Source organism: Pseudomonas sp. GL-R-26, from assembly GCF_019947365.1.
Taxonomy (GTDB): Bacteria; Pseudomonadota; Gammaproteobacteria; order Pseudomonadales; family Pseudomonadaceae; genus Aquipseudomonas.
This window is the reverse complement of sequence record NZ_JAGYGI010000017.1, coordinates 57672-113615: the sequence shown is the minus strand read 5'-3', so window position 1 is coordinate 113615 and position 55944 is coordinate 57672. Positions and strand designations below refer to the sequence as shown.

The window sequence follows — 55944 nt, the reverse complement described above, 5'->3', positions numbered from 1 at the left end:
TCCAGGTGCCGGGCTTCATCAGCGATTACGTCAAGCGGGTCGAAGCGCACCTGATCGAGGCGCAGGCTGGTTTGAGCGGCTTCCAGAACACCGCCAATCAGTTCTTCAAGGGTGACATGCAGGCTCTGGTCGCGCATTACCGCGCCAGTGAAGACCCGATCTTTCGCAGCGATGCCGACAGCCTGAGCAACCTGCTGACCCGTCAACTGGCGCTGGACAAGCAATTCCAGGCGATGCAGGGCCCGTGGTACATCCGCTTCCTGCAAGTAGTGCTGGCCGCCGATCCGGACATCCGCAAGGAAACCTGGAATGGCTACAGCTACCAGATCCTGTTGACGCCCGAAGCGATGGTCTGGGGCATGAGCGGCGCGTTGTTGCTGTCGTTCGGGATCGAGTGCCTGTTCCGTCTGATCGACTGGGTGGTGTTGGGCGGCAAGCGTCTGCGCCAGAGCCGGCCGATCGAAGAGCGGGATTTGCGCGGCTTGTAACACCGTTGAACGTCAAGGAGCCGGCAAGCCGGCTCCTTGCTTGATTACCAATCTATCGAATAGGTCATGCTCAAGGTACGGCCTTCGGCGTTGGGGAATGGCGCTTTGGCGTTGGCCTGGGCGAACAGGTTGACGTACGTGCGGTTGGTCAGGTTGTACACCCCGCCTTCCAGACGACCGACCGGCAAGTACACGGAGCCGAGCAGGTCCACCAGCGTATAGCCTTCGATGTCGCGCCCGTTGTTGTCCTTGGCGGCAGCGTCGTAACTGGCCAGGTGCATGCCTTGCAGGCGCAGGGTGTAGTCGTCTTCGGCGTAGCCGACGAACAGCGTGGTCTTGGCCGGTGAAATGCGTGTCGCCGGCAGATCGATCCATTTCCCGTTCTGCTCGGTCTCGCCTTTGGCCCAGGCATAGGTGCCACCTACCGACCAGTGATCGGTCGCGAGGTAGGTCAGGCTGTTTTCGATGCCGCGAACCCGCTCCTTCTGGTTGATCAGACGCAAGACACGGTTATTGGCATCGTAGAACTGAGTCACGTCCGAGGTGTTTTCATAGACGGTGACGTCGGCCTGCCACCGGTCCCAGTCACCGCGCCAGCCCAGCTCATAGCTGTCGACCTTGATGGCCTGGGCGTTGAGGCTCTGGATGTCGAAGGTGCTGTTCACGTCACGCAAGAAGCGCTGGATGTCCGGCAGCGAAAACCCCTGGCTGTAATTGGCGAAGACGTCCTGATGTTCACTCAGGTGATAGACCGCGCCCAGGTTATAGAGCGTAGCGTCGTACTTGAGGGTGTCACCGGGCAGGATGGCACGTACGCCGGTCTGGACGATCTGACCGTAAGCGATGCTGTCGGAGACCTCGCTTTCGATCCATTCGCGGCGCACACCGCCACGCAAGGTCCAGTCTCCGATGTCCCAGGACATCTGTCCGAACAGCGCCTTGGTGGTGGTTTCGATATCCGGGCCCATCTCGTAAGTGGTGCCGGTCTTGGTGTAGGTCAGCCCTTTGAGGGTGTATTGGTCACCGCGCTGGCGGGAGCGTTCGTGATCGTAGTCGGCGCCCCAGACCAGGTTGCCCGTGGCGCTGCCGATGGCCGGCAATGGCGTGTCGATGGCCGCACGCAGGCCGTATACATCCTGCACGCTGTTGTTGTCGGCGATCCCGGCCTTGCCCCGCGACAGGTCCGGGAAGAACAGCGCGTCGGCCCGGCGCCAGTAGCTTTCCAGTTGCAGGCCCTGGCCGTAGAAGTCGTTGTCGGTGTAGTTGAGGTTGGCCGCCTGGTTATGAGTGTAGGGCTGGTCGTCGAGTTTCAGTCCTTTGACCGCCACGGCCTCTTTCAGGTTTTTCGGGTCTTTTGTGTAGTCAGTGTCCTGCTGGTCCTTGTAGTCCTGCAGCGACAGGCTGAGTTTTTTATCGGCATCCAGTTCGTAACCGAAACGACCCTGCAGGTCATAGGTGTCGGTGTCCATGTTGCTGCCCTGGGATGTGTCCTGAGGGATGCGATTGCCGTTGCCGTCGTACTGATCGTTGCGCTGGGTCAGGTCGGCGGACAGGTACCAGTCCAGGGCATCCTTGCGCCCGGTCGCACTCTGAAAGGCCTCGTAGGCGAAACCCTTGCTGTTGAGGTTGTTGCCGGTGGTCAGGCCCAGTTTGCTGCTGTAGGCAAGGTCCTGACCCTGGTTGCGCTTGGTGATGATGTTGATGATGCCGCCCGAAGCACCGGCTCCATAAATGCTGCTGGCGCCGGAAACCACCTCGATGCGTTCGATACTGGCCGGTGCGATGCTGTTGAGTTGGCGGAAGTTGTCGCGCGTGGCGTTCTGCGACACGCCGTCGATCAACACCAGCATGTTGCGCCCGCGCAGGGTCTGGCCGAAGTTGCTCATCCCGCCGCTGGACGGCGCCAGGCCGGGAACCAGTTGCCCAAGGATGTCGGAGACCCGACGCCCGGCGCCACTCTGTTGGCGGATCTGCTGTTCGTCGATTACCTGGACCGAGCCTGGAATCGAGGCAATGGTCGCTTCGCTACGCGTCGCGGAAACGACGGTGGCCTGCATGTTCAATGTGCCGGGTTGCTGGTCGGTATCCTCGGCCCAGGCCTGGGCGCTGACGGAGCCGAGCAACGGAATCAACAGGGAAAGTTTGGTTCGGTTCATGAGGTGGTCTTTTTCTTAGTCGTGACAAGTGTGGGGAGACAAGATTGCGGGGGCAGGCGTAGAGGTGAATGAGCGCACCCGGCGGATTCCGATGGCGGCCAGGGCGTAGGCGACGGGGAGCAGTGCGCATTGCCAGATGCCCCAGAGCAACCGGCTGACGAGAAACCCAGCCATTCGTTAGCCAGTGCCGTGGCCACCAGCGTCAGGGCGCAGAGCCAGGCAACGCCCTCGATGAGGCGCAAGGTGTAAGCCGGATCAGGCGTTGCAAGCAGCGCTGCGCGGCGGGCGCCGGGGCATTGCTCAAAGGGTCGAGGGTGATGCGGCGGGACTGGAAGGCCGGAGTGCCGAGGGCTTGGCTCCAGTGTGAGAGCAATTGCTGCTGTTTTTGCGTGTAAGCGCGAATCAAGTCCGATTCCTTCTGGACGGTGGTTTAGCTGAATGCGCGCAGAGAATACATTTTCAAAATATTAATGCAAATGATAGTAATTGATATTTATGGCGCGAGGCGCACCTTTTCAGAGTCTTGCCAGGGGTTTACTCAAGACCATGTAGCGCTCTCCCACCTTCCGCGCATACTCCTCCAGCACCTGCTGACACAACGCCACAATCTCCTCGACCCACTCAACGCCCACTCGCCACGACACCACCACCTGCAGGTCGGGTGGTCGCTGATCGATGTCCAGCAGGGTCAACTCCCCCCGTGCCAGCTCTTCGGCCACCAGCACCGGCGGCAACGCGCCGATGCCAAAGCCGTCGCGCAGCAGCCGGGTAATCGCCGACACCGAGTTCACGCAGTTCAGACGTGGCGCCGTCACGCCATTGGCCTGCATCAGGGCGAGCACTTCCTGATGCGGGTGAGAGTTTTTCGAGTAGGTAATGATCCGCTCTTTCGCCAGATCGGCGACGCCTGAATACTCACGGTTGTACAGGGAATTGCTGGCGACAATCCAGCCCATGGGGTGGCTGGCCAGTTCCAGGCTGCGCACGCTTTCCTGGCGCAGCAGGTCGGTCTGCAGAATCACATCGAGGAAGCCTTTTTGCAGCTGATCGCAGAGGTTGAGCGAGGTATCGGCCACCAGTTCGATTTCCACCAGCGGGTAGTGATCGGTCATCTGCGCCACCAACGGGCTGAGCCAGGTATGGATCACCGTGTCCATCACGCCGATGCGCACCCGTCCGGCCTTGCTCGAGCGGGTCTCGATCGACTGCTTGAGTGCCTGCATGGTGTCCATCATCTGCTCGGCGTAATCGAGCACCTTGAGGCCTTCGGGTGTCAGGCTCACGCCGCGCGAATCCCGCAGAAACAGCTTTACCCCCAGCTCGCCTTCAAGCACTGCGATGCGGCTGGAAATCGAAGCCTGAGTGGTGAAGAGCTTGTCGGCGGTCAGGCGGAAACTCTTGAGTCGGGCGACCCAGACGAAGGTCTCGAGAAACTTCAGGTTCATGGGATAAAGATTTCTTATGTCTAAGGCGGGTTTTTATTAGTTGGACGCAGTAGGGGCGCGCGTCCAAAAATCGACGCATCCGGTTCCCACGATAGGCGTCGTCGGGGCTCAGAACAATACCAATAAAATCAGCGCGGAGATTTGCCATGAGTGCGCCCGACACCACCGCCATCCCGAAAGCCTCGGCCCGCCCGGGACCTTTCGACTGGTATCGCAACATCAATCAGCAGGAACGCCGCACCTTCTGGAGCTGCAAGATCGGCTATGGCCTGGACGGCATGGACACCCAGATGCTCAGCTTCGTGGTGCCGACCCTGATTGCCATGTGGGGCATCACCACCGGCCAGGCCGGGCTGATTCACACCAGCACGCTGATCGCTTCAGCCATCGGTGGCTGGGTGGCGGGGATTCTGTCCGATCGCATCGGTCGTGTGCGCACCTTGCAACTGACCGTGCTGTGGTTTGCTTTCTTCACCTTCCTCTGCGGCTTTGCCCAGAGCTACGAGCAACTGCTGATTGCCCGCACGTTGATGGGCTTCGGTTTCGGCGGCGAGTGGACGGCCGGCGCGGTGCTGATGGGCGAGGTGATTCGTGCCCAGGACCGTGGCAAGGCTGTTGGCATGGTGCAATCCGGCTGGGCGCTGGGTTGGGGGCTGACGGCGATTCTGTATGCGCTGCTGTTCTCGGTATTGCCACCGGAAGACGCCTGGCGCGCGCTGTTCATCCTCGGCATCGTGCCGGCGATTTTCGTGATCTTCGTTCGCCGGTTGGTGAAAGACCCGGAAATCTACCGTGAGGCCAAGGCTAAACAGGAGCCGAGCAACCCGTCGAAGTTCTACGAGATTTTCGCCCCCGACATGCTCTTCACCACGATTCGCGCTTCGTTGCTGACCACCGGCGCTCTGGGCGGCTACTACGCGATCACGTCCTGGTTGCCGACTTTCCTGAAGAACGAACGCGGTTTGAGCGTACTCAATACCAGTGGTTATCTGGCGATGGTGATCGTCGGGTCCTACGTCGGTTATGTCATCAGCGCCTATTTGACCGACATCCTTGGACGTAAAAAGAACTTCATCCTGTTCGCCGTGGGCTCGTTCACCATTGTCTTGCTGTACACCCAACTGCCAGTCAGCAACGGCGTGATGCTGTGGCTGGGCTTTCCGCTGGGCTTCTTCGCCTCGGGGATTTTCAGTGGCATGGGGGCATTCCTGACCGAGTTGTTCCCCACACGCATTCGCGGTTCTGGCCAGGGTTTTTGCTACAACATCGGCCGGGCGCTGGCGGCGTTGTTCCCGCTGCTGATCGGCCTGCTCAGCCAGACCGTGCCGCTGAGTGTGGGCATCGGTGCCTTTGCGGCGGTTTCCTACGGCGTGGTGATCCTCGCGGCCCTGAGTTTGCCGGAAACCCGTGGCAAGCAACTCGACGCCCAGTAACTGATAACCTGCGGGGCTGTCTCATAGATATGTCCCGCAGCTAAAAAGAATAAAGCCTACAGGAGTGTTCAGCGTGAGCCGCCTGCTATTGAACTGCGACATCGGCGAGAGTTTCGGCAGCTGGACCATGGGTCTGGACGCGGAAATCATGCCCTTCATCGATTGCGCCAACATCGCCTGCGGTTTCCACGCCGGCGACCCGAGCATCATGCGCAAGACCGTCAGCCTGGCCCTCAGCCACGGTGTGCAAGTTGGCGCGCATCCGGCCTATCAGGACCTGGTGGGGTTTGGCCGTCGCTCCATGGCCTATGCCTCCCAGGAACTTCAAGACATTCTGCATTACCAGATCGGCGCCCTCGACGGCATCTGCCGGGCCCAGGGTGGGCGAGTCAGCTACGTCAAACCCCATGGCGCGATGTACAACGACATGATGGCCAACCCGGCACAACTGCGCGCCGTGCTGCAAGCGGTTGCGTCCTATGACCGCAACCTGCCATTGATGTTGATGGCCACCCGCGACAACAGTGCGGCCCAACAACTGGGCGATGAGTACGGCGTGACCCTGTGGTTCGAAGCATTCGCCGACCGCGCTTACGACAGCGCAGGCAGGCTGGTGTCGCGACAACTGCCGGGAGCGGTGCATCACGACCCGGAAAAAATCATCGAGCAGGCGCTGACCATTGCCCGTGGCGATCCGCTCACTGCCAGCGACGGCAGCGCCCTGCATTTACAGGCCAATACCCTGTGCGTGCACGGCGACAACGCCAGTTCGGTCGCTGCCGTGCAACGCATCCGTGAAGCCTTGAACCGGCAGAGCGCGTCATGAAGCTGCGGGTAGAAGTGGTGGCGCTGGATTGCCTGATGGTGCGCCTGTTCGATGAAATTGCCGAAACCAACATGCCGTGGATGCTGGCGGCAAGTGAAAGTCTGCGCGCGGCATTCGCCGGGCATCTGATCGATCTGGTGCCGTCCTACACCACCTTGATGGTGCATTACGACTTGACCGCGCTGAGTCCTGCCCAGGCCCGGGAGTTGATTGCCCAGGCACTGATCGATCTGTCGCCCAATGCGCGTACTCGCGGCACCTGTCATGTGCTGCCAGTGTGGTACGACTTGAGCGTCGGTCCGGAATTGAACCTGTTGTCGCAACGCAGCGGGTTGGCGGTGGAGGAGGTGATCCGTCGTCACTGTGAGCGTGAATATCAGGTGTTTGCCCTGGGTTTTGCACCGGGCTTCGCCTTCATGGGGTTGGTGGAGGAGGTGCTCGCCGCGCCACGTCTGAACACGCCTCGCAAGAAAGTCGCCGCCGGCAGTGTCGGCATCGCCGAACGGCAGACGGCGGCCTACCCGGTGGTGTCGCCGGGCGGCTGGAACCTGATCGGCCGCACCCCGGCCAAATTGTTCGATCGCAACCGTGACGGCTATAGCCTGATGCAACCCGGTGACACTTTACGGTTCGAAGCGGTCGGCCATGCCGAATTCATTAACCTGGGCGGTGACGACACGCCACTGGAGGCCCAGGCATGAGCCGTCTGATGATTGAAGCAAGTACGGCGCTATGCCTGTTGCAGGACGCCGGTCGATTTGGCGTGCGGCATCTGGGTGTGACCCAGGGTGGAGCGGCCGATTGGCGTTCGATGTCCTGGGCCAACTGGCTGCTGGGCAACGGACTGGATGCGCCGGTAATCGAAATCACCCTCGGCGGGTTCACCGTCGTGGCCGAGGACGATTGCGTGCTGGCCTTGGCCGGAGCGGATCTAGGCGCGAAGGTGGATGGCGAGGCGTTGGCGCCTTGGCGCAGTTTCAGGTTGCACAAAGGCCAGCGTTTGCAATTCACCCAACCGCTGCTCGGTGCTCGCGCCTATCTGGCAGCGCCGGGTGGATTTGATGCACCAAAGGTGCTGGGCAGCAGTTCAACGGTAGTCCGGGAGGAACTCGGCGGCCTGGACGGAATGGGCCATGCGCTGGGTAAAGGCGCGTCATTGAGCTACTCGGGGAACTCGCTGGTATTGCTGCGGGAGTTGCCGAACGAATACGTGCCGGATTTCACCGGTGAGCCATTGCTGGATCTGGTGCTCGGTGCGCAGATTGGCGAGTTCAGCGGGCAGAGCCTGTTCGATGCGTTCAACAGCGTGTGGAGCCTCGACAGCCGGGCCGACCGGATGGGGATTCGCCTGCTGGGTAAGGCGCTGCAGTACCAGGGCAAACCGATGATTTCCGAAGGCATTCCGTTGGGGGCGGTCCAGGTGCCGCCTGACGGGCAGCCGATTGTGTTGCTCAATGATCGACAGACCATTGGTGGGTATCCGCGGTTGGGAGCGTTGACGCCGTTGGCGCTGGCGCGGCTGGCGCAGTGCTTGCCGGGGGGGCGGGTGCGGTTGCGGCCGGTGGTGCAGGATGTCGCCCATCGCGAACAAATCGAGTATTTACAGCGCTTCATTAACCGCTAAATGCTTCGCGAGCAGGCTCGCTCCCACATTGGATCTTTGCCATACATAAGACCCTGTGGGAGCGAGCCTGCTCGCGATGGGGCTCTAACGGGCGCCGCAGACTACTTGGAAAGAAACCGCATCCCTTCTTCCAACCCGCGAAGGGTCAACGGATACATCTGGTCCTCAATCAAATCCCGCACGATATTGGTCGACGAGGTATAGCCCCAGGTGTCCTTCGGATACGGGTTGATCCAGATGAGCTTCTTGTACTTCTCCTTGAACCGCTGCATCCACACGTAACCGGCTTCTTCGTTCCAGTGCTCGACGCTGCCGCCCGCCTGGGTGATTTCATAGGGCGCCATGGCGGCGTCACCGATGAAGATCACTTTGTAGTCGGCGCCGTACTTGTGCAGCAGGTCCATGGTCGAGGTGCGCTCGGAGGTGCGGCGCATGTTGTTCTTCCACACCGATTCATAAATGAAGTTGTGGAAGTAGAAGTACTCCAGATGCTTGAACTCGGTCTTGCAGGCCGAGAACAACTCCTCGCAAATCTTCACATGTGCGTCCATCGAGCCGCCGATGTCGAACAGCAGCAACAGCTTGACGGTGTTGCGTCGTTCCGGCCGCATCTGGATGTTCAGCAGGCCAGCATCCTTGGCGGTGTGGTCGATGGTGCCATCGATGTCCAGTTCTTCCGCCGCACCCTGCCGGGCAAACTTGCGCAAGCGCCGCAGGGCGACCTTGATGTTGCGCGTACCCAGTTCGACCGAGTCGTCGAGGTTCTTGTATTCGCGTTGGTCCCAGACCTTGGCCGCCTTGCCCTGGCGCTTGCCGGCATCGCCGACCCGAATGCCTTCCGGGTTGAAGCCACCGGAGCCGAACGGGCTGGTGCCACCGGTGCCGATCCACTTGTTGCCACCGGCGTGGCGTTCCTTCTGTTCTTCGAGGCGTTTCTTGAACTCTTCGATCAGCTTGTCCAGGCCACCCAGGGACTGGATCGCCGCCCGTTCTTCATCGGTCAGCGAGCGCTCGAATTCCTTGCGCAGCCAGTCTTCCGGAATCAGCGCCTGCAGGTGGTCGTCGAGTTTTTCCAGGCCATTGAAGTAGGCACCGAACGCACGGTCGAACTTGTCGAAATGCTTTTCGTCCTTCACCAGGATCGTCCGGGACAGGTAATAGAACTCGTCCATGTCGGCGAAGGTCACGCGCTGTTTCAGCGCGTTGATCAGGTCCAGCAGCTCACGCACCGAGACCGGCACCTTGGCTGCGCGCATTTCATTGAACAGGTTGAGCAGCATGGCATCAGCCTCTTAGCGGGTGCCGCGACGGCTCATGAACGCCAGACGCTCCAGCAGTTGCACGTCCTGTTCGTTCTTCACCAAAGCGCCGGCCAGCGGCGGGATGGCTTTGGTCGGATCGCGTTCACGCAGCACCGCTTCGCCGATGTTGTCGGCCATCAGCAGCTTCAGCCAGTCCACCAGCTCGGAGGTCGAAGGCTTCTTCTTCAGGCCCGGCACCTTGCGCACGTCGAAGAACACGTCCAGCGCTTCGCTGACCAGGTCTTTCTTGATGTCCGGGTAATGCACGTCGACGATCCGCTGCATCGTGACACGGTCCGGGAAGGCGATGTAGTGGAAGAAGCAGCGGCGCAGGAACGCGTCCGGCAGCTCTTTCTCGTTGTTGGAGGTAATGATGATGATCGGGCGCTTCTTGGCCTTGATGGTCTCGTCGATTTCGTAAACGTAGAACTCCATTTTGTCGAGTTCTTGCAGCAGGTCGTTGGGGAATTCGATGTCGGCCTTGTCGATTTCGTCGATCAGCAGGATGACCCGTTCTTCGGACTCGAAAGCTTCCCAGAGCTTGCCCTTTTTCAGGTAGTTGCGAACGTCGTGAACCTTTTCCGTGCCCAGTTGCGAGTCGCGCAGGCGGCTGACCGCGTCGTACTCGTACAGGCCTTGATGGGCCTTGGTGGTGGACTTGATGTGCCAGGTGATCAGCTTGGCGCCAAAGGATTCGGCCAGTTGCTCGGCGAGCATGGTCTTGCCGGTGCCCGGTTCGCCCTTGACCAGCAACGGCCGCTCCAGAGTGATGGCGGCGTTGACCGCCAGCTTCAGGTCATCGGTGGCGACGTAGGCCTGGGTGCCTTCGAACTTCATCTGCTAATCCTCGAACGGTAACGCCGACCTGAACGAGGCAGGGCGGGGGCGCAATAAAATGGTCAGCCCCGACTATAACGCGGTGCCCGGTCGACTGTGAACGCAGACGGCTTATTCAGTCTCTGAATGGGGCGTCACATCTTGACCCAGTCTCGGTAACAGGCCAGCATAGAGATATCGCCATTTTGGCGATAGCATGCCGGGCATGTCTACAAAATACCGATTTCGAGATACATACCGCATTCAGTTGCGCGAAAAGGATCATCCACCGCCGCACGTTCATCTGACGGGTGGCGGGCTGGATGTCATGTTGAGCCTGGAAACTGTCGAAGTGATGGTGGGCAAGGCACCGCCGCTGATTCTCAGGGAAGCTCTGGAGTGGGTCAGAGCCAACCAGACTCAATTGCTGGAGGATTGGAAACGATGCTACCCATGAAACGACCACGGCTATCGGCAGTGCAAGCGTTGTCGGATTATCGTTTGGCGCTGACATTTATCGATGGCCAGCAACTGCTGCTCGATTTGAGCCGCGACCTGCATGCCTATCCAGGCCTGCAACCTTTACAGGGAGTCGCTTTTGAATATGCAGCGTTGGGTGACGATGGCTGGAGTGTCGAATGGCCTGAACTCGATATCCAGATTGGTGCAGACACTCTCTACCTGGATGCCTTGGCGCAAAATGCAGCCGACGAGAACACCCGAATCTTTATCGATTGGCGTGCTCGCACCGGGTTATCGCTTAATCAGGCGGCTGAAGCGCTGGGGGTCAGTACCCGTAGCATCACCCGATACAGCAGTGGTCGCGAAGCGGTGCCGCGATCGTTAGCCTTGGCCTGCCTGGGTTGGGATTTCCTGCAGCAGCAATCGAATTCATCCCGAGCGGCAGAAGACACTGGCCGGTACATCGTCACGCGCAAAAACTAGCCTGCATCCGGCTTGGGCCGTTCACACCGTGCAGTGAATGCCGGTATGAATCCATTGCGTAAAATCTGCAAAAAAGCCTGGAATGCGCTGACATCTTGCTGATGCACGTTACCCTTGAGTTCGACCCGTGTCGCAAACTGGTTTTTGCCCTGGTTTTTCAAGACGGTCTCGGTACTGCCGACGAGGGCTTCCCAAATCGAGCGGAACAGTCCTTTGTCCTTGTTTTCCACATCCTGCTGCCAGTTGAACACATCGACATCGCGCAGTAGTGGCTTGATATAGCCAGTCAGTCGCCCATGTTCGCCAACCGCTCATTGAGGTAGTCGCGCACCAGACAGGGCAATGCGATGTGGAGCGTTATCAGCAGCACAATCAGGCCGATGAGGGGCCGCAGGGGCCAACTGTATCGACGTTTCATGGTGGAAAATTTCTGACGATCCAAAGCCATTGACTGCACTGACAAGCGGACGTTCGACTTGACTGGACGCCTGCGGGCAAGAGGGCTTACCTTGATGCCCTATTTCAATGCTGTCGTTAAGGACCCAGCCATGAGCCGCATTTTCGCTGACAACGCCCACTCCATCGGCAATACGCCGCTGGTGCAGATCAATCGCATTGCGCCGCGTGGTGTGACCATCCTGGCCAAGATCGAAGGGCGCAACCCCGGTTACTCGGTCAAGTGCCGGATCGGTGCGAACATGATCTGGGATGCCGAGAGCAGTGGCAAACTCAAGCCGGGCATGACCATCGTGGAACCCACCTCCGGCAATACCGGCATCGGCCTGGCCTTTGTGGCCGCCGCCCGTGGCTACAAACTGATGCTGACCATGCCGGCGTCCATGAGTATCGAACGCCGCAAGGTGCTCAAGGCACTGGGCGCCGAACTGGTGTTGACCGAGCCGGCCAAAGGCATGAAGGGCGCGATCGAGAAAGCCGGTGAAATCGTTGCCGGCGACCCGTCGAAGTACTTCATGCCGGCGCAATTCGACAACCCGGCCAACCCGGCCATCCACGAAAAAACCACCGGCCCCGAAATCTGGAACGATACCGACGGCGCGGTCGACGTGCTGGTGGCAGGCGTCGGAACCGGTGGAACCATCACCGGGGTTTCACGGTATATCAAGAATACCCAGGGCAAGCCGATACTCTCGGTAGCGGTGGAGCCGGCGGTGTCGCCGGTGATCACCCAGGCCCTGGCCGGTGAGGAGATCAAGCCAAGCCCGCATAAAATCCAGGGCATCGGTGCCGGTTTTGTGCCGAATAACCTCGATTTGTCGATCGTCGATCGGGTGGAGTTGGTCAGTGACGAAGAGTCCAAGGCCATGGCCTTGCGCTTGATGCAGGAAGAAGGAATCTTGTGCGGGATTTCCTGCGGCGCCGCCATGGCAGTGGCTGTTCGGCTGGCCGAGACCCCGGAAATGCAGGGCAAGACCATCGTCGTGATCCTGCCGGATTCCGGTGAACGTTACCTGTCGAGCATGCTGTTCAGTGATCTGTTTACCGAACAGGAGAATCAGCAGTAAGCACTAAACATTGGTGGATCGCGGCTGACGATGATGGCTGAGGCGTTATCGCTGGTTGCGATCTATTGATCTGGTCCGGTTGATGATGGATTTGCATCAGCCAGCGTTCAGGCGTCTTATGTTAAGAAATGTTTTGTTGCACATTCATTAACAATGAATGTTGAAAAGTGCAGGTTTTTCACCGGGTCGGTAGTGTTTATCATGCTGGCAGCCAAGTCGGGCAATGGACGTGGCGCAGCGTCGTTTATCTTCAAAGGAGTTGTTGATGACCTTATCGTTTGCCGCGAAGGCCTCGTTGTTGCTGCTGTTTCTCGGCAGCACCCTCTATGTGCATTTACGCGGTAAGGCGCGCTTGCCGGTTTTGCGCCAGTTCGTGAACCATTCGGCACTGTTCGCCCCCTATAACGCCTTGATGTACCTGTTTTCCAGTGTGCCCTCGAAACCGTATCTGGATCGCAGCAAGTTCCCGGAACTGGATGTGCTCAAGGACAACTGGGAGGTGATTCGCGACGAGGCGATGCACTTGTTCGACGAGGGGTATATCCGCGCGGCGGCAAAGAACAACGACGCCGGTTTCGGCTCATTCTTCAAGAAGGGCTGGAAGCGTTTCTATCTCAAGTGGTATGACGAACCGCTGCCTTCCGCCGAAGCCCTGTGCCCGAAAACCGTGGAACTGGTCAGTAGCATTCCCAACGTCAAAGGTGCCATGTTCGCGCTGCTGCCGGGTGGCAGCCACCTCAACCCGCATCGTGATCCGTTTGGCGGCTCCCTGCGTTATCACTTGGGCCTGTCCACCCCCAATTCCGATGATTGCCGCATCTTTGTCGACGGTCAGGTTTACGCCTGGCGCGATGGTGAAGACGTGATGTTCGACGAGACCTACGTGCACTGGGTCAAGAATGAAACGGAAAAGACTCGCGTCATCCTGTTCTGCGACATCGAACGTCCGCTGAGCAATCGCTTAATGACCCGCATCAACCGCAGCATCAGCGCCTGGCTGGGTCGCGCCACCGCCCCTCAGAACCTGGACGACGAACGTGTGGGCGGGATCAACCGGGCCTACGCCTGGAGCAAGAACTCCAGCGATAAATTCAGTGGCGTGGTCAAGCAATGGAAGCGGCGTAATCCCAAGGCCTACCGTGTACTGCGCCCGGTACTGGCGGTGATGGTGCTGACGTTGTTGGGGTATTGGTTGTTTGGCTGAAGCCGGATACAGAACAGCAAAACCGCTCGTTGTGAGCGGTTTTTTTTTTTGCTTGCGAGTTTTAAGGGCGTCCGGCGAGAAGGCTAGGTTCTTCGCCGTCGATGCCTGTTACAAGTATTTGCAGAAGACGCTGCTGACTGGCAGTCAGTTCTACAGCGGCGGTCTTTTTTTCTGTAAGGCGCGTGCTTTTCCTTGTGGGGGATTTTTTGATGACTTTGCGCATTTTCCCTCCGCTGCTGGTCATTAACTGAACACTTTTCACGATACAAGGTTCTCCAAGGTTTTGACAAGACGGCCTTCTATATCGAAGTCAAAGCCGAGCTGTTGATAAATTGAGACCGCGCCAACCTGCGGCTCTTGAACTTCGAGGAACCGGCAACCGATGAGCTGCGCGTATTGTTCAATGGCAATCAGCGCCAGTGTCGCAATACGGTTTCTCAAAGGATGCGCCTCCTTTGGACGTCCCTCTAACCGTACGATGCGCATCCGCAGCCGACTGTTGTTCGGATTTGCAAAGCACATGCCGCACAGTTCGTCGTCGAACCAGATGGCAATATCCAGAGCCAATGGCTCTCGTGCTTTCCACCCAACGACTTCATTCCAGGAAAAGTGCGGATCCTCCCAAAGCACAGAAGCATTCAATGCCCGTGTGTCAATCGGTTCAAAGCGCACCTTCGATAAATCGAACGCGGTAGGGCCGATCCGTTCCAGCTCACGCTGCAACTGTGCAGTGCTGGCACCAGCAAACTTTCTGGCCTGAGACTTGTACAACTGATACCGAAGATGAGTCCTTTCCCTTGGCATGTGATCTCTTGCATTCCATTCCCCGTCGTTGGGCGTTGCAGTTGCTCTCAAGCCTAGGTAGCACCCTCTCCCTTGTCGTTACTGGCCTTTTGACCAAGTCGTTGCAATCCATGTCGAGGGCTGGTTATAGTCAGCGCACAGTGAGTTTCAGGACTCACCTTTTCATCCCTCAATCAAAGATCAGCCCAATGCCTGCATCCCTCATCAACGCGGTAGTCGATTCAGCGGTCAACGCTGGCGTCGTGCCGTGCGGGAATCAGCAGCCCGGGCAGATCAGTCATTACCCCCCACCTGTCAGTAGCACGTCGGTGTGCGCAGTTGCATCACCGCCAGGCGTTGGCATTTCGGGCTGATCAGCTGCCTTCTGCTGTTCCCCATGCCTGCCTGAAAAACTACTGGATTTCAGCTTTTTGCTGAGTTGGCTTTTTGCCTGACTACAGGTGGTATTCATGTTTGTCCTTTCGAAAAAGTCCGCGCTCGCGGCGGCGTCCACGAGCCTGTTCGTTCTGCTGTGGAGCAGCGGGGCGATTTTCTCCAAATGGGGGCTGGCTCACGCGTCGCCCTTTGCCTTCCTGATGTTTCGTTTCGTCATCGCCCTATGCGGCCTGGTGTTGCTCGTGCCGTTGCTCAAGCTGAAGTTGCCCAAGGGCGGCAAACCGATGCTGTATGCGATGGCCACCGGCGTGGTGTTGTTGGGGGCGTATCAGATTTTTTATCTGCTGGCCCTGGACCTTAAAGTCACGCCCGGGGTGATGGCGACCATCATGGGCGTGCAGCCGATCCTCACCGTAGTACTGATGGAGCGCCAGCGTTCCTGGCGCCGGATGTTCGGTCTGGCCCTGGGGCTGGCCGGGTTGGTCATGGTGGTCTACCAGGGCATCGGGCTGGCCGGGATGTCGCTGGCCGGGATGCTTTTCGGTCTGCTGGCGCTGGCGAGCATGACCTTCGGTTCGATCATGCAGAAACGCATCACCGACAATCCCCTCGGTACACTGCCGGTGCAGTATCTGGCCGGACTGCTGTTGTGCGGGGTTTTCGTTCCCTTTCAGCCGTTTCACTTCGAGCACAGCAGCGGATTCATTCTGCCGGTGCTGTGGATGGGGCTGGTGGTATCGGTGCTGGCGACGCTGTTGCTGTACCGCTTGATCGCCCGGGGCAATCTGGTGAACGTCACCAGCCTGTTTTACCTGGTGCCGGCGGTAACGGCGGTGATGGACTATCTGATCTTCGGCAATCGCCTGGCGATGTTGAGCCTGTTCGGTATGCTGTTGATCATCGTCGGTCTGGTGTTTGTGTTCCGTAAAACCGCTTGATTGCGGGTAAACCCGAGAAGGCCTGGAGCAATGCTCCGGGTCTTTGTGATTTTTGGCGTCTGATCAGCCGCCTCGCAACAATCCTACCGGTCAGCCACCAGGCCAGGTTTCACAGCAGCCGGCTTCAATACCAGCCACAACGCCAGCGCAATCAACAACCCGCCATAAATATGCGCCATCGACAGCGGCTCATCGAGAAACAGCGCCCCCCACAACACGCCGAACAGCGGGATCAAAAAGGTCGTAGTCATCGATTTCACCGGACCGATCGAGCTCAGGAGCCGGAAGTAAACAATGTACGCAAACGCTGTGCATCCCAGACCCAACCCCAGCAACGAGAGCCAGACACTCCAGCCGCCCCAGCTCGCGGGTGGTTGGCTGATCACGCTGTAGCCGAACAGCGGCAGCAGGAACAGCGTCGCGCCGAGCATGCTGCCCAACGCGGACAGACGGCTATCGAGACCCCCGGCCTGATCGAGCCAGCGGCGGGCCAGAAACCCTGCAAATCCGTAGCAAGTGGTCGCGAGCAGGCAGGCGACGGCGCCCATCAGCAATTGCATATCGAACGCCACCGGACCGGCACGAGTCAGCACGCCCACGCCGAACAGCCCCAGGAACACGCCGCCGAGTTTGGCGCCAGTGAGCCTTTCATGAAAAAACAGGCCGCCGATCAGCACGCCCATCAAGGGTGTCGTGGCATTGAAAATCGACGAGTAACCGGCTGGCAGCACCTGCGCGGCCACCGAATAGAGCGTCGCCGGAATCCCGGAGTTGATCACCCCGAGCAGCATCACGGTCTTGAGTTTGCCCTTGAAATCCCAACTGATGCGCATCAGGCCGAGAATCACCAGCAGCCCCATTGCGGCAATCGACACGCGGAAAAACGCCGTGGGAATTGTGCCGATCACCGGTGCGATGATGCGCATGAACAGAAAACTGGCCCCCCAAATGGCCGCCAGGGAGAGTAAACGGAAAATATCGACGGGGTTCACAGCGCGGTCCTTCCTTGGGGGAGGGGCGAAAGTGTTGCTGAGTGTGTGATCGATGGCAACCGAAAACCGGGCATTTAATTCGGCTGGAAAATTGCGCTTCTCCTGCACCCGGTTCACTGGCTAAGCTCAAGCCTCCCGAATTCCCGCAGAGGTCTCACCATGCCGCAGCAATGGCCAGCCGCCGACATCGCCCGCTTGATCCTCGATGGCTTTGACGATTACCGCGAGCATTTTCGCCAGATCACCGACGGCGCCCGGGCCCGCTTCGAACAGGCCCGGTGGCAAGAGACGCAGTCGGCGTCGGCGGCGCGGATCAATCTGTACGAAGACAAGGTCGGTGAAACGGTGGAGCGACTGCGCACCGCGTTTGACGCTGACACCCTGGACGTCAGCTGCTGGCCGCTGGTCAAGAGCGCCTACATCAGCCTGATCGACCTGCGCTTCGACGACGAACTGTCCGAGACCTGGTACAACTCGATTTTCTGCGGGCTGTTCAGCCATGACCTGATCAGCGACGGTTGCATGTTCATCCACACCACCCGGCCGAGCCTGCGCCGTGCCCGGGCCGCGCAAACCCGAACCTACAAGCCGCAAGGTCAATTGTCGGCGATGCTCGCCAGCATCTTCGCCGACTACCGCTTCAGCGAGGATTACGCCGACCTGTCCGGTGACCTGAAGCGCCTCGAAGCGCAACTGCGCGAGAACCTGCCGGATTGGGTGTGCAAGGACCCGGAGCTGAGCGTCGAGCTGTTTTCCTCGGTGTTGTACCGTAATAAAGGCGCGTACCTGGTGGGGCGTATCTACACCGCCGATGAGCAATGGCCGCTGGCAATTCCATTGCTGCACCTGGAGGGTCGCGGCATCCAGATCGATGCGCTGATCACCGACGAGGCGGAGGTGTCGATCATCTTCTCGTTCACCCGCTCGTATTTCATGGTGGATGTGCCGGTGCCGGCGGAGTTCATCGGCTTCCTGCGGCGTATCCTGCCAGGCAAGCACATTGCCGAGCTGTACACCTCGATTGGTTTCTACAAGCACGGCAAGTCCGAGTTCTACCGGGCGCTGATCAATCACCTGGCCAACACCGACGACCAGTTCATCATGGCCCCCGGTGTGCGCGGCATGGTGATGAGCGTGTTTACCCTGCCGGGTTTCAACACCGTGTTCAAAATCATCAAGGACCGTTTCTCGCCGTCGAAAAACGTCGACCGCGCCACGGTGATCGAAAAATACCGTCTGGTAAAAAGCGTCGACCGCGTCGGGCGCATGGCCGATACCCAGGAGTTCGCCGATTTCCGTTTCCCCTTGAGCAAGTTCGATCCGGCGTGCCTGGAGGAATTGCTGGAAGTCGCGCCGTCCACAGTGTCGGTGGAAGACGATACGGTGCTGATCCGTCACTGCTGGACCGAGCGCCGCATGACCCCGCTGAACCTCTACCTGGAAAACGCCAACGAGGCGCAGGTGCGCGAAGCGCTGGAAGATTACGGGTTGGCGATCAAGCAACTGGCGGCGGCCAACATCTTTCCCGGGGATATGCTGCTGAAGAACTTCGGGGTGACCCGTCACGGTCGGGTGGTGTTCTACGACTACGACGAGATCTGCTTCCTCACCGAGGCGAACTTTCGCCACATCCCGTTACCGCGCACCCCGGAAGATGAAATGGCGTCCGAACCGTGGTACTCGATCGGGCCGCTGGACGTGTTCCCCGAGGAATTTCCGCCGTTCCTGTTTGCCGATTTCCGGCAACGCAAGTTGTTCGATCAGCTGCATGGCGAGTTGTACAACGCCGATTACTGGAAAAGCCTGCAGGAAGCGATTCGGGCGGGGAAGGTGATTGATGTATTCCCGTATCGGCGTAAAGGGCTGGATAACGAATAGGAACAGTTGCAAGCGGCAAGCTACAAGCGGCAAGTTAGAAGCCGCTTTTAACTTGCGGCTTGTAGCTTGCCGCTTGAAGCTGCTTTTCTGCGACAATCGGCACCCTGCGCCACTAGACGACTGAATTGCGTACCCGATGACCGACGAATCGCCCTCCATCGACAAACTGCTGAAAAACCTCGATCACGCCATGCTTGCCGACCGCCACCGGCTGCGGCGGCAGTTGCTTGAGCTGCGCAAGAAACCCGACGAGGCCAGGCTGGGCCAGTGGGTGACGCGGATGCAGGCGTCCTGCGAGCAGGTGCTGGCGCGCAAGGCCAGTCTGCCGGTGATTCGTTACGACGACAGTTTGCCGATTGCCGCCAAGCGCGACGAAATCAAGAAGGCGCTGGAAAAGCACCAGGTGTTGATCATCGCTGGCGAAACCGGCTCGGGTAAAACCACCCAGTTGCCGAAGATCTGCCTGGAAATCGGTCGCGGCCAGCATGGCCTGATCGGCCATACACAGCCACGCCGGATCGCTGCGCGCAGCGTCGCCAGCCGGGTCGCCGAAGAGCTCGGTACGCCGCTCGGTGCGCTGGTCGGCTATCAGGTGCGCTTCGAGGATCAGAGCGATTCCAGCACCCTGATCAAGCTGATGACCGACGGCATCCTGCTGGCGGAAACCCAGAACGACCGGTATCTGGAACGCTACGACACGATCATCGTCGACGAAGCCCACGAACGCAGCCTCAACATCGACTTCCTGCTTGGCTATCTGAAAACCCTGCTGCCACGTCGTCCGGACCTGAAGGTCATCATCACTTCGGCGACCATCGACCTGGAGCGTTTCTCAAAGCACTTCGATGACGCGCCGATTGTCGAAGTCTCCGGCCGCACCTACCCGGTGGACACCTGGTATCGCCCGCTGACCCTGGAGCAGGACGAAGAGGGCAACCGCGTCGAGGACGACCTGACGGTGGATCAGGCGATCCTCGCCACCCTCGATGAAATCGCCGCTTATGAGCGCAGTGAACGCCGCAGTCCCGGTGACGTGTTGGTGTTCCTGCCCGGCGAGCGCGAGATTCGCGATGCCGCCGACATGCTGCGCAAGGCCCAGCTCAAGCACACCGAAATCCTGCCGTTGTACGCGCGACTGTCGCCAGCCGAGCAACAGCGGATTTTCCAGTCGCACCCTGGACGTCGCGTAGTACTGGCGACCAACGTCGCGGAAACCTCGCTGACCGTGCCGGGCATTCGCTATGTGATCGACAGCGGCACTGCGCGCATCAGTCGCTACAGCTATCGCGCCAAGGTCCAGCGCCTGCCGATCGAAGCGGTTTCCCAAGCCAGCGCCAACCAGCGTAAAGGTCGATGCGGGCGGGTCGAGCCGGGTATCTGCATCCGCCTCTACAGCGAAGAAGATTTTCTTGGGCGCCCGGAATTTACCGATCCGGAAATCCTGCGCACCAACCTCGCGGCGGTCATTCTGCAGATGCTGCATCTGCGCCTCGGCGAGGTCAGCGCGTTCCCGTTCATCGAGCCGCCGGATGGCAAGGCCATCAGCGACGGTTACAACCTGCTGCAGGAACTCTCGGCGGTGGATCGCAATAGCCAGTTGACCCCGCTTGGTCGTCAATTGGCACGGCTGCCGGTGGATCCGCGCATGGGCCGCATGCTGCTGGAAGCGGCGAAGCTCGGCAGCTTGCAGGAAGTGCTGATCGTCGCCAGCGCCATGTCGATCCAGGACCCGCGCGAGCGTCCGCCGGAGCGTCAGCAAGCGGCGGATCAGGCCCACGCCCAGTGGAAAGACGTCGACTCGGACTTCGCCGGGCTGGTCAATCTGTGGCGCGGTTTCGAAGAACAGCGTCAGGCGCTGACCGCGAGCCCGCTGCGTAACTGGTGCCGCAAGAATTTCCTTAATTACCTGCGCCTGCGCGAGTGGCGCGACTCCCATCGCCAACTGAGCCTGATCTGCCGCGACATGCAGTTGAGCCTCAACAAAGAGCCGGCGGATTATCCGAAGCTGCACAAAGCCGTGCTGGTGGGGTTGCTCAGCCAGATCGGGCAGAAAACCGAAGACGGCGATTACCTTGGCGCCCGTCAGCGGCGCTTCTGGATTCATCCGTCCTCGGGCATCGGCAAGAAGCGCCCGCAGTGGCTGATGACCGCCGAACTGGTGGAAACCACCAAGCTCTATGCGCGAATGGTAGCGAAGATCGATGCCGACTGGATCGAACCGCTGGCTGGGCACCTGATCAAGAAAAACCACTTCGAGCCCCATTGGGAGAAGAAGCGTGGGCAGGTCGTGGCGTTCGAGCAGATCACCCTGTTCGGGCTGATCGTGGTCGGGCGCCGGCCGGTGCATTACGGCCCGGTCGACCCGGTGGTGTCCCGCGAGTTGTTCATCCGCGAAGCGCTGGTGCGCGGCGAGATTCAGTCCAAGGCCAAGTGCCTGACGGCCAACAAGCAATTGCTGGAACAACTCGACGAACTGGAAGCCAAGGCCCGTCGTCGCGACATCCTCGCCGACGAAGAAACCCTGTACGCCTTCTACGACGCGCGACTGCCGGCGGAGATCTACCAGACCGCGACCTTCGACAGTTGGTACCGGATCAACAGCCAGAAAGACCCGCAACTGCTGATCATGCGCGAGGAAGACGTGCTGGCCCGTGAAGCCAGTGAAGTCACCGCCCAGCATTACCCGGATACGCTGCACATCGGCGATCTGGAATTGGCCCTCAGCTACCACTTCGAACCGAATCACCCGCGCGACGGCGTGACCCTGCGCGTGCCGGCACCGCTGTTGCCGATGCTGCCACCGGAACGCCTGGAATGGCTGGTGCCGGGCGTCATCGAAGCCAAGTGCATTGCCCTGGTGCGCAACCTGCCCAAGGCCTTGCGCAAGAATTTCGTACCGGTGCCGGACTTCGTCAAGGCAGCCTTGCAGCGCATGACCTTTGCCGAGGGCTCGCTGCCCCAGGCCTTGGGGCGCGAGTTGCTGCGCATGACCGGTGCGCGGGTCAGCGATGAAGCCTGGGCCGAGGCCGCGCAGCAGGTCGAAAGCCATCTGCGCATGAACCTGGAAATCGTCGACGCCCAGGGCAAGTTCCTCGGCGAAGGTCGCGATCTGGCCGAACTGACGGCGCGTTTCGCCGAGGCCAGCCAGGCAGCATTGGCGGTGCCGCAAACCGCGAAAAGCCAGCAGCCGGTTGAACCGAAAGTGTTCGCCGCCGTGGCCGAGAAAACCCAACAGAAGATCGCCGGGCTGTCGATGACGGTCTACCCGGCGCTGGTGGAAGAGGCCGGCACGGTCAAGGAAGGGCGTTTCTCGACCCCGGCCGAGGCCGAGTTTCAGCATCGCCGTGCCCTGCAACGCTTGCTGATGCAGCAACTGGCCGAACCTGCCAAGTTCCTCCGTGGCAAGTTGCCGGGCCTGACCGAACTGGGCCTGCTGTACCGCGACATGGGGCGCGTCGATGCGCTGGTGGAGGACATTCTGCTGGCCAGCCTCGACAGCTGCATTCTTGAGGGCGAAGACCCGCTGCCCCGTGACGGTGTGGGTCTGGCGTCCCTGGCCGAGCGCAAGCGTGGTGCCTGGACTGAGCACGCCGAGCGTGTGGCGAAATTGACCCTGGAAATACTCAAGCTCTGGCATGGCCTGCAAAAACGCTTCAAAGGCAAGATTGACCTAGCGCAAGCCGTGGCCCTGAACGACATCAAGCAGCAGCTCAGCCACCTGGTCTATCCGGGATTTGTCCGGGAAACGCCGATGCAATGGCTCAAGGAGTTGCCGCGTTACCTTAAGGCGATCGAGCAGCGCTTTGAAAAAATCGGTGCCCAAGTGCAGCGTGACCGGGTCTGGAGCGGCGAGTTGAGCGGGCTGTGGACGCAATACCAAACCCGCGCCAACAAACACGCCCAGGAAGGCAAACGCGATCCGCAACTGGAGTTGTATCGCTGGTGGCTGGAGGAATACCGGGTTTCGCTGTTTGCACAACAGTTGGGAACCAAGGTGCCTATCTCCGACAAGCGCCTGAACAAGCAGTGGTCGCAAGTCGAACCGTAGTCCCGAGGCTGGTGCAATACCCTGTGGGAGCAAGCCCGCTCCCACAGCTCAGGTGGTGTGTCAGTGGGAGTTTGATCCAGCAAAAGGGGCGAAATGCCCACGTTTATGGCAAACTTCGCGCCTATAAACGCCGGCCCCGCGGTTTTGAGCCTTCACGGTCTCGGGCAGGTCGGAATAAAGCGATGCCAGGTTTGCGTCCCCCGGACGGGAATAGACCCTTTGTGTATTGGTACGACGGTGCCAATGCTTTCTGCCTGAACAGATTAGAGACACGACCATGCATAACGTTGTCATCAGCGGCACCGGCCTGTACACCCCGGCCAACAGCATTTCCAACGAAGAGCTGGTGCAGTCTTTCAATACTTATGTGGCGCAATTCAACGCCGACAACGCCGACGCCATTGCGCGCGGCGAAATTGAAGCATTGACCGAGTCCAGCGCCGCATTCATCGAAAAAGCCTCGGGCATCAAGAGCCGCTTTGTCATGGACAAGGACGGCATCCTCGACCCACAACGCATGGCCCCACGCCTGCCGGAGCGTTCCAACGACGAGTGGTCGGTTCTGTGCCAGATGGCCATTGGCGCCGCTGAACAAGCCTTGCAGCGCGCCGGCAAGACCGCCGCGGACATCGACGGCGTGATCGTCGCCTGTTCCAACCTGCAACGTGCCTACCCGGCCATTGCCATCGAAGTCCAGGAAGCATTGGGCATCCAGGGTTTCGGTTTCGACATGAACGTGGCGTGCTCGTCCGCAACCTTCGGCATCCAGACCGCCGCCAACAGCGTGCAACTGGGCCAGGCCCGGGCAGTCCTGTTGGTCAACCCGGAAGTCTGCACCGGCCACCTGAACTTCCGTGACCGCGACAGCCACTTCATCTTCGGCGATGCCGCCACTGCGATGATCATCGAGCGTGCTGACCTGGCGACGTCCAAGTACCAGTTCGACATCGTCAGCACCAAGCTGCTGACCAAGTTCTCCAACAACATCCGCAACAACTTCGGCTTCCTCAACCGCGCGGCGCAAGAGGGCATCGGTGCCAGGGACAAACTGTTCGTGCAGGAAGGCCGCAAGGTGTTCAAGGAAGTCTGCCCGTTGGTTGCCGAACTGATCAGTGAGCATCTGCAAGAGAACCAGCTGAACGTCAGCGACGTGAAGCGCTTCTGGCTGCACCAGGCCAACCTCAGCATGAACCACCTGATCGTCAAGAAACTGCTGGGTCGCGACGCCACCGAACAGGAAGCGCCGGTGATTCTCGACACCTACGCCAACACCAGTTCCGCCGGTTCCGTGATTGCGTTCCACAAGAACCAGGACGATCTGGCCGCCGGTTCGCTGGCGGTGCTCAGTTCGTTTGGTGCCGGTTATTCGATTGGTAGCGTGTTGCTGCGCAAGCGCTGAGTCTGAATTAACTGTCGCAGCAGATGAAAAGATCGCAGCCGAAAGCTGCGATTTTTTTTTGCGGGGCTTTTGTGGCGAGGGAGCTTGCTCCCGTTCGGCGACGACGTCGTCGTAAACAAGCTAATGCGGCATGTCTGGCAAATCGAGGTGGTTGGTTCTGGGACCGCTTCGCAGTCCAGCGCGAGCAAGCTCGCTCGCCACATAAAGCTGATTCGATGGGTAGGGGAGAGAAAACAGTCTCGCGTTGATGCATCGGAGGATGATGGGGACCGACACACCAACGCCAGGCTGTAAAAGGAGCCCGGGCTTCCTTGCCCGAGTCGTGTAGCGGGGTGAATCAGAACTTCGCTTCGGCATCCAGTTGCAGGGTGTTGATGTCCGAGTCGGTTTTCTTGATGTTGGCGTTGGTCTGGTCCGAAGTCGCCATGAAGTAGGTCGCGCCCAAGGCAAAGTTCTTGTCCAGATCGTAGCTCACTTTCATCTTGCTGCCGCGCGAACCGGTGAAGCCGTTGGCGAAGTCGGAGTCGGTGAAGGCACCCACCACAGCGTTACGCTGCACGTCGCGGTAGTTGTAGTCCAGGTTGAAGCCGTAGACCTTGGACTTCACACCGGCCAACCAGCCAGTGTCCTGGTCGTTGCTGGCATCGGTGTTGTTGACGTACTGACCGTAGATCGACAGCGGAACTGGCAGGTTGGAGAAGTCGAGCTGACCAAAGCCTTCGTACAGTTTGAAGGTTTCGCCCGGGCTGTTGCCGTTGACGGCCAGTGCGCATGGCGTGGTGACGGTGCCGGAGGTAGGGCAGGCACTGCTGCTGTCGTTGTCGTAGGAGTAGATACTGCCGCCCAACGTCATTTTCATGCTGTCGGTGATGGCGAAGCGCGCACCCAACTGGCCAGCGTACAGGCGCAGGTCGTGTTTGAACTGCACGCCTTCACCGTCGACGTTGTCCTTGAGGGTGTAGTGACCGGCGCTACCGAACAGCTCGGTGGTGCCGCTCAGTGGGTATTTGTAGGTGACGGCCAGACCTTCCGGGTTGATGTCGCTATCCCAGATGATGTCGCCCATGCTCACCCATTGTTGTGGCATCTTGCCGCCAACCAGGTGCAGGTTCTTGATCGCGTCCGGGTGGTAGTCGATGTAACCTTGGTCCAGCCAGATCTGCTTCTTGTCGAAGTAGTTGTTCAGGTCCTGGTTGGTCGAGCGAGCGTCGTCGTTATTGCCGGTGGCGATACGGATACCGGTGTCGACCTGCGGGTTGATTTCGCTGTAGGCACCCAGGCGGGCACGAATGCGCTGACGGTCCTGGTCCTTGTTGTTCGGCACGCCATCGTTGTGCACGGTTTCTTCGCGGAAGCGCACGTCACCCTTGAACTGGGTCTTGGCGGCCCATGCCAGCTTCTGGTCGAAGGTGCTCAGAGCGTCGGTTTTCTTCGCGGTGGCTGCGATTTGCTCGTTGGTCTCTTGCTGAGCCTGACGGGCGATCTGCTGGTCTTTCTGATCCCTGGCCAACTCGGCTTGCAGTTCGCTGTACTGCGCGTTGGTGATCGAGCCGTTAGCCTTGAGCATGTCGAGCAGTTTGGCGTCGACTGCGGCACTGGCCGGAACACTCATGGCCAGCAACAGGCCACCACACAAGGCCGCCGCAGTTTTCGTGGAAGCAAGACGCATATCAATCTCCGAAGATGAGAGGGGATGACAGAGCCATCCGGGACACAACCGACCATAAGGGGCGGAAAACTGTGGCCGGGTATAACCCGGCGCTCTAAAAACAGGCGCCAGTATCGCGATGGTTTATTACAGAGCAGTGGCAATGTGATGTCATGTCCATGACGATACAAAGTCGCCGTGAACTATTGAGTTAGAGCACTGTCGTCGTTTTGCCCGTGTGCATTGCAGAGCGATAGGCGATACTCGCGGGGCTTTCACGCCATAAAGAGTGAGGATGGTGATGCCGTTGCAACGCCTGCAAAAACTGTCAGAAATCTCCCCGCAGACGTGGGACGCACTGGTGCCCGAAACTCAGCCTTTTCTGCGTCACGCCTTTTTGAGCGCACTGGAAGACAGCGGCAGCGTCGGACCCCATACCGGCTGGCAGCCCGAGCATTTATTGCACGTCGAAGGGGATCGACTGATCGCCGCACTGCCCGGTTACCGCAAGTGGCATTCTTACGGCGAGTACGTGTTCGATCACGCTTGGGCCGATGCCTGTGAACGTGCCGGCATCGACTACTACCCCAAATTGTTGACCGCGGTGCCGTTCAGTCCGGTCACTGGGCCGCGGCTGTTGGCGGCCACGGTCGAAGACGGTTTCGAGTTATTGAAAAGCCTGCCGGGCTACCTTGAGCTTGAAGGGCTCTCCAGTGCGCACATCAACTTCACCGACCCGTTCACCGACGCGGCACTGAGCGAGCAACCGGGCTGGCTGCAGCGCGTTGGCTGTCAATACCACTGGCAGAATCGCGGCTACCGGGATTTCCAGGACTTCCTCGACGTGCTCAGTTCGCGCAAGCGCAAACAGATGCGCAAGGAGCGCGAGCAGGTGGCCGGGCAGGGCTTCGATTTCGAATGGCTCGAAGGTCGGGAACTGAGTGAGGCGCAATGGGATTTCGTCTATGCCTGCTACGCCAACACCTACGCGGTGCGCCGGCAAGCGCCGTATCTGACGCGAGAGTTTTTCAGTCTGCTGGCCGAACGCATGCCAGAGTCGATTCGCGTGGTGCTGGCCAAGCAAGGTTCACGGCCGGTGGCGATGGCGTTCAGTCTGGTGGGGGGGGACAGCTTTTATGGTCGTTACTGGGGATGCCTGGCGGAGTTCGATCGCCTGCATTTTGAGACCTGCTTCTACCAAGGCATGGACTATGCCATTGCCAACGGTTTCCAGCGTTTCGATGCCGGTGCCCAGGGTGAGCACAAACTGATTCGCGGATTCGAGCCCGTCATTACGCATTCCTGGCACTACTTGCGGCATCCGGGATTGAAAGCTGCGGTGAAAGACTTCCTGGAGCAGGAGCGGTTGGGAGTACTGGCTTATGCAGAGGAGGCGAAGTCAGCCTTGCCTTATCGACAAGGCTGATCTTCAGCGTTTCAGCTTTCTTCTTTACCCAGCCAGCGATACAGCACGCCGCCGACCACTGCACCGAGTAACGGTGCGACCCAGAACATCCACAGTTGTTGAATCGCCCAGCCGCCGACGATCAGCGCCGGGCCGGTGCTGCGCGCCGGGTTGACCGAGGTGTTGGTGACCGGGATCGAGATCAGGTGGATGAGCGTCAGCCCCAGGCCGATGGCAATCGGTGCCAGTCCTGCCGGTGCTCGTTTGTCGGTGGCGCCGAGGATGATCAGGATGAACATCGCGGTCATCACCAGTTCACAGACAAACCCCGCCGCCATCGAATAGCCGCCAGGCGAGTGTTCGCCGTAGCCGTTGGACGCCAGGCCCCCCGCCAGTTCGAAACCGGGTTTGCCGCTGGCAATGAAATACAGCAGGGCGGCCGCAATCACGCCGCCAATGACCTGGGCAACGATGTAGGCCGGTAATTCATTGGCCGGAAACCGCCCGCCTACCACCAGGCCGAGGGACACCGCAGGATTGAGATGGCAGCCGGAAATATGGCCGATGGCGAAAGCCATGGTCAGCACTGTCAGGCCAAACGCGAAGGACACCCCGAGCAGACCGATCCCCACCTCCGGGAAAGCTGCCGCCAACACCGCACTGCCGCAACCACCCAACACCAGCCAGAACGTACCTACCAACTCAGTCGCCGAACGTTTTAACAGAGACATAAGAGAGTGCCCTTTCGAGATTATGCTGCCTTGAGCATCCAGCCGATGGACTGCAGAACCATCTCCAGAACGTTGGAGTGAGTACAGCACGGTTTTTTCAGAATTCCAGCAGGCATAAAAAACCGCCAAGACCCGTTGTTGACGGGGCCTGGCGGTTTTTTGTGGACTATTGGTGTGTTGTTCAGGGGATCAATCGATCCCGACAAACCCACCGGTCTGGTGTTGCCACAACCGCGCATACAAACCGCCATGGGCGAGCAGTTCGGCGTGGGTTCCGGTTTCGGCGATCTTGCCGTTTTCCAGAACCACCAGCCGGTCCATCCGGGCGATGGTCGAGAGCCGGTGAGCGATGGCGATCACGGTTTTGCCCTGCATCAGGGTTTCGAGGCTTTCCTGGATCGCCGATTCGACTTCCGAATCCAGTGCCGAGGTGGCCTCGTCCATGATCAGGATCGGCGCGTCCTTGAGCAGTACCCGTGCGATGGCGATGCGCTGGCGCTGGCCGCCGGAGAGTTTCACCCCGCGCTCACCGACGTGGGCATCGAAACCGGTGCGGCCTTCAGCGTCCGACAGCGACGGAATGAACCCGTCAGCCCGGGCCTTGTGCACCGCTTCCCAGAGTTGCGCGTCGGTGGCGTCGGGCTTGCCGTACAGCAGGTTGTCACGGATCGAGCGGTGCAGCAGCGAGGTGTCCTGGGTGATCATGCCGATGCGTTCGCGCAGGCTTTCCTGGCTGACGTCGGCAATGTTCTGGCCGTCGATCAGGATGCGTCCGCCTTCGACGTCGTACAGGCGCAGCAGCAGGTTCACCAGGGTCGATTTGCCAGCACCGGACGGGCCGATCAGGCCGATTTTCTCGCCAGCCTTGATGGTCAGGTTGAGGTCGCCGATGATCCCGCTCTGCTTGCCGTAGTGGAAATCCACCTGTTCGAAGCGCACTTCGCCACGGGCCACCGCCAGGGGTTTGGCCTGGTCGCGGTCGGTGACGCTGACCGGTTGCGAAATGGTCTGCAGACCGTCCTGTACCATGCCGATGTTTTCGAAGATGCCGGTCACCACCCACATGATCCAGCCGGACATGTTGACGATGCGGATCGCCAGGCCGGTGGCCAAGGCAATCGCCCCCACGCTGATCAACGACTGCGTCCACAACCACAGGGCAAGGCCGGTGGTGCAGACGATCAGCAGGCCGTTCATGCTGGTGATGACCACGTCCATGCTGGTGACCACGCGGCCGGCCAGTTGCGCCTTCTCGGTCTGTTCCTTGATGGCTTCGCGGGCGTATTGCTGCTCGAAGTTGGTGTGGGCGAACAGTTTCAGGGTGGTGATGTTGGTGTAGCCGTCGACAATCCGCCCCATGAGTTTTGAGCGCGCATCGGACGCCACCACAGAGCGGTCCTTTACCCGTGGCACGAAGTAACAGAGGGCGCCGATGAAGGCGAAAATCCACGTCAGCAACGGGATCATCAGGTGCCAGTCGGCTTCGGCGAACAGCACCAGGGAACTGATGGCGTAGATCAGCACATGCCACAACGCATCCACGGCCTGCACGGCGGAATCACGCAGCGAGTTGCCGGTTTGCATGATGCGTTGGGCGATGCGCCCGGCGAAGTCGTTCTGGAAGAAATTCAGGCTCTGCTTGAGCACGTAGCTGTGGTTTTGCCAGCGGATCATGCTGGTCATACTGGGGCTCAGGGTCTGGTGCACCAGCAGGTCATGCAGGCCGACAAAGATCGGGCGCAGCACCAGCGCAACCACCACCATCCAGGTCAGTTCGAGGGCGTGATCCTGGAACAGACTGACGTTCGGCGTGCCTTGGGCCAGGTCGATGATGCGGCTCAGGTAGCTGAACAACGCCACCTCGATCAAGGCACCAATCAGGCCGACGATCAGCAGGGCGGCGAAGCTCGGCCAGACCTGCTTGAGGTAATAAGTGTAGAAAGGGAAAACCCGGTCCGGCGGAGACGCCGTCGGTGCTTCACGGAAAACATCGATCAGTTTTTCAAAGCGGCGATAAAGCATTGGTTGTTTGCCCGCGAGCGGGCTCTCCTTTTAACGTGTTGAGCGTTGCCGGCAAACACCGGCAACGGCTCGGACATCCTTGTCCAGCTTAGTCTCAGTCGATGCGCTTGGCCGACTTGATGAACACCGGATCGGCCGGTACGTCGCGCATACCGTTTTTGGTGGTGGTCGGTGCATTGACGATGATATCGACCACATCCATGCCCTTGACCACTTTGGCGAATACGGCATAGCCGGCGTCGCGACCCGGATCAAGGAAGTCGTTGTCCTTGACGTTGATAAAGAACTGGCTGGTGGCCGAATCAGGATCGGAGGTGCGCGCCATCGACAGCGTGCCGCGTACGTTATGCAGGCCGTTGCTGGCTTCGTTCTTGATCGGATCCTTGGTTGGTTTCTGCTGCATCGAGGAGCTGAAACCACCGCCCTGGGCCATGAAACCCGGGATCACCCGGTGGAAAATCGTGTTGTTGTAGAAGCCGCTGTCGACGTATTCAAGGAAGTTCTTGGTACTGATCGGGGCCTTGACCGGGTCCAGTTCGATTTCGATCTGGCCGTTGGTGGTGTCCAGCAGCACATGCGGTGCCTTTTCCGGCGTCGCGGCCATCAGGTTGGCGGCAAACAGGACGGAGCCTGCGGCGAGGGCGATTTTTTTCAGCATGGGTCAGTGATCCTGAGTGGTGGTGTCGACTGCGGCCAGAAACTCCAGCAGTGTTTGGTTGAAGTGTTCCGGCTGGTCCAGAGGCGTGGCGTGGCGTGAATCGTCGATCACCACCAGTCGCGCGTCGGGCAGCAGTTTTACGTAATTTTCCTTCAGCGCCACCGGTGTGTAGTCCCGGTCGGCGCTGACGATGAGGGTTGGACAGGCGACCTTCGAAAGTCGTTCCTGGACCCCCCAGCCGACAATGGCATTGAAGCTGGCGAGATAAGCATGTTTGTCGTTTTTTGCCCAGCGCTCGGCCATCTTTTGTCGTAAATCGGCCTGCTCGGGTTTCGGGAACAGCTTGCCGCCCAGCGCCTTGCCGATGGTGCGCAGGCTGAGTGCGTGCATCAGGCTCCAGCGCTTGAACCACTGCCAATAGTCGTCGCGGCTGCGCAGTTTGACCTCGGGCGCGCTGTTGACGATGCACAGGCTCTTGAGCAGTTGCGGCTGATCCACGCCTAGCTGGAAGCCGATCATGCCGCCCATGGACAGGCCGACATAGTGTGCCGGACCGAGATTGAGGTGTTCGATCAGTGCAATCAGGTCAGCGCTGAATCCGGCAATACTGTAGCGCTCCCGGGGTTTGTCCGAACGGCCGTGACCGCGCACATCCGGGACGATCACCCGGTAGCGGGTGGCAAGTGTCGGGATCTGTTTTTCCCAGTCCAGGGTGCTGGAGCCCAGGCCGTGGACCAGCAGCAGCGGCGTGCCGTGGCCGTATTCCTCATAGTGCAGGTTGCAACCTTCGTGTTCGAAATAGGCCATGCATACACTCCGTGTCAGGCTTGTTCGGGGGCGGCGAACGGTGCGTCCAGTGGTGCGGTGTCAAACGTACGCAGCAGTTCGATGAGAATCTGCGTGGCCGGCCCGAGCGGTTTGTCCTTGTTCGAATACAGATAGAAGCTCGGGTTGCGGCTGCCACCCTGATCCAACGGTAGCAGCTTGAGCGTGCCTTCCTTGAGTTCCCGTTCTATCAAGTGCCTGGGCAGCCAGGCAAAACCCAGACCGCTGCTGACGAAGGTCGCGGCAGTGGCCAAGCTGCCGACGGTCCAGCGCTGTTCGGCACCGAGCCAGCCGACGTCCCGTGGCTGCTGGCGGCCCGAGTCGCGGATCACCACTTGCATCTGGCTTTCCAGGTCCTGGAAGCTCAGTTCGCGGTTGAGGCGGTGCAGGGGATGCTCCGGATGGGCGACCGCGACGAACTCGACGTCGCTCAATTCCGCGCCCAGGTAACCGGGAATACTGAACCCGGTGATGGCCAGGTCGGCCACGCCTTCGAGCAGGACTTCCTCCACCCCCGACAGCACTTCCTCACGCAGGCGCACCCGACAGCCACGGCTTTGCGGCATGAACGCGGTCAAGGCGCGGACGAGGCGGGCGCTTGGGTAGGCGGCATCGACCACCAGGCGCACTTCGGCTTCCCAGCCCTGCTCCATGTGATGGGCCAGGTCTTCGAGTTGGCTGGCCTGTTTCACCAGTTGCCGGGAACGGCGCAACAGCACCCCGCCGGCTTCGGTCAGCACGGCTTTGCGTCCGTCGATGCGCAGCAACGGCACACCGAGTTGATCCTGCATGCGGGCCACGGTGTAGCTGACTGACGATTGCGAGCGATGCAGCGCCTCGGCGGCCTGAGCGAAACCACCGTGATCGACCACGGCCTGCAGCGTTCGCCATTGATCAAGGGTCACGCGGGGCGCTTTCATGTTGAGCTCCTCTTGTCCTAAGCTGGCAGCCCCTATTGGAGGCTGCTGAATGAAAAAATTCTGTTATGTGCTGCTGGCGCTGCTGCCGCTGACGGCGATGGCTTACCCGATCGATGTGAAAAAAGACCTCAACGGCATGAAGATCGATTACCAGACCTACGACACGGATAACGACATCGGCTCCATTCAGGTGGCCAACTACGGCGACGTCGATGCCAGCTGCAAGGCCGTTTTCATCAATGGCCCGGAAGCACCGCGTACCCGCAAGATCGACGTACCGGCCGGCAAGCACAAAAATGCCACCGCCAAGTTCACCCGCAGCATCATCAAGCTGCGCATCGAGCTGTCCTGCACTCCGAAATAACAGCAATCGCCTGTCGGAGCGGGCTTGCTCGCGAAGGCGTCGTGTCAGTCGATATCTCTTTTGTTGACCCACCGCTTCGCGAGCAGGCTCGCTCCTACAGGGGCATCGTTTGCTTATAAACGAATTTATTGATGGGTTGTAGCAGTTATTTGCGCTTTTTCATCGATATGACTCTGTTTAACCTTCACTCCATCGACCTACCGCATTCTCAGATGGAGGCTACATCCCATGTCCCGCGTTCTGATCATCGAAAGCAGTGCCCGTCAGCAAGACTCGGTTTCCCGTCAACTGACCCAGACCTTCATCAGCCAGTGGAAAGCCGCTCACCCGAATGACCAGATCACCGTCCGGGACCTGGCCGTAAAGCCGGTGCCGCACCTGGACATCAACCTGCTGGGTGGCTGGATGAAACCCGCCGAGCAGCGCAGCGACATCGAGCAGGCGTCCCTGGAACGCTCCAACCAGTTGACCGACGAATTGCTCGCCGCCGATGTTCTGGTCATGGCCGCGCCCATGTACAACTTCGCAATTCCCAGCACCCTGAAAGCCTGGCTCGACCATGTGCTGCGTGCCGGCGTGACCTTCAAGTACACCGAGACCGGTCCGCAAGGCCTGCTCAGCGGCAAGCGTGCCTATGTGTTGACGGCTCGTGGCGGCATCTATGCCGGCAGCACCGCCGATCACCAGGAACCGTACCTGCGTCAGGTCATGGGCTTCATCGGCATCCACGACGTGACGTTCATCCACGCCGAAGGCATGAACCTGGGCGGTGACTTCCAGGAGAAAGGCCTGAACCAGGCGAACGCCAAGCTTTCGCAAGTGGCCTGACCGGTTAATCGCCAGATAATCGCTGGATGGTCTAGTGACCTGGCGCAACCCTTCAAGCCTGTACGCGCATCGAACCTCCCTTCGCACTTGTTGCTCCTGAGTGCCCTGGCCCGATTGAACGCTTTAGCGAGATCGGGCTTTTTTTTGCCTGCGATTTTATAGACACCCACGCACCCCTGTAGGAGCGAGCCTGCTCGCGAAAGCGTCGGCACATCCAGCCTCTATGTGTCTGACGCGCCGTCTTCGCGAGCAGGCTCGCTCCCACAGGTTTTGTGTTGGTTTAGCGTTCGCGATCAGCAGCAAAAACCGCTATCGTCGCCGCCATTCGAAATGAGGCGAGCATGGGCTATCTACTTTTTGTCACGCTGATCCAGGCGTTTTCCTTCAGTTTGATCGGCGAATACCTGGCCGGTCATGTCGACAGTTATTTTGCAGTCTTGGTACGAGTGCTGCTGGCGGGGCTGGTGTTCATCCCGCTGACCCGCTGGCGCTCGGTGGAACCGGCGTTCATGCGCGGCATGCTGCTGATCGGCGCGTTGCAGTTCGGCGTGACGTACGTCTGTCTGTACCTGAGCTTTCGCGTACTGACGGTGCCGGAAGTGTTGCTGTTCACCATCCTCACGCCGCTGCACGTGACCCTGATCGAAGATGCACTGAATCGTCGCTTCAATCCCTGGGCCCTGATCGCGGCGCTGGTGGCAGTGGCTGGGGCGGCGGTGATTCGCTTTGACCGGATCAACCCGGACTTCTTCATGGGGTTCCTGTTGCTGCAACTGGCCAACTTCACCTACGCCGCCGGGCAGGTGCTCTATAAACACCTGGTCGCGCGCCACCCGAGCGATCTGCCGCATTACCGGCGCTTCGGCTACTTCTACCTCGGCGCACTGGCCGTGGCGCTGCCAGCGTTTCTATTGTTCGGCAAACAGAACTTCCTGCCCGAAGCACCGTTGCAATGGGGCGTGCTGCTGTTCCTCGGCCTGGTCTCGACTGCTTTGGGGCTGTACTGGTGGAACAAAGGCGCATGCCTGGTCAGCGGCGGGACGCTGGCGGTGATGAACAATCTGCATGTGCCGGTGGGGTTGCTGATCAACCTGCTGATCTGGAACCAGCACGAAGAACTGGGGCGGCTGTTGCTCGGTGGTTCGGTGATTTTGCTGGCGGTGTGGATCAGTCGGTTGGGTATACGCAAGCCTTTGGCAGTTCACTAAACCCTGGGTAACCCGATATCCCTGTAGGAGCGAGCCTGCTCGCGATCACGGAGTGTCAGTAGACGATGATGTTGCCTGATCCACCGCTATCGCGAGCAGGCTCGCTCCTACAAGGGATTGTGTGATCTCGAAAATCACTTCGGCGCCAGTTGTCCCACCAGAAACTCGATAAACGCCCGGGTCTTCTGCGGCACCCGCCGTGCTGATGAATACACCGCGTTGATGGTGATTGCCGGGGCCTGCCATTCGCAAAGCACCGGCACCAGCCGCCCAGCCGCCAGCGCATCCTCGACGATGAAGTCGGGCAGCAGGGCGATGCCCATGCCGGCTTCGGCGGCCTGTGCGAGCAGGTCGCCGTTGTTGGCGTGCAGTGGGCCGGTGACGTTCACCCGCTGGGTTTCCTTGCCATTGCACAGTTGCAGGCTGACACCGCTCTGCAGATACCCGTAGTTCAGGCATTGATGGGTGCGCAGATCCTGCGGAGTCTGCGGAACGCCCGCGCGCTCGAGATAAGCCGGGGACGCCACCATGATGCGCGGCGCGGGTGCCAGTTGCCGGGCGATCATCGTCGAGTCGGGCATGCTGGCGATACGGATGGTCACGTCAAAGCCGCCCCGCACCGGGTCGACCTGCTGGTCGCTGAGCACCAGTTGCAGCTCGATGTTCGGGTGCTGTTCATGAAACAGCGGAATCAACGGCCCCAGCCGCCGAAGACCGAACGACATCGGCGCATTGACCCGCAACACACCGCGTAACTCGCCGATGCCGTCACGGGCGCGTTGCTCGGCCTCGTCAAGTGCCGCCAGCACCTCCCGTGCTGCGTCGAAATACTCGGCTCCGGCCTCGGTCAGGTGCAGGCTGCGGGTGGTGCGTTGCAGCAATTGCACGCCGATGGCTTCTTCCAGCGCCTGAATCTGTTTGCTGACTTTCGAGCGCGGTACGTCCATGGCCCGGGCGGCTGCGGCGAAGCCGTTCTCGCCGACCGTGACGACGAACGCGCGCATGCATTCGATGCGATCCATATTGTCCCTATTTTAGAATCAATGATTCTCAATTTTAGGTAATTGTCCCTTTAAACGCCAGCCCCTAAAGTGACATCCAAGCCGACAACAACGCCGCTGAAGGCATCGTCGACTAACCCCTGACCCATTCGAAGTATCGACATCAAAAGGAACGCGCCATGTCTATTCGTGAACTGCTCAACCCAACCAACTCCGCACTGATCCTGATCGACCACCAGCCGCAAATGGCATTCGGCGTGCAGTCCATCGACCGCCAGACTCTGAAGAACAACACCGTGGGCCTGGCCAAGGCAGCGAAGATTTTCAACGTGCCGACCATCTACACCTCGGTCGAAACCGAAAGCTTCAGCGGTTACATCTGGCCCGAATTGCTGGCGGTGCACCCGGATCAGAAGCCGATCGAACGCACTTCGATGAACTCCTGGGAAGACAAGGCACTGGTCGACGCGGTGAAAGCCACCGGCCGCAAGAAGCTGATCATTGCCGCGCTGTGGACCGAGGTCTGCCTGACTTTCCCGGCATTGGAAGCCTTGGCTGAAGGCTACGAGGTGTACATCGTTACCGACGCTTCCGGCGGCACCAGCAAGGAAGCCCACGATATGTCGGTGCAACGGATGATTCAGGCCGGCGCGGTACCGGTGACCTGGCAGCAAGTGTTGCTCGAATACCAGCGCGACTGGGCACACAAGGACACTTACGAGGCGGTGATGGAGCTGGTGCTGGAACACAGCGGCGCGTACGGCATGGGCGTGGATTACGCCTACACCATGGTGCACAAGGCACCGCAGCGGCAGGTCAAGTAACTCGCAATTTCTGAAAGCGATGTAACCCTTGTGGGAGCAGGCTCTTGTGGCGAGGGAGCTTGCTCCCGCTCGGCTGCGCAGCAGTCGTAGTACCAGCCGACCGTGGTTGTCTGAAGGAACCGGACTGCAGTCATTGGGACAGCTTCGCTGTCCAGCGGGAGCAAGCTCCCTCGCCACACAAACCCCACAGTTTTTTTGTGGTGTTACACCCTGCGCTTTTCAGCTTCGGGAATGTGGCTCGCGCCCAGTACCGCCGGCAATATCCCCGCACGCAAATCCGTTCCGCTCGGCTGCTGATAAAGACTCAACCCAAACTCCGGCAGCACCGCCAGCAGGTAGTCGAAAATATCCCCCTGGATCCGCTCGTAGTCGGCCCACGCCGTGGTCCCGGTGAAGCAGTAGATTTCCAGCGGAATGCCCTGGGCTGTGGTCTGCATCTGGCGCACCATGCAGGTCATGTTCGGCTGGATCCCCGGGTGACTCTTCAGGTAGGCCAGTGCATAGGCGCGGAAGGTGCCGATGTTGGTCATCCGCCGGCGGTTGGCCGACATGGCGGCGACGTTGCCCTGGGCTTCGTTCCAGGCCTTGAGTTCGGCCTGTTTGCGGGTCATGTAGTCGGTGAGCAAGTGCACCTGGGACAGCTTCTGCTCTTCGTCGTCACGCAAAAAGCGTACGCCGCTGGCGTCGATGAACAGGCTGCGTTTGATCCGGCGGCCACCGGAAGCCTGCATGCCGCGCCAGTTCTTGAACGACTCGGACATCAGGCGCCAGGTCGGGATCGAGACGATGGTCTTGTCGAAGTTCTGCACCTTGACCGTGTGCAGCGTGATGTCCACCACATCGCCGTCGGCGCCCACCTGGGGCATCTCGATCCAGTCGCCGACCCGCAGCATGTCGTTGCTGGTCAACTGCACGCTGGCGACGAACGACAGCAGCGTGTCCTTGTAGACCAACAGAATCACCGCCGACATGGCACCCAGACCCGACAGCAGCAACAGCGGCGAGCGGTCGATCAGCGTGGCGACGATGACGATCGCGCCAAACACGTACAACACCATTTTCGCCAGTTGCACATAGCCCTTGATCGAGCGGGTGCGGGCGTGCTCGGTGCGGGCGTAGATGTCCAGCAGGGCGTTGAGCAGGGCGCTGACCGCCAGCAGCAGAAACAGGAAGGTGAAGGACAGGGCGACGTTGCCGAGGAAGTTCAGGCTGGTTTTGCTCAGGTCCGGCACCAGATTGAGACCGAACTGGAGCACTAGCGAAGGCGCGATCTGCGCCAGGCGATGGAACACCTTGTTCTGTAGAAAATCATTGACCCAGTGCAAGGCCGGCTGGCGGCCGAGCATTTTGGCCGCGTGCAGAATGAGGTAGCGCGCCACCCGTCCGAGGAACAGCGCAATTGCCAGCAGCAACAACAGCGACAGGCTGGAGTGCACGAGCGGGTGCTGGTCGAGGGCACCCCAAAGGTCCAGGATGTTGATCCAGAGCTGTTTGATATCCATGGTCGAAAACGATTCTTCTGTAAGGCGCGAGAGGGGATTAGAGCATTTAAGACGCTTTGTATTACGTTTCGGGAAAAATCAGGCAACAAAAAACCAACTGTTTACCGCCATTTGTATAAAGAAACTCGGCCTGAGCGCTCGAAACCGTTACCCTATGCAGCTGTTTTTTTGCATTTCTTCGAGGTAGCACCCGTGTTTTCCCAATTCGCCCTGCACGAACGCCTGCTCAAAGCCGTGGCCGAGCTGAAATTTGTCGAGCCAACGCCTGTGCAAGCCGCGGCCATCCCGCTGGCGCTCCAGGGGCGTGACCTGCGGGTGACGGCGCAAACCGGTAGCGGCAAAACCGCTGCATTCGTTTTGCCCATCCTCAACCGTCTGATCGGCCCGGCGAAAATCCGCGTCAGCATCAAGACCCTGATCCTGCTGCCGACCCGCGAACTGGCCCAGCAGACCTTGAAGGAAGTTGAACGCTTCTCGCAGTTCACCTTCATCAAGTCCGGCCTGATCACCGGCGGCGAAGACTTCAAGGTCCAGGCCGCGATGCTGCGCAAGGTACCGGACATCCTGATCGGTACGCCGGGCCGGATGATCGAGCAACTGAACGCCGGCAACCTCGACTTGAAAGAAGTTGAAGTACTGGTGCTCGACGAAGCCGACCGTATGCTCGACATGGGCTTCGCCGATGACGTTCAGCGTCTGGTCGATGAGTGCACCAACCGTCAGCAAACCATGCTGTTCTCCGCCACCACCGGTGGTTCGGGCCTGCGCGAGATGATCGCCAAGGTCCTGAACAACCCTGAGCACTTGCAGCTCAACGCAGTCAGCCAGCTGAACGAAACCACCCGTCAGCAAATCATCACCGCTGACCACAACCAGCACAAAGAACAGATCGTCAACTGGCTGCTGGCCAACGAGACCTACCAGAAGGCCATCGTCTTCACCAACACCCGGGCCATGGCCGACCGTATCTACGGCCGCCTGGTGGCGCAGGAATACAAAGCGTTCGTGCTGCACGGCGAGAAAGACCAGAAGGATCGCAAACTGGCGATCGACCGCCTGAAGCAGGGCGGCGTGAAAATCCTCGTGGCCACCGACGTCGCCGCTCGCGGTCTGGACGTGGATGGCCTGGACCTGGTGATCAACTTCGACATGCCGCGCAGCGGCGACGAATACGTGCACCGCATCGGTCGTACCGGCCGCGCCGGTAACGATGGCCTGGCCATCTCGCTGATCTGCCACGGCGACTGGAACCTGATGTCGAGCATCGAGCGCTACCTCAAGCAGAGCTTCGAGCGCCGTACCATCAAGGAAGTCAAAGGCACCTACGGCGGACCGAAAAAGGTCAAGGCCTCGGGCAAGGCCGTCGGCGTGAAGAAGAAAAAGACCGACGCCAAGGGCGACAAGAAGAAAACTGCCGCCAAGACCCCGACCAAGCGCAAGAGCGCCAACCGGCCCAAGAGCGATTCACTGGTCAGCAAGGACGGCATGGCCCCGCTCAAGCGCCGCAAGCCGGAAGCGCCGGCGGCTGAGTAAGTCGTTGTAGTCGACCTATGAAAAACCCGGACAGCGTCCGGGTTTTTTTACGTCAAAACAACTACCTGACAATCGATATGGAACCAAGCGCTAGCGCCGCCAGCAACATCACCCCCACTGTTCCGATGGTCCACTTCAAAGTCATGCGCTGGTTGTCGCCGTAATCCAGGTCCAGCAATCCGCACAGCAAATAGGTAGACGCCACCAGCGGACTGAGCAAATGCACCGGCTGGCCGATCAAACCGGCGATCGCCATTTCCTTGCCGCTGATGCCATAGTGGCTGGCGGTTTGCGCGAGGATCGGCAGAACGCCGAAGTAAAACGCATCGTTGGTCAGCACGTAGGTGAACGGCATGCTGATGAACGCCGTGATGATCGACATCGAGCTGCCGGCCCACTCAGGGATGACGTGGATCAGGCTCTCGGAGATGGCTTTGGTCATTCCGGTGCCGCTCATGATGCCGACGAAAATCCCGGCGGCAAAGATCAGCAAGGTCACCGCCATCACGTTGTCGGCATGGCGGGCGATCACGGCTTTCTGCTCTTTGAGGTTCGGGAAGTTCACCACCAGGCCAATGCCGAACGCGAGCATGAACAGTACTGCTGGTGGCATCACGGCGAGCATCATCAGCGCGATCAGGGCGATGGTGAGCGCAGCGTTGAACAGCAAGCGCCAGTCGCCCAAACGAAATTCAGTGGCGTGATCCAGGCCTTCATCGCCATTGAGCTGCACCACCCCCAACCGGCGTCGTTCCAGGCGGCCCAAGTAAAGGGCGACGAACATCACCCAGACCAGACCGAAAGCCATCAACGGCAACATCGCCACGAACAGTTCGGTGATATCGACGTGCATGGCGCTGGCCGCACGGGAAAACGGACCGGCCCACGGCAGAATATTCATCACGCCAATGGCCAGCAGCAACACCGTGGCCATGACTTGCAGGCGCACGCCGGTGCGGCGATAGAGCGGCAGCAGCGCTGCGCACGTAATGATGTAAGTCGTGGCGCCATCGCCATCCAGACCAACACAGATCCCGAGAATCGCCGTGCCCAGCACGATTTTTTGCGGATCGCCTTTCACCGCCTTGAGGATCAATTTGACCAGCGGGTTGAATAGCCCTGCGTCGGTCATCATGCAGAAATACAGGATGGCAAAGGTCAGCATCACTCCGGTTGGGGCCAGCATCTTCAAACCGTCGAACATCATCGGTCCGAGCGTCCTGGCGTATCCGGCAAGGCAGGCAAAGGCGACCGGGACCAGCAACAGCGCAACCAGCGGCGACAGGCGTTTGCTCATGACCAGGTACATGAAGCAGGTGATCATCGAATAGCTGAGTAGGGTCAGCATGGGTTCCCTCGTTTTTATAGGTTTTGTCCGGGTGTCATGGCGGCCTAAGCAAACGCTTGTCGCCTATATCGTTCTATTAGATAGAACGTCATTCCTTTTGATGGAACAACTTTCCGATCAATTTTTTGTGCTGTCAAGTTTTTGTCCACTCGTTGACAAGGCATCGAAACCCGGCCGATACTAAAAATAGAACATTATTCTGTCAGGTAGAATGCATGCTGAAGCCCCTGAAAACAGGGGCTCCCGTAGCGTTTCAGGAGAGCTGGTGATGGGTCATTCGAACGAAATCGATATTTTGGTCAGCGAAGTCGGGCCACGTGACGGTCTGCAAAGCGTCGCCGCCACCATGCCGACTGAACTGAAACTGAAATGGATCACCGCCCTGGCGACCGCCGGGTTGCGGGAGATTGAAGTGGGCTCTTTTGTGTCACCCAAACTGCTGCCGCAGATGGCCGACGCGGCGCAGTTGGTGGCCCATGCGCGGACCTTGCCCAACCTGTTTGTGACGGCGTTGGTGCCCAACCTCAAGGGCGCCGAAGCGGCGTTCAGGGCCGGTGTGCAGAAAATCACGATGCCGATTTCGGTGAGCGAACCCCATTCCCTGGCCAACATCCGCAAGACTCACGCCGAGGTCTATCAGGAAGTGCGCACCGTGGTTGCCTTGCGTAACGAGCAATACCCGCACATCGAAATCGAGGCCGGGTTATCGACCGTATTCGGTTGCACGATTCAGGGGGAAGTGCCGGATGACGACACATTGCGTATGGCCGCGATCATGGCCGAACTGGGTGTCAATGAAGTGGGGTTGGCCGATACCGTCGGCTACGCCAACCCGACGCAGGTCCGTCGGTTGTTCACCCGCTTGCGTCAGGAGTTGCCGGGCGTTGCTGGCAGTGCGCATTTCCACAACACCCGTGGCCAGGGCCTGGCCAATGTGCTGGCGGCGCTGGACGTGGGCGTGACCACCATCGATGCCTCGCAAGGCGGGATTGGTGGTTGCCCTTACGCTCCCGGTGCGTCAGGCAACATCGTCACCGAGGACCTGGTTTACCTGCTCGAATCGATGGGCCTGCGCACCGGCATCGACATCGATCGGTTGGTGGCGGCCCGCGAATGGCTCTACCAAGGCCTGCCGGGAGAGCCGCTGTACGGCTTCATTCCGGACGCCGGTGTGGGCAAGAATTTTCACTATGCAAAGAAGGCGGTATGAACATGGGCCTCAGCCAACAACAAAAGCCTTTACCGCTGGCCGGTATTCGGGTCATCGAGTTCGTGCACATGGTCATGGGGCCGGCCTGCGGTCTGGTGCTGGCGGATCTGGGGGCCGAGGTGATCAAGGTCGAACCGACTCCGCAAGGCGATAATACCCGGCGCTTGATGGGGTCTGGCGCCGGCTACTGGACCACCTACAACCGCAACAAGAAAAGTTTCGCCGTTGACCTGAAAACCAGCGAAGGCATTGCGGCGGTGAAAAAGCTGATTGCCACCGCCGACGTGGTCACCGAGAACTTTCGTCCTGGCACCATGGATAAACTCGGTCTGGGTTATGCCGACATCAAGGCGATCAAACCGGACATCATTTACAGCTCCATGAAAGGTTTCCTGCCCGGCCCTTACGAACATCGCACGGCCCTCGACGAAGTGGTGCAGATGATGACAGGCCTGGCTTACATGACCGGCCCGGTCGGCCAGCCGCTGCGCGCTGGGGCCTCGGTCAACGATGTCATGGGCGGGATGTTCAGCGCGATATCGATTCTCGCAGCGCTGTTGCAACGCAATCAAAATGCTCAAGGTCAGTTCGTGCAAACCGGCCTGTTTGAAAATTCGGCATTCCTCGTGGCCCAGCACATGATGCAGAACGTGGTGACCGGCACACCCGCGGCACCGATGCCGAGCCGCGTCTCGGCATGGGCCATCTATGACGTGTTCAGTTGTGCCGGTGAAGAGCAGATCTTCCTCGGCGTGGTCAGTGACAGTCAGTGGAAAAGCTTTTGCGAGGTGTTTGGCTTCGACACGTTCGCTAGCGATCCGCAGTTGGCCGCCAACAATCAGCGGGTGGCTGCACGTAAAGAGATCCTGCCGCACGTGCGTGAGTGCCTGGCACGGATGAGCAAGGAACGAGTGATGGCCCTGTGCGAAGAGGCCGGGTTGCCGTTCTCACCAATCCAGCGTCCACAGGATCTGTTCGACGATAAACACCTGAACGAGTCTGGTGGCATGGCTCAAGTGACAATGCCCGACGGTCAGTCGGTCAAGGTGCCCATGCTGCCGTTCGAAATGGACGGCCAGCGTTTCGGTACGCGTTTGAACGTACCGCAATTGGGTAGCCATAGTGATGAGTTGTTGGCTGAACTGGGTTACACCGCTGCCGATGTAACGGCACTGCACGGTGCTGGTGTCATCAAGTCTCAGGCCTGAGCTCACTCAGGGTGGCCGCCGCTTCGAGCAACGGTTAAGGTAGCCTCTGCGCAGCCCGGAGCTGGCGCCGTCCTGAAGTTTTGTCACGAGCGAACATGAGCAAACAATCCCTATCGGAAGACGAATCCTCCACGCCTGCTGCCGAAGGTGGTGTAGCGGCCGTGGATCGCGCGTTCGCGATCCTCGCGGCGTTTGATGTCGGCAGCAACAGCCTGCCACTGGCGGAAATCGCCCGGCGCACGGGGCTGTATAAAAGCACCATCCTGCGCCTGATGAGCTCGCTCGAGCGTGCCGGTTTCATCCGTCGCCTCGGAGACGGCCAGTACGCCGTCGGCCCCGAACCATTGCGGCTGGCGCAGGTTTATCAGACGTCGTTCCGCCTGCGGGATGTGATCTACCCGTTGCTGGAATCCCTGTCGCTAGCCAGCGGCGAAACGTCTTCGTTCTATGTGCGAGAAAACGACAGCCGTGTGGTGCTGTTTCGCGTGGAACCGAAACGCGCGGTGCGTGTTGCCCTGCATGAGGGAGCGCGATTTTCACTGAATGTGGGCGCATCGGGAAAAGTCCTGCGGGCTTTTGCCGGCACATCAGACCCGATGCTCAGTATTGTCCGCGAGCAATTCTGGGCGACGTCCTTCGGCGAGCGCGACGCCGAGACCGCAGCTGTGTCGGTGCCGGTATTCAACGCGGCTTATGACCTGACCGGAGCGATGACCTTGTCCGGCCCGGCAGAGCGTTTCAGCCAGGAAAAAGTGGCGACAGCGTGTGGGTTGTTGCTCGAAGCAGCGGCCAAGGCGACCCTCGCGTTAGGCGGGGACAATCGGGAGTTGCTTAAAGCCCTTGAGCGCGCAGCCCCGCAGGGTTAACAGTCCTGAAACCTCAAAGCCCGGTCGGTGACCGGGCTTTTTGTATTCAGCTTTCGGCTTTTTTCTCCGCCGTTGCCAGTTCCTTGAGTCGCTGGTCGATCAATTGGCACTTATCCGGCAAGTCTTTGGCGGCGGTGCCCAGATCCATTTTCTGCAACTCGTCGTTGATCTCCTTGGCCTTGGCCGGGTTCTGCTCGGTGAGCCGGGCCACTTCCCGGGCCACTTCCCGGGCCAGTTGTTCGCGCTTGGCAGTGGCTTCGTCGGGGGTGGGCCCCTTCGCGGGCAAGCCCACAGGTTTTGTGAACGCCACAGAAACTGTGGGAGCGTGGCTTGCCCGCGAAGGCCGCGCCTCGGTGTCCGGGGCTAACCACCATGACAGCAGCTCGACTTCTCCTGTTCCTCATATTTGTCGTGATGCCGCACCCACTCCATGATTTCCTCTTCGTTGCGACCTTTGGGCGTCAAGTCGAGGTAGTTGTAGGCGCCGACCAGCATGTCCAGGCCCCGGGCATAGGTGGAGTAGGTATGGAAAATTTCGCCGGCGTCATTGCGATAAAACACGCTGAGACCGGGGAGTTCTTCCTCGGAACCGTCGGTTTTTTCGTAGTTGTATGTAGCCTTTCCGGCGGCGACCTCTTCGGCTCGGGCGGTGACGCCAAAGTCGTAATTGAAATCGCAGCCTTCGGACGACACCCAGTCGAACTTCCAGCCCATGCGCCGTTTGAAGGCCTGGAATTCGGCGAACGGTGCGTGGGAAACCGCCACCACTGCAACGTCGTGGTGGGCCAGGTGCTGGTTGGCGCCGTCGATGTGATCGCTCAGGTACGAGCAACCGGGGCAACCCTCGTCCCAGCCCTCGGCGAACATGAAGTGGTAGATGACCAACTGGCTGCGCCCCCCGAACAGGTCCGCCAGTTTCAGTTCGCCGTCGGGGCCCTGGAAGTGGTAGTCCTTGTCGATTTTCACCCAGGGCAGGGCGCGGCGTTCGGCGCTGAGTCTGTCCCTTTCCTTGGTGAAGGCTTTCTCGCGGGCCAGGTGCTGTTTGCGGGTGGCGAGCCATTCTTCCCGCGACACGACGGGATGATTCTGAATGTTCATGGTGTTTTCTCCTGCGTGGGGCGGGGAGGTGACTTACACAGCCTAGTCGTTTGGCTTGCATGGATTTCGACATGCCGCCGGTCGGTCGTCAGCAAATGCCCGTCTGATCGACAACAGTATTCCCGGCAATGATCACCCGTAGCAGGTGCCGGACGAGCAGGCTCGCTCCCACATGGGACTTGTGTTGCAGTCAGCCTTGTTTCGCCGCTTTCAGGCACTTCAAGTCGCTGAAGTCCTTCTTCACACCTTCAACTTTCTTCAGTAGTCGTGCGCGCTGGTTCGGCGTGCTTTCAGCCATCAGATCCACGAACAGCGAGCGTGCCTGGGTCTCGGTGTTGGCAAAGGCCTGACGATAGGCGGGTGTCCACAAGCTCTCGCGATTGACCAGAAGTGTCTCGATGCGTTGTGGGAATTGGGGGCTCTGGCGTTGCGCAACAGCCGCGCTGAACTGCTTCTGCCAATGGACCCGGTTGGCAAGCCACTGGGTGTTCTGCTCACCCAGGGCGTTGGACCATGTGGTTACCCGCTGTTGCTGGGTAGCGTTCAGTGGCCCGAGCCAGTCGTTCAGGCGTTTCTCCATGCGCGCCCCGCGCTCCTTGATCTGCTGGTCGAGGGAGGGTTTGAGATATTCCTCCTGGCGTTTGCGCTGGTCCTTGGCAAAGGCATCGTTCATCTCGGCAACTTGCTTGTCATCCAGCCCTTGCAGCAACTCGATGGCCGACGGGGTGATTTCACGCGCGGTCTCGGCGATCGCCTGTTCGGCTTCGCGGGCGCGGGCCTGCAAGGCGGCATCGGTGACCTGGTTGGTGGCGATCATGGTTTGCAGGCGGTCCAGCCAGTCGAGGTAGCCGGGCAATTGGGTGGTGCAGTGCCAGCTCAGGTGTTCCTTCAGGCGTTCGATCAGCCAGCTTTTTTGCTCGCCGTTCATGTCCAGGTAGTCGCTGAGCGTCCACGGGATAATCACGTCGAGATTGCGGTAGGCCAGGCCCACGCGGCTGCACGCGCCGAGGGCGAGGGTAACGGTCAACACAACGGCGATATGTTTGAACCAGCGGGACATGGGCGGATCCTTGCGAAAGCCAGTCTTCGGGGGCTGATTCTCATGTGAACCCAGGAGGAGTCCGGCAGTTCAGCCGATCAATAGAACGCGTGTTCGGCCTTGAGTGTAACCAGTCCGTCGCATTGGCTGTTGTGCCCGGCATAGGCCGAGCAACCGCTGCCGCTCAGGTTGGAGTCACTGTAGATCAGGTCGAGGTCGATGCCCATGAACGGGCGGGACAATTTCAGCGACCAATCGGTAAAACTGCCTACATACCCGCCATCCACCGCCACTGGCGTATTGAATTGGTGGGTGGTGTATTTAAGGCTGATGCCGACACCGAACGGTTGATTGCCGCTCAAGTCAGCGAACAGGGTGTTGTTCTGTTTGTCCGGGTCATTGCTGAAGGCGATGCCGAAACGGCTGCCGAGCAAGGTCAGGCCGCCGAACAGTTCCTGGCTGGCAGGGGTCGTGACTTCGGGGTAGCTGTAGCGGATCAGGCCTACTTCGTAGCCGAGGGTTTGGTCGAAGGGTTGCTTAAAACCCATGTAGGAATCGATCTCGAGGTCTTTCCCCGGGCTGATGCCCATGCTGGGCGACCATTGGCCCACATAGAAACCACTGTCGTGGCTCAGGTCCAGGCCGCCGTGGAACGAGCCGACGGCCGAGGGTTTGACCAGGCCTTGGGCCATGCTGCGGGTGGGGGTGGTGCCGAGCTTGAGGTCGAAGCCCCCCAGCTCACGCTGAAAGATTTGTGCGTGTGCTACAGAGCAGGCCAACAGGCTGGCGAGCAATGCCGATAGATAGAAAGGTTTGAACATGCGTCACTCCATGAACAGCGAGGACAGGCTGGCGGGCCCGCTGAAACGCTTGATCCAGACGTGTGCAAGGATACCGGCGAATGATCGGCAATGAAGGCCGTTCGTCGATTTCCAAAGGATTTGATGGTGTGGCGCAGGGGAGTATCGAGGGTTCCAGTCCAAGCGCTTCGAAGCTCAAAGCGCTTTGGGACCAGGTGACGCGAGGGGATTACTTTTTGCCCAAGGTGATCTGCTTGGACGGGCCGAACGTCTGGCCGCTGACGCCTTTGGCAATTTGCTGGATTTCACCGCCGGACTTGAGGAACGCAGCGATCTGGCTGTTGATCGACTCGCTGGTTTCGACGGCTGGAGCTGGCTTTGCTTTGCTGGTGGATGCTTTTACGCGCATGGCGGCCATTAACCTGTAGAAAATTAACTTGGCCAGGCATCGTACAGGAATTGCCTGATAATTGCTTGGCAAATATCCCCTCGGCATATTCCTGAGGACGGGGTAATTAGTCACCGGCCAATATTCGAAATATGCACCTAAGCCGCTGTTTTAACTAAGAACATTGCCTGGAAAAATACCGCGTCACGCTTGCCTGGGCATGGCGTAAATGCCCGGAACGGCCTGACGAGCGGCCAGGCGTTGGATGAAACCCCGGGAAAATTAAGGGTTTCAGAGGATTTTCTCGCGCCACCGGGCCGGCTGCCGAACGCGACGCTTAAAACCGGGTAGAATGCCGCCCACGCAATGAGGGTATTGGACATGGCTTTAATCGGGCGTTACAACAGTTTGCAAGTGGTTAAACACACTAACTTCGGTTTATATCTGGACGGTGGCGCGGATGGCGAAATCCTTCTGCCTAATCGTTATATTCCAAAAGATATTCCTACCGAAGATGAAGACTGGCTCAACGTTTTTATTTATCTGGACAGCGATGACAAACTCATCGCAACTACTGAAAAACCGAAAGTTCAAGTCGGTGAATTCGCCAGTTTGAAAGTTGTTGAAGTCAACAGCATCGGCGTATTCCTGGACTGGGGGTTGCCGAAAGACCTGTTGCTGCCGTTCTCCGAAGAGAAGCGCCAGATGACGGCGGGCGAGTATGTGGTGGTGCATGTCTATCTCGACAAGCACACCCGTCGCATCACCGCGACCGCGCGTCTGGACCGCTACCTGGACAAGACCCCGGCCAACTACACCGCGGGCCAGGAAGTGGATCTGCTGGTGGCCGAAGCCACGGATATGGGCTTCAAGGCCATCATCAACAACAAGCATTGGGGCCTGATCCACAAGAACGAAATCTTCAAGTTCATGCGCGCCGGTAAAGAAGAAAAGGGCTTCATCAAGGAAGCTCGCGCCGACGGCAAGATCAGCCTGAGCCTGCAACCGGTCGGCCAGGAAGCGGCCACCAGCCTGAACTCGAAGATCCTCGCCAAGTTGCGCGAAAACAATGGCAGCCTGGCGGTGAGCGACAAGAGCGATCCGGCGTTGATCAGCAGCCTGTTCGGTGTCAGCAAGGGCAACTTCAAGAAGGCCATTGGTGCGTTGTACAAGAATGGCCAGATTGTCATTCATGCCGATCGCATCGAACTCAGTTGATGCGCTGACAAGACAGAGGGCCAGGATGGCGCAAGCAGAGAAGTAGAGGTCTCTGGCGGGCGGCATTTTCTGGCCTTCTGGTTAATAATCGACAACATGATTCATTGCCCCGGTGATTTCTTTTCAACGAGAAGGCCGGGGTTTTGCTTTTTATTCTGCCGAGTCTTTGCCATGGATTGTGTCTTCGAGGTGTTCCGGTGAGCGCCACCCGGCGCAGCGCCGACGGGTTTGCCCTGCAAGTGATGGTCGGGTTGTGCCTGGTCTGGGGCGTTCAGCAGGTGATGATCAAGTGGGCGGCGACTGATATCGCGCCAGTGATGCAGGCAGCCGGACGTTCCGGTATGTCAGCGTTGCTGGTCGGGCTGCTGATCTGCTGGAAGGGTGGCTGGAACCAGGTGGGTGCGACCTGGCGTGGCGGTCTGTTGGCCGGTGCCTTGTTCGGCCTGGAGTTCTTCTTCATTTCCGAAGGCCTGCAACTGACCACGGCGGCGCACATGTCGGTGTTCCTCTACACCGCGCCGATCTTCACCGCATTGGGTGTGCACTGGTTGCTGCCCAGTGAGCGATTGCGGCCGCTGCAATGGCTGGGGATTGTCCTGGCCTTTATCGGGATTGCCATTGCGTTTGCCGGCGGGGTGTCCTGGGACAACCTTGATTACCGCATGTTGATGGGCGATGCCTTGGGGGTGCTGGCGGGTGCCGCCTGGGGTGCGACCACGGTGGTGGTGCGCGCCTCGCGACTTTCGGAAGCGCCGGTGACCCTGACGCTGTTCTATCAGTTGATCGTCGGCTTCTTCGGCTTGTTGTTGATTGCGCTGCTCAGCGGCCAGATCACTCATGTCAGCCTGACCAGCGTGGCGGTGGCCAGTGTGCTGTTTCAGGGTGTGGTCGTGTCGTTCTTCAGTTACCTGATCTGGTTCTGGCTGCTGCGCCGTTACCTGGCGGCCAACCTCGCGGTGTTTTCGTTCATGACGCCGTTGTTCGGCGTCACCTTCGGTGTGGTGCTGCTCGGCGAGGAGCTGAGCCTGAACTTCGTCATCGGTGCCGTGCTGGTATTGGCGGGCATCACTTTTGTCAGCGCCGAGCAGTGGTTGCGCCGTCGTTTGCGCAAAGCCCTCGGGTAGCATTGACCGGCGCGAGCAACAGACTGCCGGCGATCAACAAGCCGCAGCCGGCGACCACCAATGCCGGTTGCAAACCGCCACTGAAATGACTGCTCAGCGCCGCCAGCAATGGCCCGCTGAGCTGGCCCACGGCAAAGCAGGCTGTCAGCAGGCCGGCATTGCGCTGGGTGGCATGGGGCGCCAGTTCCCGGGAGCGTTGCATCACCAGTTGCATGCAGGCCAGGAACGGCGTGCCGCACAGGATCACACCCAACGCCAGGCCTGGCCCGTTGCCCAGCAGGCAGGCGAACACGCCAGCGGCTTGCAGCCATAACGTCGCCATCAGCCAGTGACCCGTGGCGCCGGGTTTTTGCCGCCGCAGACTCACCAGCACCACGCCGATTGCCGCCGCCAAGCCAAAGCATGGCCAGAACAGGTCGGCCTGCCATTGGCCATGGAATTGCGCGTTGGCCATTTGCGACAAAAAGGTCGCCGGAATGATGTAGCCCAATCCATACAAGGCATAGATCCAACCCAGGCGAGCGATGCCTTGATTGCCCGACGCGCTGGCGCTGGGCGCAGCAGTCGCGGTGCCCCCCGGTTGTGGCAGGAACGGCAGGATACCCAGCAGCATCACCAGTCCTGCGGCGGCGTACACCAGCCACAAGGTGGCGGAAGTCTGGCCCAGCAGATTCGAGCCCAGGGCCAACAAACCTGTCAGAAAAATCCCCAAACCCGGTCCAGCGAAGACCAGGGCGCCGAGCCGAGGACGACCGGCCTCTGCCGCGAGTGGCTGGCTCAGGGCGGTAATCATCACCAGCACCCAGGCGCTGGCCACGCCGGTGCCGAAGCGCAGCAGCAAGTGCGACCAGAAACCATTGGCCCAGAACGACGCCAGGGTCAGCAGCACGCAGAGCCACAATCCGCCGAGCAAGCGCCGGCGCACTTGCGCGGGACGCCGGGAAAACATGGCGTCCACCGCACCAATGAAATAACCGAGGTAGTTGGCGGCGGCAATCAGCCCGGCGGCGGTCAGGTCGATCTGGCCTTCGCTGAGCAGGTGCGGCAGTTGCGGTGTCAGGGCAAAACGGCCGATGCCCATGGCCATCATCAGGGCAACGAAACTGGCGGATAAGCGGATCAGGGGAGACATGGTCTGGATTCCGTCTGGAGGATCAATGACCGTCAGGCTAGGACTGATTGACTTTCTTTAAAAATGAATAATAGTGAGTAACTTGTTCTTTTTTGGAGAATGTCGTGGAATTCAGCCAATTGCGCATCTTCCAGGCAGTGGCGGAAGAAGGGTCCATCACCCGGGCCGCCGAACGGCTGCATCGAGTACCGTCGAACCTGTCGACCCGGCTCAAACAGCTGGAAGAGCAACTGGGCGTCGAACTGTTCCTGCGCGAACGTCAGCGCTTGCAGTTGTCGCCTGCGGGAAAAGTCCTGCTGGACTACACCGCCAGGCTTTTTGCCTTGCGCGATGAAGCCAGTGCGGCAGTGCAGGGCGGGCAACCGGCGGGCGACTTCGTGCTCGGCACCATGTACAGCACAGCGGCGATTCATCTTCCGGGGCTATTGGCGCACTACCACCGTTTGTATCCGGCGGTGAACCTGCAAGTGCAATCCGGCCCCAGCGGTGAATTGCTCGAAGGCCTGCTCACCGGTCGACTCGATGCGGCGCTGGTGGATGGCCCCCTGGAACTGGCCGGGCTTGACGGTGTGCCCTTGTGTGACGAGCGCCTGGTGCTGATCAGCGAGGCCGACCATCCGCCAGTGCGTAGCGCGCTGGATGTGGAGGGGCGTTCGGTGTTCACCTTTCGCCAGGGCTGCTCCTACCGCATGCGCCTGGAGGCCTGGTTCGCCCATGACCATGCGGCCATGGGCCGGGCGATGGAGATCGAGTCCTACCCGGGGATGCTGGCATGTGTGATTGCCGGTTCCGGCGTGGCGCTTATGTCGGAGTCGATGCTCGCCAGTCTGCCGGGTCGTGAGAGTGTGGCCGTGCATCCGTTGGCCGAACCGTTCGCCAGTGCTACCACCTGGCTGATGTGGCGCAAGGGCATGGTCGGGGCCAACCTGAATGCCTGGATCGAGCAGCAACAGGTGGTTTTTCCGCCGGCACGAGTGCGGGCACAGGACATTGCCTGAACACAGGCTGATTGTGATGGATTCAGTAACAGATCCTTGTGACTTTGCGCGAGCATTGCGTAGGACTTCGGACTATTATCTGTACGAAGGGGCTACAGAACTTTGGCCGCTCGGCACTACCCTGAAGGGGGCACCATGAAAGAGAAAATCCAAAACTGGCTGCATGACCTGGGCGTGGCTCTCGGTTTGATCGAACCGCCTCTGCAACCCGTGCCTGTTCGTACTGATGACGAACAACGTCGGCGCCAGCAGCGACGCCGGTAATGGCAGATATCATCTGACAGGTGAAAGGTTTCCCGTGGCGAGGGAGCAAGCTCCCTTGCCGCTTCGTGTACGTTTGATCACCAGCCTTAGTACCGCCCGATCTCCAGCAAAAACCGGCTCAAATCATTCGCCGTCCTGGCGGTCTTGAGCATCCGGTCTTCCTCTACCGTAAACGCCGTGACACCCAGTTCATCTTCCAGATGGAAGATCAGCTCTTCGATATCTTTTTTATCCAATCCCAACTGCGCCAGGCTGGCGTTGTCGTCGAAGTCATCCCGGCCTTCCAGCAGGCGGCTGATGTAGCGATGTACGACAGCACGAAGGGCAGCTTCTTTCATGATCGTTCTTCGAGGAAGTGGGTGTAGTTCTTCCTGCCGGTGCAGTTCCTGCCGTTGAGTACAGCAGGCTTTAGGCGTGTGAGCGCTGCCATTCGTCAATCATGCTGCGCAAATGTTCCCCGGAAAAACTGCCGAAATGCCCGCCATGCACCGTGCGGATCGATAGCGCGTGCAAGCGTTGCAGGCTGCGGGCGTAGTCATCGAGGTTGGAGTGGTAGGCGTCTTCGATCAGCGGGCCGTCGTAGATGATGTCGCCGCTGAACAGGGTCTCGGTGGCGGCTTCGTACAGGCAGATGCCACCCGGTGAGTGTCCCGGTGTGTGCACGACCTGCAACACCCGATTACCCAGGTCCAGCACATCCCCATCTTCGACAAACCCCGTGGCCGGTGCGGCCTTGACCCGGTATTCGGCGTAGCACAGCGGGCAATCGGGGTGCGCCTCGAACATGTCGTCGCCGACGAAGGCTTTGCTCAGGTCGTTGTCGCCATCGGGGGCGGCGAGAATGTCCGCCTCGGCCGGGTGCACCAGCCGTTCAGCGAATTCGTGATGACCGGCGATGTGATCGAAATGGCAGTGGCTGGCCACGGCCACCAGCGGCCGTTCGGTGATCCACGGCAGTTGTTCGCGCAGGCTGACCAGCCCCGAACCGCTATCCAGCAGCAGGTCTTTGTTACGGCCCTGGATGTGCCAGAGGTTGCAGCGGTAGAAGGGGCGGATGTACGGCTCGTGAATCAAGCGGATGCCGTCGCTGAGATGTTTGACTTCGAACCAATGATCGCGGCTGACGATCTTCATGAGCAGTTTTCTCCAGACGAAAAAAACGAGTGCGGCAACCGACGCCACACTCGTCGAAGAAAGCATCAAGTCGTTATGTTCAGCTTAGGCCGCGCTGGCCACAGTCACCGGGCGACGGGACAGCAGGCTGACTGCAACAAAGCTCACCAGGCCTACACCGAGGCTGTAGTAGATCGGGGTATTGGCATCCAGACCATCCTTGAACATGAACAGCAGGGCAGTGGCGAAGCCCATGCCCATGCTGGCGATGGCGCCGGCGGTGGTGGCACGTTTCCAGAAGATCGCACCGATCAGCGGGATCAGCATGCCGCCTACCAGCAGGTTGTACGCCAGGGTCAGGGCGCTGATCACGTCGTTCACGACCAGAGCGATACCCAGCACCACAATACCGGTCAGCATGGTGACCAGGCGGTTCAGGCCCAGGCTCGACTGTTTACCGCCGCGCAGTTTCGGCAGCAGGTCTTCGGTCAGGGTGGTGGCAGCGGCCAGCAGGCCAGCGCTGGCGGTGGACATCATGGCGGCCAGTGCAGCAGCAATCACCAGACCACGGATACCGTCCGGCAGCGACAGTTTGACGATGGCGGCGAAGGCGTTGTTGACGTTATCCAGATCCGGGATCAGCACGTGAGCGGCCATGCCGATCAGGGCGCAGGCCAGACCATAAACGATGCAGTAGATACCGGCAGCAGTACCGGCAACCTGAGCCACTTTAGCGGTCTTGACGGTGAACACCCGTTGCCAGATGTCCTGACCGATCAGGATCCCGAAGAAGTAGATCATGAAGTAGGTGATGATGGTGTCCCAACCGATGGTGGTGAAGCTGAAGGCGGTTGCCGGCAGTTTCAATACCAACTCATCCCAGCCGCCAACGCGGTACAGGCAGATCGGCAACAGGATGAACATCAGGCCGACTGTCTTGATCACGAATTGGACGATGTCGGTCAGGGTCAGGGACCACATGCCACCGATTGCCGAGTAGATCACCACGACGCCACCGCCGAGCAGAACGGACACCCAGAATGGCAGGCCGAACAGCACTTGCAATACGGTGCCGATCGCCAGGATCGAAACCACGCCGATCATCAGCGCGTAGGCCAGCATGATCACCGCGCTCGCGGAGCGGGCCATCGGGTTGTAGCGTTTTTCCAGGACCTGGGTAACGGTGTAGATCTTCAGTTTCAGCAGCGGTTTGGCGAGGAACAGGTTCAGCGCCACGATCCCGCAACCCAGGGCCGCACATAGCCAGAAACCGGAGATGCCATGCACGTAGCCCAGACGCACGGTGCCCACGGTGGACGCGCCGCCCAGGACGGTGGCAGCCATGGTGCCCATGTACAGGCTTGGGCCGAGGTTGCGACCGGCGACCAAAAAGTCTTCGTTGGTCTTGGCCTTGCGCATGCCGTAGTAGCCGAGTATCAGCATCGCGGCGGCGTAGATGAGTACGACGAATAAATCCAAAGCCATTGTTGCGTGTCTCCGATTGTCTTTTTTATGTGAGGCTGAAAATCAATCCCTGTGGGAACATCAATTCCTGTGGGAGCGTGGCTTGCCCGCGAAGGGAGCGCCGCGGTCCACCAGGCAGACCGCGTTATCGTTCATCGCGGGCAAGCCACGCTCCCACAGGTAATGTGTTGACCACAGGTAATGCGTTGAATCAGGCGGCTTGACGCATCGCCGGTTTAGCGAGCGAATCCGTGCTCTGGCTGCGTGAATCGTTCGGACCGAACACTGCGCTCGACTCCGGGAACAGGCTCAGCAGCGCCAGGTACACCAGCGAGGCCAGGCCCAGGGTCACCGGCAAGCTGATGTCGATACCACCGGCCATTTCGCCCAGTGGCCCGACAAACTGACCCGGCAGGTTCACGAAGCACAGGCCGACGGCCGCGCTCGGGATCCAGGCACCCAGGCCACGCCAGTTCCAGCCGTGGGTGAACCAGTAGCGGCCACCTTTCTCGCCGCGGGTGAACACTTGCAGGTCATCCGGGCAGTAGAAGCCGCGACGCACCAGCAGGCCGATGATCATGATCACCATCCACGGGGTGGTGCAGGTGATGATCAGCACGGCGAAGGTCGACACGCTCTGCACCAGGTTGGCCGCGAAGCGCCCGATGAAGATGAAGGCAATCGACATCACACCGATCAGCAGCGTGGCCTTGACCCGCGACAGCACCCGAGGGAACACGCTGGACATGTCCAGGCCGGTGCCATAGAGCGAGGTGGTGCCGGTGGACATGCCACCAATCACCGCGATCAGGCACACCGGCAGGAAGAACCAGCTCGGCGATACCGCCAGCAGACCACCGACATAGTTGTTGGCCGCGATGTAGTCCGGTGCCTTGATCGCCACGATGGTCGCGGTGGCCAGGCCGAACAGGAACGGGATGAACGTCGCGATCTGCGAAATCACCACCGCCGCCATGATGCGGCGCTTGGAGGTGTCACGCGGAATGTAG

General features: G+C 59.7%; 53 protein-coding genes and 2 pseudogenes (2 of these 55 running past the window's edge). 26 read left to right on the top strand and 29 right to left on the bottom strand.

The window, feature by feature from the left end; all coding sequences use genetic code 11:
* Positions 1 to 488 carry the 3' portion of a DUF2937 family protein gene (locus KGA96_RS18815; RefSeq protein WP_046043865.1) on the top strand. 55 nt of this gene lie to the left of the window's left edge, so 488 of the gene's 543 nt are visible here — the last part of the coding sequence; its start codon lies beyond the left edge, outside the window; its stop codon occupies positions 486 to 488.
* A gap of 44 nt (positions 489 to 532) precedes the next feature.
* Here the strand turns inward: KGA96_RS18815 and KGA96_RS18810 are convergent, their stop codons facing one another.
* The 3 genes and pseudogenes from KGA96_RS18810 to KGA96_RS18800 form a co-directional block, all read right to left on the bottom strand.
* Positions 533 to 2644 carry a TonB-dependent receptor gene (locus KGA96_RS18810; protein ID WP_046043866.1) on the bottom strand — a complete coding sequence of 704 codons (2112 nt, stop codon included), beginning with the start codon at positions 2642 to 2644 and terminating at the stop codon, positions 533 to 535.
* A gap of 15 nt (positions 2645 to 2659) precedes the next feature.
* A pseudogene (locus KGA96_RS18805) lies at positions 2660 to 2898 on the bottom strand (hypothetical protein); the annotation flags it as partial.
* Positions 2899 to 3159: 261 nt separating this feature from the next.
* Positions 3160 to 4089 carry a LysR family transcriptional regulator gene (locus KGA96_RS18800; protein ID WP_046043868.1) on the bottom strand — a complete coding sequence of 310 codons (930 nt, stop codon included), beginning with the start codon at positions 4087 to 4089 and terminating at the stop codon, positions 3160 to 3162.
* A 146-nt stretch (positions 4090 to 4235) separates the two neighbouring features.
* On the opposite strand from KGA96_RS18800, the gene KGA96_RS18795 reads away from it, so the two are divergent.
* The 4 genes from KGA96_RS18795 to KGA96_RS18780 all read left to right on the top strand — a co-directional run bounded on the left by KGA96_RS18795 (position 4236) and on the right by KGA96_RS18780 (position 7972).
* A complete protein-coding gene (locus KGA96_RS18795; protein WP_046043869.1) occupies positions 4236 to 5522 on the top strand; it encodes an MFS transporter in 1287 nt (428 codons plus the stop codon).
* Between the two features lie 73 nt (positions 5523 to 5595).
* A complete protein-coding gene (locus tag KGA96_RS18790) occupies positions 5596 to 6348 on the top strand; it encodes a 5-oxoprolinase subunit PxpA (protein ID WP_046043870.1) in 753 nt (250 codons plus the stop codon).
* Positions 6345 to 7049, top strand: coding sequence for a 5-oxoprolinase subunit B family protein (locus KGA96_RS18785; RefSeq protein WP_223514219.1), 705 nt, complete (start codon positions 6345 to 6347; stop codon positions 7047 to 7049). The genes KGA96_RS18790 and KGA96_RS18785 overlap by 4 nt, the downstream gene beginning before the upstream one ends.
* Positions 7046 to 7972: a biotin-dependent carboxyltransferase family protein gene (locus tag KGA96_RS18780; RefSeq protein WP_046043872.1), complete on the top strand. Its 927-nt coding sequence runs from the start codon at positions 7046 to 7048 to the stop codon at positions 7970 to 7972. Before KGA96_RS18785 ends, KGA96_RS18780 begins: the two co-directional genes overlap by 4 nt.
* A 101-nt stretch (positions 7973 to 8073) precedes the next feature.
* Here the strand turns inward: KGA96_RS18780 and KGA96_RS18775 are convergent, their stop codons facing one another.
* Both KGA96_RS18775 and KGA96_RS18770 read right to left on the bottom strand, forming a co-directional pair.
* Positions 8074 to 9252 carry a vWA domain-containing protein gene (locus tag KGA96_RS18775; protein WP_046043874.1) on the bottom strand — a complete coding sequence of 393 codons (1179 nt, stop codon included), beginning with the start codon at positions 9250 to 9252 and terminating at the stop codon, positions 8074 to 8076.
* A 12-nt stretch (positions 9253 to 9264) separates the two neighbouring features.
* Entirely contained in the window at positions 9265 to 10110 is an 846-nt protein-coding gene (locus KGA96_RS18770; protein WP_007984829.1) for an AAA family ATPase, read from the bottom strand.
* Positions 10111 to 10315: 205 nt separating this feature from the next.
* On the opposite strand from KGA96_RS18770, the gene KGA96_RS18765 reads away from it, so the two are divergent.
* Both KGA96_RS18765 and KGA96_RS18760 read left to right on the top strand, forming a co-directional pair.
* On the top strand, positions 10316 to 10546 hold the full coding sequence (locus KGA96_RS18765; protein WP_046043879.1) for a DUF4160 domain-containing protein: 231 nt from the start codon (positions 10316 to 10318) through the stop codon (positions 10544 to 10546).
* Positions 10534 to 11034 carry a DUF2442 domain-containing protein gene (locus KGA96_RS18760; RefSeq protein WP_046043875.1) on the top strand — a complete coding sequence of 167 codons (501 nt, stop codon included), beginning with the start codon at positions 10534 to 10536 and terminating at the stop codon, positions 11032 to 11034. Before KGA96_RS18765 ends, KGA96_RS18760 begins: the two co-directional genes overlap by 13 nt.
* Here the strand turns inward: KGA96_RS18760 and KGA96_RS18755 are convergent.
* Together KGA96_RS18755 and KGA96_RS29670 are read right to left on the bottom strand one after the other, a co-directional pair.
* Positions 11031 to 11330: pseudogene (locus KGA96_RS18755) on the bottom strand (hypothetical protein); the annotation flags it as partial. The gene KGA96_RS18760 and the pseudogene KGA96_RS18755 overlap by 4 nt on opposite strands.
* Positions 11321 to 11452, bottom strand: coding sequence for a hypothetical protein (locus KGA96_RS29670; RefSeq protein WP_259674453.1), 132 nt, complete (start codon positions 11450 to 11452; stop codon positions 11321 to 11323). The pseudogene KGA96_RS18755 and the gene KGA96_RS29670, both read right to left, overlap by 10 nt.
* A 130-nt stretch (positions 11453 to 11582) precedes the next feature.
* Between KGA96_RS29670 and cysK the strand changes: the two genes are divergently transcribed.
* Complete coding sequence (gene cysK, locus KGA96_RS18750; RefSeq protein WP_046043877.1) at positions 11583 to 12557, top strand: cysteine synthase A; 975 nt, start codon at positions 11583 to 11585, stop codon at positions 12555 to 12557.
* 265 nt (positions 12558 to 12822) lie between these two features.
* Positions 12823 to 13761 carry an aspartyl/asparaginyl beta-hydroxylase domain-containing protein gene (locus tag KGA96_RS18745; RefSeq protein WP_046043878.1) on the top strand — a complete coding sequence of 313 codons (939 nt, stop codon included), beginning with the start codon at positions 12823 to 12825 and terminating at the stop codon, positions 13759 to 13761.
* A gap of 61 nt (positions 13762 to 13822) precedes the next feature.
* Here KGA96_RS18745 and KGA96_RS18740 read toward each other — a convergent pair whose 3' ends face one another.
* Positions 13823 to 13984: a hypothetical protein gene (locus tag KGA96_RS18740; RefSeq protein WP_223514217.1), complete on the bottom strand. Its 162-nt coding sequence runs from the start codon at positions 13982 to 13984 to the stop codon at positions 13823 to 13825.
* Between the two features lie 35 nt (positions 13985 to 14019).
* Positions 14020 to 14565, bottom strand: coding sequence for a GNAT family N-acetyltransferase (locus KGA96_RS18735; protein ID WP_223514215.1), 546 nt, complete (start codon positions 14563 to 14565; stop codon positions 14020 to 14022).
* Between the two features lie 449 nt (positions 14566 to 15014).
* On the opposite strand from KGA96_RS18735, the gene KGA96_RS18730 reads away from it, so the two are divergent.
* Positions 15015 to 15878, top strand: coding sequence for a DMT family transporter (locus KGA96_RS18730; RefSeq protein ID WP_046043684.1), 864 nt, complete (start codon positions 15015 to 15017; stop codon positions 15876 to 15878).
* An 83-nt stretch (positions 15879 to 15961) separates the two neighbouring features.
* Here KGA96_RS18730 and KGA96_RS18725 read toward each other — a convergent pair whose 3' ends face one another.
* On the bottom strand, positions 15962 to 16870 hold the full coding sequence (locus KGA96_RS18725) for a DMT family transporter (protein ID WP_223514212.1): 909 nt from the start codon (positions 16868 to 16870) through the stop codon (positions 15962 to 15964).
* 159 nt (positions 16871 to 17029) lie between these two features.
* Here KGA96_RS18725 and aceK point away from each other — a divergent pair, with 159 nt between their 5' ends.
* From aceK to KGA96_RS18710, 3 genes are all read left to right on the top strand, one after another.
* On the top strand, positions 17030 to 18748 hold the full coding sequence (aceK, locus tag KGA96_RS18720; protein ID WP_046043686.1) for a bifunctional isocitrate dehydrogenase kinase/phosphatase: 1719 nt from the start codon (positions 17030 to 17032) through the stop codon (positions 18746 to 18748).
* A gap of 136 nt (positions 18749 to 18884) precedes the next feature.
* Positions 18885 to 22796, top strand: a complete 3912-nt coding sequence (hrpA, locus tag KGA96_RS18715; protein WP_223514209.1) for an ATP-dependent RNA helicase HrpA — start codon at positions 18885 to 18887, stop codon at positions 22794 to 22796.
* A 277-nt stretch (positions 22797 to 23073) separates the two neighbouring features.
* Positions 23074 to 24195 (top strand): beta-ketoacyl-ACP synthase III, encoded by a 1122-nt coding sequence (locus KGA96_RS18710; RefSeq protein ID WP_046043688.1) that lies wholly within the window; start codon positions 23074 to 23076, stop codon positions 24193 to 24195.
* Positions 24196 to 24532: 337 nt separating this feature from the next.
* Here KGA96_RS18710 and KGA96_RS18705 read toward each other — a convergent pair whose 3' ends face one another.
* Positions 24533 to 25864, bottom strand: a complete 1332-nt coding sequence (locus KGA96_RS18705; RefSeq protein ID WP_223514206.1) for a putative porin — start codon at positions 25862 to 25864, stop codon at positions 24533 to 24535.
* 280 nt (positions 25865 to 26144) lie between these two features.
* Between KGA96_RS18705 and KGA96_RS18700 the strand changes: the two genes are divergently transcribed.
* Positions 26145 to 27269, top strand: coding sequence for a GNAT family N-acetyltransferase (locus KGA96_RS18700; RefSeq protein WP_046043732.1), 1125 nt, complete (start codon positions 26145 to 26147; stop codon positions 27267 to 27269).
* A gap of 11 nt (positions 27270 to 27280) precedes the next feature.
* Here the strand turns inward: KGA96_RS18700 and aqpZ are convergent, their stop codons facing one another.
* From aqpZ to KGA96_RS18675, 5 genes are all read right to left on the bottom strand, one after another.
* The gene (gene aqpZ, locus KGA96_RS18695) at positions 27281 to 27979 is read right to left on the bottom strand and encodes an aquaporin Z (RefSeq protein WP_046043691.1); all 699 of its coding nucleotides are present in this window, start codon (positions 27977 to 27979) and stop codon (positions 27281 to 27283) included.
* Between the two features lie 189 nt (positions 27980 to 28168).
* Positions 28169 to 30001: an ABC transporter ATP-binding protein gene (locus KGA96_RS18690; protein ID WP_046043692.1), complete on the bottom strand. Its 1833-nt coding sequence runs from the start codon at positions 29999 to 30001 to the stop codon at positions 28169 to 28171.
* A gap of 94 nt (positions 30002 to 30095) precedes the next feature.
* The gene (locus KGA96_RS18685; protein ID WP_046043694.1) at positions 30096 to 30659 is read right to left on the bottom strand and encodes a peptidylprolyl isomerase; all 564 of its coding nucleotides are present in this window, start codon (positions 30657 to 30659) and stop codon (positions 30096 to 30098) included.
* A gap of 3 nt (positions 30660 to 30662) precedes the next feature.
* Positions 30663 to 31466 carry an alpha/beta fold hydrolase gene (locus KGA96_RS18680; protein ID WP_046043695.1) on the bottom strand — a complete coding sequence of 268 codons (804 nt, stop codon included), beginning with the start codon at positions 31464 to 31466 and terminating at the stop codon, positions 30663 to 30665.
* Between the two features lie 14 nt (positions 31467 to 31480).
* A complete protein-coding gene (locus KGA96_RS18675) occupies positions 31481 to 32404 on the bottom strand; it encodes a LysR family transcriptional regulator (RefSeq protein WP_007972479.1) in 924 nt (307 codons plus the stop codon).
* A 49-nt stretch (positions 32405 to 32453) separates the two neighbouring features.
* On the opposite strand from KGA96_RS18675, the gene KGA96_RS18670 reads away from it, so the two are divergent.
* The 3 genes from KGA96_RS18670 (at position 32454) to KGA96_RS18660 (ending at position 34804) form a co-directional block, all read left to right on the top strand.
* Positions 32454 to 32768, top strand: coding sequence for a hypothetical protein (locus tag KGA96_RS18670; protein ID WP_046043696.1), 315 nt, complete (start codon positions 32454 to 32456; stop codon positions 32766 to 32768).
* Between the two features lie 228 nt (positions 32769 to 32996).
* Entirely contained in the window at positions 32997 to 33596 is a 600-nt protein-coding gene (locus tag KGA96_RS18665; RefSeq protein WP_046043697.1) for an FMN-dependent NADH-azoreductase, read from the top strand.
* Positions 33597 to 33937: 341 nt separating this feature from the next.
* The gene (locus tag KGA96_RS18660) at positions 33938 to 34804 is read left to right on the top strand and encodes a carboxylate/amino acid/amine transporter (RefSeq protein ID WP_046043698.1); all 867 of its coding nucleotides are present in this window, start codon (positions 33938 to 33940) and stop codon (positions 34802 to 34804) included.
* A 134-nt stretch (positions 34805 to 34938) separates the two neighbouring features.
* On the opposite strand, the gene KGA96_RS18655 is transcribed toward KGA96_RS18660, so the two are convergent.
* Positions 34939 to 35826, bottom strand: coding sequence for a LysR family transcriptional regulator (locus tag KGA96_RS18655; RefSeq protein WP_046043699.1), 888 nt, complete (start codon positions 35824 to 35826; stop codon positions 34939 to 34941).
* 158 nt (positions 35827 to 35984) lie between these two features.
* On the opposite strand from KGA96_RS18655, the gene KGA96_RS18650 reads away from it, so the two are divergent.
* Complete coding sequence (locus tag KGA96_RS18650) at positions 35985 to 36629, top strand: hydrolase (RefSeq protein ID WP_008018228.1); 645 nt, start codon at positions 35985 to 35987, stop codon at positions 36627 to 36629.
* A gap of 203 nt (positions 36630 to 36832) precedes the next feature.
* Here KGA96_RS18650 and KGA96_RS18645 read toward each other — a convergent pair whose 3' ends face one another.
* Positions 36833 to 38131: a mechanosensitive ion channel family protein gene (locus tag KGA96_RS18645; RefSeq protein WP_223466248.1), complete on the bottom strand. Its 1299-nt coding sequence runs from the start codon at positions 38129 to 38131 to the stop codon at positions 36833 to 36835.
* Between the two features lie 192 nt (positions 38132 to 38323).
* Between KGA96_RS18645 and KGA96_RS18640 the strand changes: the two genes are divergently transcribed.
* Positions 38324 to 39664 (top strand): DEAD/DEAH box helicase, encoded by a 1341-nt coding sequence (locus tag KGA96_RS18640; RefSeq protein WP_046043701.1) that lies wholly within the window; start codon positions 38324 to 38326, stop codon positions 39662 to 39664.
* A 61-nt stretch (positions 39665 to 39725) separates the two neighbouring features.
* Here KGA96_RS18640 and KGA96_RS18635 read toward each other — a convergent pair whose 3' ends face one another.
* Complete coding sequence (locus KGA96_RS18635; RefSeq protein WP_223514203.1) at positions 39726 to 41012, bottom strand: CitMHS family transporter; 1287 nt, start codon at positions 41010 to 41012, stop codon at positions 39726 to 39728.
* A 268-nt stretch (positions 41013 to 41280) separates the two neighbouring features.
* On the opposite strand from KGA96_RS18635, the gene KGA96_RS18630 reads away from it, so the two are divergent.
* The 3 genes from KGA96_RS18630 (at position 41281) to KGA96_RS18620 (ending at position 44296) form a co-directional block, all read left to right on the top strand.
* Positions 41281 to 42222: a hydroxymethylglutaryl-CoA lyase gene (locus tag KGA96_RS18630; protein ID WP_046043704.1), complete on the top strand. Its 942-nt coding sequence runs from the start codon at positions 41281 to 41283 to the stop codon at positions 42220 to 42222.
* Positions 42219 to 43430 carry a CaiB/BaiF CoA transferase family protein gene (locus KGA96_RS18625; RefSeq protein ID WP_223466247.1) on the top strand — a complete coding sequence of 404 codons (1212 nt, stop codon included), beginning with the start codon at positions 42219 to 42221 and terminating at the stop codon, positions 43428 to 43430. The genes KGA96_RS18630 and KGA96_RS18625 overlap by 4 nt, the downstream gene beginning before the upstream one ends.
* Before the next feature lie 95 nt (positions 43431 to 43525).
* Positions 43526 to 44296 (top strand): IclR family transcriptional regulator, encoded by a 771-nt coding sequence (locus tag KGA96_RS18620; RefSeq protein ID WP_223466246.1) that lies wholly within the window; start codon positions 43526 to 43528, stop codon positions 44294 to 44296.
* A gap of 46 nt (positions 44297 to 44342) precedes the next feature.
* Here the strand turns inward: KGA96_RS18620 and KGA96_RS18615 are convergent, their stop codons facing one another.
* The 5 genes from KGA96_RS18615 to KGA96_RS18595 all read right to left on the bottom strand — a co-directional run bounded on the left by KGA96_RS18615 (position 44343) and on the right by KGA96_RS18595 (position 47651).
* A complete protein-coding gene (locus tag KGA96_RS18615; protein WP_223514200.1) occupies positions 44343 to 44588 on the bottom strand; it encodes a hypothetical protein in 246 nt (81 codons plus the stop codon).
* Positions 44589 to 44659: 71 nt separating this feature from the next.
* On the bottom strand, positions 44660 to 45394 hold the full coding sequence (locus KGA96_RS18610) for a DUF899 domain-containing protein (RefSeq protein WP_046043708.1): 735 nt from the start codon (positions 45392 to 45394) through the stop codon (positions 44660 to 44662).
* 190 nt (positions 45395 to 45584) lie between these two features.
* Positions 45585 to 46454, bottom strand: coding sequence for a DUF6279 family lipoprotein (locus tag KGA96_RS18605; protein WP_223514198.1), 870 nt, complete (start codon positions 46452 to 46454; stop codon positions 45585 to 45587).
* Between the two features lie 77 nt (positions 46455 to 46531).
* Entirely contained in the window at positions 46532 to 47254 is a 723-nt protein-coding gene (locus KGA96_RS18600; RefSeq protein ID WP_046043710.1) for a TorF family putative porin, read from the bottom strand.
* A gap of 208 nt (positions 47255 to 47462) precedes the next feature.
* Positions 47463 to 47651 (bottom strand): hypothetical protein, encoded by a 189-nt coding sequence (locus KGA96_RS18595; RefSeq protein WP_015096330.1) that lies wholly within the window; start codon positions 47649 to 47651, stop codon positions 47463 to 47465.
* A 351-nt stretch (positions 47652 to 48002) separates the two neighbouring features.
* On the opposite strand from KGA96_RS18595, the gene KGA96_RS18590 reads away from it, so the two are divergent.
* Together KGA96_RS18590 and KGA96_RS18585 are read left to right on the top strand one after the other, a co-directional pair.
* Positions 48003 to 48839 carry a S1 RNA-binding domain-containing protein gene (locus tag KGA96_RS18590; protein ID WP_046043712.1) on the top strand — a complete coding sequence of 279 codons (837 nt, stop codon included), beginning with the start codon at positions 48003 to 48005 and terminating at the stop codon, positions 48837 to 48839.
* 197 nt (positions 48840 to 49036) lie between these two features.
* Positions 49037 to 49963: a DMT family transporter gene (locus KGA96_RS18585; protein WP_223466241.1), complete on the top strand. Its 927-nt coding sequence runs from the start codon at positions 49037 to 49039 to the stop codon at positions 49961 to 49963.
* Here the strand turns inward: KGA96_RS18585 and KGA96_RS18580 are convergent.
* Positions 49914 to 51095 (bottom strand): MFS transporter, encoded by a 1182-nt coding sequence (locus KGA96_RS18580; RefSeq protein WP_223514195.1) that lies wholly within the window; start codon positions 51093 to 51095, stop codon positions 49914 to 49916. The two genes, KGA96_RS18585 and KGA96_RS18580, sit on opposite strands and share 50 nt — an antisense overlap.
* Before the next feature lie 104 nt (positions 51096 to 51199).
* On the opposite strand from KGA96_RS18580, the gene ptrR reads away from it, so the two are divergent.
* Both ptrR and KGA96_RS29665 read left to right on the top strand, forming a co-directional pair.
* The gene (gene ptrR, locus KGA96_RS18575) at positions 51200 to 52093 is read left to right on the top strand and encodes a putrescine utilization regulator PtrR (protein ID WP_046043716.1); all 894 of its coding nucleotides are present in this window, start codon (positions 51200 to 51202) and stop codon (positions 52091 to 52093) included.
* Positions 52094 to 52228: 135 nt separating this feature from the next.
* Complete coding sequence (locus KGA96_RS29665) at positions 52229 to 52357, top strand: PA1414 family protein (protein ID WP_007972508.1); 129 nt, start codon at positions 52229 to 52231, stop codon at positions 52355 to 52357.
* Positions 52358 to 52443: 86 nt separating this feature from the next.
* Here KGA96_RS29665 and KGA96_RS18570 read toward each other — a convergent pair whose 3' ends face one another.
* The 4 genes from KGA96_RS18570 to KGA96_RS18555 all read right to left on the bottom strand — a co-directional run.
* Positions 52444 to 52695, bottom strand: coding sequence for an acyl carrier protein (locus KGA96_RS18570; protein ID WP_046043717.1), 252 nt, complete (start codon positions 52693 to 52695; stop codon positions 52444 to 52446).
* A 70-nt stretch (positions 52696 to 52765) separates the two neighbouring features.
* Positions 52766 to 53491 (bottom strand): MBL fold metallo-hydrolase, encoded by a 726-nt coding sequence (locus KGA96_RS18565; RefSeq protein ID WP_046043719.1) that lies wholly within the window; start codon positions 53489 to 53491, stop codon positions 52766 to 52768.
* A gap of 84 nt (positions 53492 to 53575) precedes the next feature.
* On the bottom strand, positions 53576 to 54955 hold the full coding sequence (locus tag KGA96_RS18560) for a sodium:solute symporter (protein ID WP_046043720.1): 1380 nt from the start codon (positions 54953 to 54955) through the stop codon (positions 53576 to 53578).
* 190 nt (positions 54956 to 55145) lie between these two features.
* Positions 55146 to 55944, bottom strand: partial view of a purine-cytosine permease family protein gene (locus KGA96_RS18555; protein WP_223514192.1) — the 3' portion only. The gene runs 719 nt beyond the window's last position; the window shows 799 of its 1518 coding nt (coding positions 720-1518); its start codon lies off the right edge, out of view; the stop codon is at positions 55146 to 55148.

Excerpts from the sequence above, each read along its gene's own strand:
- KGA96_RS18570 (WP_046043717.1), bottom strand. The coding sequence starts at position 52,695 with ATGAAAGAAGCTGCCCTTCGTGCTGTCGTACATCGCTACATCAGCCGC.
- KGA96_RS18735 (WP_223514215.1), bottom strand. The coding sequence starts at position 14,565 with ATGCCAAGGGAAAGGACTCATCTTCGGTATCAGTTGTACAAGTCTCAG.
- KGA96_RS29665 (WP_007972508.1), top strand. The coding sequence starts at position 52,229 with ATGAAAGAGAAAATCCAAAACTGGCTGCATGACCTGGGCGTGGCTCTC.
- KGA96_RS18660 (WP_046043698.1), top strand. The coding sequence starts at position 33,938 with ATGGGCTATCTACTTTTTGTCACGCTGATCCAGGCGTTTTCCTTCAGT.
- KGA96_RS18795 (WP_046043869.1), top strand. The coding sequence starts at position 4,236 with ATGAGTGCGCCCGACACCACCGCCATCCCGAAAGCCTCGGCCCGCCCG.
- hrpA (WP_223514209.1), top strand. The coding sequence starts at position 18,885 with ATGACCGACGAATCGCCCTCCATCGACAAACTGCTGAAAAACCTCGAT.
- KGA96_RS18710 (WP_046043688.1), top strand. The coding sequence starts at position 23,074 with ATGCATAACGTTGTCATCAGCGGCACCGGCCTGTACACCCCGGCCAAC.
- KGA96_RS18745 (WP_046043878.1), top strand. The coding sequence starts at position 12,823 with ATGACCTTATCGTTTGCCGCGAAGGCCTCGTTGTTGCTGCTGTTTCTC.
- KGA96_RS18670 (WP_046043696.1), top strand. The coding sequence starts at position 32,454 with ATGAAAAAATTCTGTTATGTGCTGCTGGCGCTGCTGCCGCTGACGGCG.
- KGA96_RS18770 (WP_007984829.1), bottom strand. The coding sequence starts at position 10,110 with ATGAAGTTCGAAGGCACCCAGGCCTACGTCGCCACCGATGACCTGAAG.
- KGA96_RS18605 (WP_223514198.1), bottom strand. The coding sequence starts at position 46,454 with ATGTCCCGCTGGTTCAAACATATCGCCGTTGTGTTGACCGTTACCCTC.
- KGA96_RS29670 (WP_259674453.1), bottom strand. The coding sequence starts at position 11,452 with ATGAAACGTCGATACAGTTGGCCCCTGCGGCCCCTCATCGGCCTGATT.
- KGA96_RS18600 (WP_046043710.1), bottom strand. The coding sequence starts at position 47,254 with ATGTTCAAACCTTTCTATCTATCGGCATTGCTCGCCAGCCTGTTGGCC.
- KGA96_RS18765 (WP_046043879.1), top strand. The coding sequence starts at position 10,316 with ATGTCTACAAAATACCGATTTCGAGATACATACCGCATTCAGTTGCGC.
- KGA96_RS18675 (WP_007972479.1), bottom strand. The coding sequence starts at position 32,404 with ATGAAAGCGCCCCGCGTGACCCTTGATCAATGGCGAACGCTGCAGGCC.
- KGA96_RS18680 (WP_046043695.1), bottom strand. The coding sequence starts at position 31,466 with ATGGCCTATTTCGAACACGAAGGTTGCAACCTGCACTATGAGGAATAC.
- KGA96_RS18810 (WP_046043866.1), bottom strand. The coding sequence starts at position 2,644 with ATGAACCGAACCAAACTTTCCCTGTTGATTCCGTTGCTCGGCTCCGTC.
- KGA96_RS18590 (WP_046043712.1), top strand. The coding sequence starts at position 48,003 with ATGGCTTTAATCGGGCGTTACAACAGTTTGCAAGTGGTTAAACACACT.
- KGA96_RS18610 (WP_046043708.1), bottom strand. The coding sequence starts at position 45,394 with ATGAACATTCAGAATCATCCCGTCGTGTCGCGGGAAGAATGGCTCGCC.
- KGA96_RS18700 (WP_046043732.1), top strand. The coding sequence starts at position 26,145 with ATGCCGTTGCAACGCCTGCAAAAACTGTCAGAAATCTCCCCGCAGACG.
- KGA96_RS18800 (WP_046043868.1), bottom strand. The coding sequence starts at position 4,089 with ATGAACCTGAAGTTTCTCGAGACCTTCGTCTGGGTCGCCCGACTCAAG.
- KGA96_RS18655 (WP_046043699.1), bottom strand. The coding sequence starts at position 35,826 with ATGGATCGCATCGAATGCATGCGCGCGTTCGTCGTCACGGTCGGCGAG.
- KGA96_RS18665 (WP_046043697.1), top strand. The coding sequence starts at position 32,997 with ATGTCCCGCGTTCTGATCATCGAAAGCAGTGCCCGTCAGCAAGACTCG.
- KGA96_RS18690 (WP_046043692.1), bottom strand. The coding sequence starts at position 30,001 with ATGCTTTATCGCCGCTTTGAAAAACTGATCGATGTTTTCCGTGAAGCA.
- KGA96_RS18625 (WP_223466247.1), top strand. The coding sequence starts at position 42,219 with ATGAACATGGGCCTCAGCCAACAACAAAAGCCTTTACCGCTGGCCGGT.
- KGA96_RS18580 (WP_223514195.1), bottom strand. The coding sequence starts at position 51,095 with ATGTCTCCCCTGATCCGCTTATCCGCCAGTTTCGTTGCCCTGATGATG.
- KGA96_RS18645 (WP_223466248.1), bottom strand. The coding sequence starts at position 38,131 with ATGGATATCAAACAGCTCTGGATCAACATCCTGGACCTTTGGGGTGCC.
- KGA96_RS18635 (WP_223514203.1), bottom strand. The coding sequence starts at position 41,012 with ATGCTGACCCTACTCAGCTATTCGATGATCACCTGCTTCATGTACCTG.
- KGA96_RS18705 (WP_223514206.1), bottom strand. The coding sequence starts at position 25,864 with ATGCGTCTTGCTTCCACGAAAACTGCGGCGGCCTTGTGTGGTGGCCTG.
- KGA96_RS18760 (WP_046043875.1), top strand. The coding sequence starts at position 10,534 with ATGCTACCCATGAAACGACCACGGCTATCGGCAGTGCAAGCGTTGTCG.
- KGA96_RS18595 (WP_015096330.1), bottom strand. The coding sequence starts at position 47,651 with ATGGCCGCCATGCGCGTAAAAGCATCCACCAGCAAAGCAAAGCCAGCT.
- KGA96_RS18685 (WP_046043694.1), bottom strand. The coding sequence starts at position 30,659 with ATGCTGAAAAAAATCGCCCTCGCCGCAGGCTCCGTCCTGTTTGCCGCC.
- KGA96_RS18740 (WP_223514217.1), bottom strand. The coding sequence starts at position 13,984 with ATGCGCAAAGTCATCAAAAAATCCCCCACAAGGAAAAGCACGCGCCTT.
- KGA96_RS18620 (WP_223466246.1), top strand. The coding sequence starts at position 43,526 with ATGAGCAAACAATCCCTATCGGAAGACGAATCCTCCACGCCTGCTGCC.
- KGA96_RS18730 (WP_046043684.1), top strand. The coding sequence starts at position 15,015 with ATGTTTGTCCTTTCGAAAAAGTCCGCGCTCGCGGCGGCGTCCACGAGC.
- KGA96_RS18560 (WP_046043720.1), bottom strand. The coding sequence starts at position 54,955 with ATGGCTTTGGATTTATTCGTCGTACTCATCTACGCCGCCGCGATGCTG.
- cysK (WP_046043877.1), top strand. The coding sequence starts at position 11,583 with ATGAGCCGCATTTTCGCTGACAACGCCCACTCCATCGGCAATACGCCG.
- KGA96_RS18785 (WP_223514219.1), top strand. The coding sequence starts at position 6,345 with ATGAAGCTGCGGGTAGAAGTGGTGGCGCTGGATTGCCTGATGGTGCGC.
- aceK (WP_046043686.1), top strand. The coding sequence starts at position 17,030 with ATGCCGCAGCAATGGCCAGCCGCCGACATCGCCCGCTTGATCCTCGAT.
- KGA96_RS18775 (WP_046043874.1), bottom strand. The coding sequence starts at position 9,252 with ATGCTGCTCAACCTGTTCAATGAAATGCGCGCAGCCAAGGTGCCGGTC.
- aqpZ (WP_046043691.1), bottom strand. The coding sequence starts at position 27,979 with ATGTCTCTGTTAAAACGTTCGGCGACTGAGTTGGTAGGTACGTTCTGG.
- KGA96_RS18565 (WP_046043719.1), bottom strand. The coding sequence starts at position 53,491 with ATGAAGATCGTCAGCCGCGATCATTGGTTCGAAGTCAAACATCTCAGC.
- KGA96_RS18650 (WP_008018228.1), top strand. The coding sequence starts at position 35,985 with ATGTCTATTCGTGAACTGCTCAACCCAACCAACTCCGCACTGATCCTG.
- KGA96_RS18780 (WP_046043872.1), top strand. The coding sequence starts at position 7,046 with ATGAGCCGTCTGATGATTGAAGCAAGTACGGCGCTATGCCTGTTGCAG.
- KGA96_RS18630 (WP_046043704.1), top strand. The coding sequence starts at position 41,281 with ATGGGTCATTCGAACGAAATCGATATTTTGGTCAGCGAAGTCGGGCCA.